The organism is Oscillospiraceae bacterium (genome assembly GCA_009780275.1).
In the GTDB taxonomy this organism is placed as follows: domain Bacteria; phylum Bacillota; class Clostridia; order Oscillospirales; family UBA929; genus WRAI01.
The window spans coordinates 1-52211 of record WRAI01000019.1; the positions used below are offsets into that span (position 1 = coordinate 1).

Sequence of the window (52211 nt, forward strand, 5' to 3'; positions counted from 1 at the left end):
CTAGGGATAGTAACTATCATTGCAAAGTTAAGGTTAATTTGCCGTTTTAGAGAATAATATGCGCCCCGCAGCTTGATGTTGCGGGGCGTTACTTATGTTATTGTAAATAAATCGTTTGGGGTGCAGTCCAATATTTTGCATAGCTTTTCAAGTGTTTATTAGCGATATAACACCTATATGGGATAGTTTTTCTATAAACTGTTGTACATCATTATAATTTGTTTTTTCGGAAAGAGCGTAAATATTTAATACGAAGCGTTGGGGTTTATTGTATTCATGCTTATTTCGGTCAATAATACAAAAATTAAGATTGTTAGGCGTATACTTAAAAGAGCCAATATGTTCAGGAACTAACTCAAATTCACCAGGATAAGCTGATAATATTCCCGCTATTTGAATAAGCAAAGCCAGCCTCAAAATATATCCAATTTGAGGATATGGAATTTGGTGTTACAAAAACAAACATAACAGTTGCATTTGCTAAACCTTCTTCAATTTTATGTACCCAGTTACGTCCAAAAGGTATACTTTGTCCATCGCTTGATTGAAAAATATCTAAAACACCACCTGTAATATCGTTCAATCTGTTTTTTAGAGCTGAAACCATAGAGCTATCCTTGCTTGAATGGCTAAAGAATACAACGGGTTTATTCATTACTACACCTCCATTTTAAATACCTTATCCTACTTATTTTTTATAGTAAACAAATCATTCGGTGTGCAGTTGAAAATGTCGCATAACTTTCCCATCATCTGAAAAGTTATCGATTTAGTTTCATTTTCAAGAAGTTTTGTTGCAAACCGATAGTCTGTTTCTAACTTCTTTACTAGCCAATATTTTGTGTTTCCGCTCTTATCCAACAAATGCTTTATATTCAATTCTATGTTCATTGTGTCCACCTTTCTATTATCATAATTTTACAGAAAAATGTACTACAATAAAACCGTATTGCAATACCCTTGATTGCAGCCTTGACAATTAGACAATCTTGCCGTATAATGCGATAAGGTGTAAAAACCTACATCAAAAACACGGAGGGACTACTTATGAACAGACTACTGGCAAGCGGGGACGGTAAATACCTTAGAAAGGGCGTTTTTTACTGGGTATTTATGCTTATCTTAGACATTATAGAAATTCGTGACCACATTATGCGTCTTGCTAGATTGCAACAGGAGGCAAAAGCATGAAACGGTTGAGATGTGCCTTAGTTGTAATGATTTGTGGGGCTTTGTTGATAGTGAATTTGTCAGCGTGTAGCGGTAACGCATATATACACAATAATAGTTGTCATTGGCGTGTAAGTGGCGGACATACGGGTCGAACACGGCAAATGACCACCGAAAGAGGAACAGAACGGTTTTATTGTCGGGAGTGCGTAGAAACGTGTCGGCGGTGTGGTGGACGTGCCACTACCCATCGTTACAATGCAATGGACTTTCATATATTCCTTTGTAGAGATTGTGCGGATTAGTTGGGGGTGTAGTATGAAATATTTGCGAAGTTTTATTTTTATCTTGGTATGTGCCATTCTGTTAGTTGGCTGTTCTGTTGATAATCAATCTAGCAGCAATGATAACAACCGCGAATACGAGTTTGTCATTGCAAGTGGTGGTGGATATAACATCGTGGCAAACTTATCTCCAGATATGGTTGGCGTTATTGACGATAATGGAAATTGGGTACATGAGCTTTCAACAAGTCACCCCTTTATTGTAGATGGTGCAATACAGATACCGCCTAGACATAACCGACCTGTCGTTGTTGCAGGTGGTGGGCAACCAACAGCTGAAATGCGCCGAGGTGTGCGGCAGTTAAATATACAAATGAGTTATAGGCACGCTGAGGGGGCTATCTTTGAAAAAGTAGAAAGGACATCAAACGTGCCAATAGTTGTTGGAAATCGCAGGTATTATAACTACCGCGTTATCCGCGAATATGACGCGAAGAGTAATACGTTGCGGTGATGGGCGCAAGCACTTCTAACTGCGCTATAAACGAATAGAATTGTAGAAAACAAAAAATATTAAGCCTAGAAATTATCGTTTCTAGGCTTAATGCTTTTAGTGGAAATCAAGGGTTGAATTTTCGGCTATTTTGCTGTATGATTATGTTAAATAGTGTAGAAAGAAAAGAGGTAGGTTTGAGAGAACAAGAAAATAAAACCATTGTACAAAAGATAAAGTCTTTTTTTAGGAAAGGGAAGAACAATATGACAACTCAAGCCATGATAGCAGAGGAACTTTATAATCTTCTTAACAATTTTGCTAAGAAAAAGTTTGACTTGCGTGTAAAACATATGACTTATAGTTTGCTAGAAAGTACTCTCTCGAAAGAGGAAGCTCGCAAAAAAGCAATAGAAATAGTGGCAGAAGACTTTGATTACTCAGAAGAAAATATTAATAAAAATTCTGAAAGAGACGTCAACTATTCACATTTAACAATAGAGTCCCTTTTTTCCAATGAAAGTCAAGAAGATTACAATTTTAGGTTTAACTCTGTATACAATAGCTGTATAGCAAGAGACTTTTCTAAAGATGATGCAGAAAGAATAGCAAGGGAAGTAACACCACGTTACAATACTGAAAAAACAAACAATGGCATTGATAGAGAAAGATAAAGCCTTAATTATCTAGTTGACTGAAAGGGTACTATACAAATGCTAAAATTGATAGAACGAAACATAACCGAACGGCATTGGGGAACAGTTATTAACATTACTATTTCTTTTTTATTGACGACTTGGTTTTTTGTTGCAAACCGTTTTGAAATAAATCTATTTTTGACTTTTTTTGTGTTATTTTTTCTTATAGCAATTCAGATTAGAGTAGCTATATTACAAAGACGCTATGCAAAAAACTATTCAAAACTTGAAGAAAAATATAAACACTTTATAAAGTGTTACGAATTTCTCAACGATGAATGCTTACTATACAGCCGTTGGGTGCAGAGTATCAATAAGATTAGAACTACTAATTTGGGAAACATCAACAAGTACATAAAATACGTAAATATACATGGCATACAGTATGAACAATCACCAATCATCACAGACCCTCAAGAACAACTTATAAAAATAAGAGATGAATTTGAGATAAGTGTGTTAGATTTATTTGGCAGAAGGGGTACAGCAGATGTAGAGACAACTCTAGCTTATAAAATACATTTTTTAGATGGTAGTTCTAGTGACTGGAAATCAATTGATGATACTTCTCACTCTACTGCGAAAACCTTTAATGACCTTGCCAATGACCCACGTAGCACATTTTATTCTGTATTAGTAAAAGAAGACCCTTTTGCGTTTCATCCTCGAAAAAAAGATGTTCTTCGCACTGATAGAGATGCAGCAAAAAAGTTAGGCAAAGAGGAAGGTAGATATTATAGGTCTGAATACGATAAAGCGGGCTACCCTGGCTCTATTATCTGCAAACATTTCGCAATCGTAAATAGTGACAACGTTAAAACAAAATATATTGAGGCCGTCGTTTCTCTTGCTACATTTAAAAATCCATTAATTTCAAAAGAAGATGGCGAGGAATTCACACGAAAATATGACTTGCTAAAACATGAAATAATAAGAAATCTTGAAAGAAAAATGGCAAACGAATTGGCACTTTTTTACATAGATAAAATTCACCCTTATCCTGCTCAAAGGCCACACCTTAGCATACAATAAATCTATGTTTATTTTGCTATCTGTTATATAAATTATCGTCCCAGAATAAATAATTACTAGATATTAGTTATTCTGGGAGTTGTTATATGCGAGCATTAAAATTCATAGCCTCAAACTCTTTGTATCTCATTTGGTTTGTACTATACTTCCTCATTGCAGGGCTTATGTTAGGCGGTACTCGTGATAGCTTTATTTGGGTGTCAATAATATACGGTGTATCTATTACAATCGCTCTATCGCCCATCGGCGAAGTAATACTGCAAATATCGGAAAACTGCCGAGAGCCGTCAACCGAGCAAGAGCGAGAATATTTGCTCCCGCTGTTTGAAGAAGTCTACGAAAACGCAATAGAAGTCAATCCGAAGTTGAACAAAGGCATAAAACTTTACATCATGGACGCAATGTATGTAAATGCTTTTGCTATGGGACGAAAAACTGTTGCCGTTACCAAAGGAGCAATAGAAACATTTACAGCGGACGAGTTAAAAGGCGTATTAGCCCATGAGTTGGGGCATATCACACATGGTCATACAAAGGCATTGTTGTTGTCTGTAATAGGCAACTTTTTCTTTACTGTGCTTGTGTGGATTTTTAGGGCAATATTGTTTGTAGTTCAAGTTGTTTCAGATATAGTAGCTGACCTTAATTATATAGGTGCTATATTTTCAATTTTCACGCTTATTGCAAGGGTGCTTGTTGATGTTAGCGTATTTGTGTTTATCAATTTAGGGCAAACGATACTTGCTTCAAATAGTAGATTTAATGAATTCCAAGCTGACAAATTTGCCCTTGATATTGGACATGGTCGGGAGCTGATTTCAGGGTTGTACCTTTTGCAGAAAATATCTATAAACAGAAAAATGAGTTGGTCGGAGCAATCGAAAGCGTCACACCCTCATATTGCGCACAGGATAGCTTATTTGGAGCGGTTGGAAAGTCAGCTTAATTAAATTTGCCTATCTGCGCCTCTAAGTGTACCCTTATTGAATGCCATTGTAAACCCTCATAAAAATAATGCCTTTGTATTCGAGGTATTATTTTTTTTGCCCTCTGTCGAGGCGTTGGGGTTGACAATGACATTCAATAAGGGTTGGCACATCATTACGCCGACAGGCGAAAATGAATCAAAGGAGAATAATACAATGTTAGTCTACAATGAGATGAAGTTAAGGGACTTCGAGTTTTGGGCAGGAGCCGTTGACAGAGTGAAAGAACTTACATGGGAACAGCTTGACACAATTGAAGCAATTTTAGAAGACATATACCCAAACGGAATTAACGAAACGCAGTTGAATGACCTCTTTTGGCACGACATGGACACCATATATGAGTGGCTGGGTCTTAACAAATTATAGAAACAAAAAGTCAAGGGCTTTCAATACCGAAAGTCCTTGACTTTTGATATGTTTTTTTGCGCGGTAAAAGTGGCAAAAAAACAATATTTGACAACATCGCACAAAATGTGTATAATGATTGCAGGACAGGGGGTTGAGCGGCTTTTTTTGAAGTCTGCCATCATCATCGCCTCGCGCTCAACCTCATCCATGGCGGCGATATCATCCTCATACCGCGCCGCCAACCGTGCCGCGACCTCTTTGGTCGTTAAATCGAGATGGGTGCGCATCATGGTTTTGAGTTCTTCAAGGTTATAGCGCGGGTTCATGGCGTGCAGCGCTGCCGCCAGTTGATCGGCATTTTCGTACCATTGCGTACTGAGCTGTGCGGCCTGGTTATTTTGCTTGTCGCGCAATGCTGTAATCAGCTGTGCGCCGATTTGCAAGTGTTGCGTTAGCAATTGTTCAACATCGCCCACCATCGCCGCATCAAAGTAGGGAGCAAAAATCGAGGCAATGTTACCCGGGTTTTCTAGCAATCGCGCCGTCGTGGCGGCCTCATCGTCAAGCCGTGCCGCAATGCTGACCAATAATAGCCGTGTCCAAAACACGTGCTGTGACCACGCCGTGCGCATGTCGAGTTGGAGTTGAGATATATTCAATGTTGGTGTCATTGTCTGCGGCGGCATGTCGTTTGGCTCAATGGAAAAATCGTTGGCGTTGATATCAATAGTACGTCCGATGGTAAGATTGTGCGGGTCAAGATTTTCATTCCGTGCTAAAATGGAGGCAACGGTGGTGTGGTACACTTGCGCCAGATGGTAGAGGTTATCACCCGGTCGAATGGTATGAGGTGTGGTACTGTTCATGCAAGCAACTCCTTATAGAAAAATCACTATCATGATATGCATCACTGTGACGCGTATTGCGCGTCCGCCCTTTATGTCCGCGCAATTCCTGTGTCTCGCGCCGCTTGTGCTACTGCTTGTGCTACTGCCGGCGCAACGCGGGTGTCAAACGGCGCGGGGATTATATAGTCGGAGCGGAGTTCGTTGTCGGGGATAATGTCGGAAATCGCTTTTGCGGCGGCGATTTTCATTTCGTCGTTGATGTCGCTTGCGCGGACGTCCAGTGCGCCGCGGAAAATACCGGGGAATGCCAGCACATTGTTGATTTGATTGGGGTGGTCACTGCGTCCTGTACCAATGACGGCACAGCCTGCCGCGATGGCGTCTTGTGGCTCAATTTCGGGTACAGGATTTGCCATGGCGAAGATAATCGGGTCAGCATTCATGCTGGCAACCATCTCTCGTGTTAACACATGCGGTGCCGATAACCCAACAAAAACATCTGCATTTTCGACAACATTATGTAAATTTCCACGCTTGTTTTCCAAATTGGAAATTTCGGAAATGGCCGCTTTTTCCCCGCTTAAATCGGCACGGCCGCTGTGAATTGCGCCTTTGGTGTCGCATAGAATAACCTTACGCAAACCCATGCTCATCAACAGCCGTGTCACAGCTATGCCCGCCGCGCCGGAGCCGTTGACGACTACAGACATATCAGATAAATTGCGCTTAGTCAGCCGCATGGCGTTTAGCATAGCGGCGACGGTGACCACCGCCGTGCCGTGTTGGTCGTCGTGGAAGATGGGAATGTCACAGGATTCTTTTAGCCTTCGCTCGATTTCAAAACAGCGCGGGGCGGATATATCTTCAAGGTTAATGCCACCGAAACTGCCGGCCAGCAGGGTGATGGTGCTTACAATTTCGTCGACACTCTTACTGCGAATGCAAAGTGGGAACGCATCAACGTCGGCGAATGCCTTAAACAAAGCGCATTTGCCCTCCATAACAGGCATGCCGGCTTCGGGGCCTATGTCGCCTAAGCCGAGTACCGCCGTGCCGTCAGTGACGACAGCGACCAAATTATGGCGACGAGTAAGTGTGTAAGATAAATTTACGTCCTCGGCAATTGCCAAACAGGGCGCAGCAACGCCGGGCGTATAGGCAACTGATAGTTCTTCTTTATCACTGACCGCCGCACGGCTGATGACTTCGATTTTACCCGCCCATTCGGCGTGTTTTTGCATGGCTTGTTGGTTGTAGTTCATAAATTTGCTCCTGCGATTGATTTAATGATTTAAAGTTTAAAATATTATACCATAAATAGCGCATACAGTGCAAATTTACATGCTGCTTGACGGCGGCTGCAATTTGGCGTAAAATAAAAGTATTAGAATGTAAATGTAGGGGGAGTTTCACTTGTTATTACTCGAAGAACACAAGCGCAGTTTGGATGGCCTGCGGCAGCCGTTGGAAGAATGGGTGGAAACGCTGAAGCTCGACGAGGTCACCGCACGTGCCGATGCGCTGGAAGAACAGAGCAATCAGCCGGGCTTTTGGGACGACCCGAATGCCGGGCAGAAAATTTTGCAGGAACTGAAAAAGCAGAAGGATATTATCAGCCGTGCCAAGGCGGTGCAGGGGCAGTATGAATCGTTACTGGAACTGTGCGAGCTGGCGTTGCTGGAAAATGATGAGTCGTTTGCCGAAGATTTGGGCGGTGATATTGCAAAACTATCTGAAGATATCGAAACCGCACGGCTGGAATTATTGCTAAGCGGCGAATACGACGATTGCGCGGCGATTTTAAGCTTCCATGCGGGTGCGGGCGGTACGGAGGCGCAGGACTGGAACGAGATGCTTGTGCGGATGTACATCCGTTGGGCGGAACGGCACGGGTTTAAGACCAAGTTGCTTGACAGCCTCGATGGCGACGGCGCGGGGCTGAAAAGTGCCAGCTTGCTCATTGAGGGCGAGCGGGCGTTTGGGTATCTCAAAAGTGAGATGGGCATTCATCGCTTGGTGCGCATTTCGCCGTTTGATTCATCGGGGCGGCGGCATACATCGTTTGCAGCGGTAGAAGTTATGCCCGACATTGAGAATGACGCCGATATTGTCATCCGTGACGAGGATATTCGCGTTGAAACACACCGTTCAAGCGGTGCGGGGGGGCAGAAAGTTAACAAAACTGACTCGGCCGTGCGTGTTACGCATATACCGACAGGCATTACCACAGCGTGTCAAACCGAGCGCAGTCAACACCAAAACAAAGATACGTGTATGCGTTTGCTGCGCGCAAAATTGGCGGAGATTAAAGAAAAAGAGCATTTGGATAAAATCGAGGACATCAAGGGTGTGCAGAAAGCCATTGAATGGGGTAGCCAGATTCGCAGCTATGTGTTTATGCCGTATACGTTGGTGAAAGACCATCGCACGAACTTTGAAAATGGCAACATTCAAGCCGTGATGGATGGGGACTTGGATGGGTTTATTCATGCGTATTTGAAGTCGTTGGTAGGGTAGTGCGTGATTTGCCGAACCCCATGTAGGGGCGAACATTTCCCTCATAGAGGGAGCCGGGGAATTTGGAGGAAATACATGACCATACGAACCATGACAATCGACGATTATGCGCCGATATACGCCCTATGGCGCAATACCCCGGGGATGGGGCTAAATGACCGCGATGATTCACGTGAGGGTATTGCCAAATATTTGGCGCGGAATCCCAATACTTGTTTTGTTGCCGAAATGGACGGTGAAATAATTGGCGCAATTTTGAGCGGACACGATGGACGCAGAGGGCGTATTTGCCATACGGCTGTGGCACAAAGCCATCAACGGCAAGGTGTCGGTGTATTGCTTGTTGATGCTGCGATGAACGCTTTACAGCGCGAGGGCATCAGCAAAGTTCTTTTGGTAGCATTTGCGAGAAACGAAAAGGGCAATACATTTTGGGAAAAACAGGGTTTTGCCGCGCGGGATGATTTGGTGTATCGTAATAAGGAACTTGTTGAATTGGTGAGGATTGATACGTAGTGTAATGCATGATTGGAGACACATATGTACAGCAACACAAATCGCGATGAAGCATACAAACACCGTTTGCTTGATTTTATCCGGCGCGAGTACGGCATTACCGTAACCGACATTGCGCCTGCCAAGCGTGGATTTTACGGCGAAACATGGAAAATAAACACGAAAAATACTCGGTGTTTTCTAAAATTGGTGTATGCCGTTGAACATAAGGAAGTTTACAAGCACAGCTTGCCAATCACCCAACATCTTTGCGACCACGGCATTGATTTTATCAGCCGAATTGTAAAGACGAAACATGGCGGCTTGTTTGCCGAATTTGACGGCGCAATCCTAGGCGTTTTCGTTTGGATTGACGGCGAGAATGCGCAAAATGAAGACACAAAACCTGTGGAATATCAACTGCTGGCAAAAGTGTATACCGTGCCGACCGATGGTTTGTGCATACCGCGCGAGGATTTTTCAAGCAGTGAGGTAGATTTGTTTTTCCGGCGCTGGCGTGCGCTTGGCCGCGAAGAAGTCCTTGCGCTGTTGGAGAAAAATCGCGATAAAATCGAGCATAGAGCCAAACGGTTAAAAGCGGCTGCAAAATTGTGTCAAGGCGATACAAGCGGCTTCGTTATCACGCACGGTGACGCAGGCGGGAATTTTCTCCAATCTTGTGACAGAAATTATATTGTTGATTGGGACGGTGTGCTGCTTGCGCCTCCTGAGCGTGATGCTTGGGTGTGCTGTCAATGGGATTGGGCGCGGGATGCGTTTTGTAATGCGTTGCAACAAAACGGCATTGATTACACGTTGCGTATCGAGCGGCTGGCATTTTATGCGTATTGGTACTTCTTTTTCTATCTAAATGCGTTTCTGGATTCGCGGGTGGAAGTTGGTATAATTGAAGAGTACATTGACGGTTGGATAGAGGGTAGTTTTCGTTATATAGATGAGCAAAAACTATAAAAGTTCGTTCGCCGGCTAATCCGCCGATAAAATAAAAAGGGGGTTCCCGTGCGACTTGTCGCGTGGGGGAATATCATGCCAATAATTCAAATTTTCGGAAAATCAAAGTGTTTTGACACCAAAAAGGCTGAGCGGTTCTTCAAAGAACGCGGCGTTAAAGTGCAGAACATCGACTTGCCGCGCTATGGCATTAGCCGCGGGGAGTTGCAATCTGTTGTTAAAGCGGTCGGCGGATTGGAAAAGTTGCTCAATGACAAACACCCCGATGCGGCAAACGTGAGCTATTTGGCGCACGAGGAAGATAAAATTGAGGCGTTGTTGGATTATCCGGCCTTGTTGCGTACGCCGATCGTGCGGAATGGGAAGATGGCAACGGTGGGTGTAAATATAGAAATATGGGGGACGTGGTTGTGACGGAGAAATTGGCTAGTCAGCTAAAATTCCTGGCTGCAGCAGATGGATTAAAATCAGTGCAGCGCCAAACGTGGTTGCTCGACAAAACACGACAGGAAAACAGTGCCGAGCACTCGTGGCACTTCGCCCTGATGGCTATGACGCTGTTTGAACATTGCGGCATTGAAGGCGTCGATCTCAACCGCGTCATAAAAATGGCAATTGTGCATGATTTAGTGGAAGTGTATGCCGGCGACGCCCCGGCTTTCGACAAATCCGCTCAAGTCGGTAAAGAAGCCAAAGAACAAGCCGCCGCCGACAAACTATTCGGTCTGCTCTCCGCCGCGCAAGCCGCCGAGTACCGAACCTTATGGGAGGAGTTCGACGCCATGCAAACTCCGGACGCCTTGTACGCCGCAGCCATTGATGTCCTGCAATCCTTTTACAATCAATACAACACCGGCGGCCCGGCCTGGATAAAATACCATGGCACTGTTGAACAAGCCTATAAACGCATGCTGCCTGTCAAAGCAGCGCTGCCCTCACTCTGGAATTATATCGAAGTCGCCATCGCTGATGCCACTGCAAAAGGCTGGCTGATTCCGTAGGGACGATATCTCAAAATACACATAAAAAGGCGGATTTCACCATGTCTCAAGACTGCACAGCCCCCGTACCAAAATACACTTTCCCTGAGCAATCCATGTTGCCCGAGGCGGCCGAGCAAATTGTGCGTGACGAGTCCATGCTCGACGGCAACGCCCGCCTAAATTTGGCGACTTTTGTCACAACGTGGATGGACGAGCGCGCCGACAAACTTTACGCCGAGGCGTATGATAAAAACGCCATCGATAAAGACGAATATCCCCAGACGGCGGCCATTGAGATGTATTGCTGGCGCATGCTGGCCGATCTTTGGCACGCGCCTAATCCGGAAATTGCCGTCGGTTGTTCGACTACCGGCTCATCTGAGGCGTGTATGTTAGGCGGACTGGCGCTTAAACGCCGCTGGCAAGAGCAGCGCCGTGTGGCGGGCAAGCCGGCGGACAAACCCAATCTCGTCATGAGCAGTGCCGTGCAAGTCTGTTGGGAAAAGTTCTGCAATTTTTTCGACATTGAACCGCGCTACGTGCCCATCAGTTGGGAGCATAAAGTACTTGATGGTCATGACTTAGCACGATACGTCGATGAAAATACCATTGGTGTGGTCGCTATCCTTGGCGTGACATACACCGGCATGTATGAGCCGGTCGAAAAAATCGCGGCAGTGCTGGATGATATTGAAGCGTCGACGGGGCTTGACATCAAAATCCATGTTGATGGTGCATCAGGTGCCATGATTGCGCCCTTTGCACAGCCCGAACTGGTTTGGGATTTTCGGCTGCCGCGCGTCGTATCTATCAACACATCGGGACACAAGTATGGGCTGGTTTACCCCGGTGTAGGCTGGATCGTTTGGCGTGATGCCGCTTTGCTGCCCGACAGCCTTGTCTTTAAAGTTGACTATCTGGGCGGCGATATGCCGACTTTCGCATTAAATTTTTCACGCCCTGGTGCGCAAATCCTGCTGCAATATTGGGCGTTTCTGCGCTACGGCTACGAAGGATATAAAGCTGTGCAAGATGAAACGATGCGCGTCGCGCAATACCTGGCCAATGAAATTGCCGGTATTGGCCCGTTCACGCTTTGGAATGACGCGTCGGATATTCCCGTTTTTGCATGGATGCTGAAATCAGATCCGGCGCGCAATTGGACACTGTACGATTTATCCGACCGCCTGCGTATGAAAGGCTGGCAAGTGCCCGCCTACCCCATGCCCGACGGCTTGACTGATATCACTGTCCAGCGCATTGTCGTGCGTAACGGGCTGAGCATGGACTTAGCGGGGCGGTTGATTGACGACATCCGTGCCCACGTCGCGCACCTAGAAGAAACAAATGTAAAAACGTCCGCCCGCCCCAATGCGGTATTCCATCATTAAACCTGCTCTTCCCTAACAGCCGCTGCCTGCGGCTCTTCCATCAATGCTGCCATCAACCTCTTACGGAAAATCAAAGCCACCGCCAGTGCGACCGCCACAACCGCACCCATCACAATGGCTGTCGTATAGCTGCCCTGTGAAATACGGTCGCCTAGAAATACATAGAAAACCGCGGAAGGCACACTGCCCGCCACAACCGCGATAATATATTTCCACAATATAATTTTGGTCTCAGCAAACAAGTATGGCCCGACACTCGAAACCCAAGGCAGTAAGGTTAGCAAAAATGCTGCAAACTCAGGGCGTTTGATGGTTCTGTGTGACTTTTTCAGCTTATTCTTAGGCGTCTTTTTAGCCTTGATCAGCCCGTCGAATTGACGAACCGAAACCACAACGAACATATTCCCCAACGCCACTCCGGCAAGAAAGATAAACGGCCCAAAAAAAATACCATAACTTAATCCGGTCAGCACTCCGACTGCCGGCGCCGGAATAATTGGTACAATAACTTGCAACGCCGCCAACCCAATCAAAGCGGGAACGCCCCGCCACCCAAAAGATTGCACCGTTGTCACAAGCGTTGTTTCGTCATCGGTATGGGTGATAATACCCCGAATAAGGGGAAACAATTGTACCACCATGGCAAGCAAGAGACAAAAAAACACCACCATAGCGACTGCGATTAAAGCCTTGTGCATCTTCATAGCTATACTCCTGTGAAGGCGTTGGTATCCGTGCTTAGGAAACTGTGTCCTCTTTGACTTTAACTGCTGTATAAACAATGACAGCCAATGCCGCGCCGATGAGTGGGGCGGCAATAAACACCCAAAGGTCGTTCAATGCTGTGCCGCCTGCGAAAAGCGCCGGGCCGATGCTGCGGGCCGGGTTGACAGATGTGCCTGTCAACGGAATGCCTACGATATGCACAAAGGTAAGGGTCAAGCCGATAACGATACCGGCAACCGCGCCTTTGGATTTGTCGGCAGTCACGCCGAGGATAACCAACACGAAAATGAAGGTGAGAATCACCTCGATAAGAAACGCGCCGCCAATGCCGCCGGCATTGGCCGTAAGATTTGAACCGAGATTTCCGGTATGGTCTATGTTTGCAATATTAGACATCACGTACAACAGCCCCGCACCGATGGTCGCGCCGAAAATTTGCGAGATAACATAGCCGCAAAAATCGGATAAGCTAATGCGCTTGTCTAACAATGCACCTAATGAAACAGCGGGATTGATGTGGCAGCCTGATACGCCGCCGATGACGTATGCCATTGCCACAATAGAAAGGCCAAATGCGAGTGCAACCGCTAAATGTCCGCCACTGACATCTGCACCCAAGAATACCGCGCTGCCGCAGCCCATGAAGACCAAGACCATTGTACCAACGATTTCCGATATGTACTTTTTATTCGTATTACTTGACATAGTGACTGCTCCTTTGCTGATTATTTTGACGCAATTATACCATGACAGGTTTACAAAAGCAAGTTTTTCCTCTGACACGCGTGTTTTGCTCGTTGGCGCAATATTGCCAAATAAATTTTGCGAAAAAAAGCAGAAAATAAACAGGAGATTTGTCGCTCCGTCGGGTATAAAGAATAATAGGGGATAGAAAGTGGGGGATGGCCATGCAGTGCCGAATTGAACAGCAGAATCGTGAGCGAAACACTTTGTCACGTTATGCGGCGTATAGTGATGTCTGTGATGTGCGTACCATGCCCGAAGAACCATGTCCGACGCGGACTTGTTTTCAGCGCGATATTGACCGTATTACGCACAGCAAAGCGTTTCGCCGCCTGATGCACAAGACGCAGATGTTTCTCAAACCAGAAGGAGACCATTATCGTACACGGTTGACGCATACATTGGAAGTGGCGCGGATTGCGCGGACAATGGCGCGGGCATTGCGGCTCAATGAAGACTTGGCTGAAGCGATTGCGCTGGGGCATGACCTGGGTCATACGCCATTTGGGCATACCGGTGAGGATATTCTCAACGAAGTGATGCCCGGCGGGTTTACGCACAATGCCCAGAGTTTACGAGTTGTTGAAGTGCTGGAAAAGGACGGACAGGGCTTAAACTTGACCGAGGTGGTACGCAATGGCATTCAGCACCATTCAGGCGGCACGCCGCCTGTAACGCTGGAAGGGCGGCTGGTACATAAAGCCGACAGGATTGCTTATATCAACCATGATATTGATGATGCATTGCGCGGCGGGCTGCTAAAACCCTCTGATTTGCCGGGTAACTGCATTGCGGTGCTGGGCGACAGCCACAGTACACGCATTAACACGCTGATTTCTGATGTCATTGAGAACAGCTTTGACAAGTCTAATATTCTTATGTCGCCGCGGGTTGAAACGGCGATGTTGGACTTGCGGCAATTTTTATTCGACAATGTGTATCTCGAATCGGCGGCCAAAGACGAAAATGCTAAGGCGCAGTCGTTGGTAAAGTTGCTGTTTAATTACTATATCGACCGTCCCGAAGTACTGCCCGATGAGTATGACAAATCCGATGTCAGCCGTGGGGCGTGCGATTATATTGCGGGGATGACCGACCAGTTTGCTGTTAGTACGTTTAGGATGTTATTTGAGCCGCAAGGATGGGAGGCGTAGGGCAAGTTAGTAACTAGCAATGGGTAATGTCGTGCGTAGCACGTGGCACAGTAACGAATGTTTTCTAAAACGAAGTAGGAGGCAACATGAAAAAAATAATTAGCATTTTGATAGTTGCCTTGCTGTTTACGGGAACTGTTGGAGTAAGCGCGTTGCAGCCGCCTACATGGTTCACGCTTCGCGTACGGGTGGTCAACGAGTTCGGTGAGCCTATGGAAGGCGTACAGTTCCATGCGTATGGGTTCGACCAGCTTGAAAGTTTTTTTAATTTTGAACAAGGAGAAGATAGATTGATTGTCGGAGCAACACCGATGGCTGACCGCGAGGGCAACGCTGTGATTTTGTCCTCTGACAATGGCGGCTATGTATACCATCGCTTTATGATGCCGTTTGGTGGAAATAATGCATACTTTGTATTACGTATGGTTAGTGCCGCCGATGGGCATCGTCGAAATGAATTACACACGATGTATATTAGCCGGCGCGAAGATTTTGTTGGTAGTATGCCATGGACGGTGGAAAGACAAATCGTACTGATTGGCACTAACCCACATACAAGTGATGCCGGTGTGGCGATGATTGTGGCCGTTGGTTTGTCAGGACTCGCAGGGATAGGTGTCTTGTTGATGAAAAGGGGGTGTAGGCTATGATGTTTCCTCCTGCATTCCTCGATGAGGTCACCTTCAAGACTGATATTGTCGAGCTGATTAGCGGTTACACGACCTTGAAAAGCCAAGGCGGGCGCTGGATCGGGCTTTGCCCGTTTCACAATGAGAAGACGCCGTCGTTTAACGTTACGCCGGAGAAGCAGGCTTACTATTGCTTCGGTTGTGGCGCGGGCGGTGGGGTTGTGCAGTTTGTGCAGAATGTCGAGAATCTCAGCTTTCAAGAGGCGATTGCCTTTTTGGCTTCGCGTGTCGGATTGGTGCTGCCTGAACACACGTACGATGATCGTCACAAGCTGATTACAAGGTTGCTTGATATTCATCGTGAGGCAGCGCGTTGGTTCCATGAGCAGCTGAGAGTCCACCAAAGTGCGGCCGATTATTTGCAGCGGCGTCGGTTATCGCCTGCTATTGTCAAGCGATTTGGTGTCGGTTACGCGCCCGACAGCTGGGACGCGTTGCTCAAATTCTTGACAGCCAAAGGGTACAGTAAGGATGATTTGCTCAAAGCCGGATTGATTGCCAAGAACCAAAAGGGCGGCTATTACGATAAGTTTCGGCACCGCATTATGTTCCCGATTTTGGACGTTCGTAAGCGGGTGATTGCTTTTGGCGGGCGGGCGATTGGTGCAGAGGCGGTGAAATATCTCAACTCGCCGGAAACGCCGATTTTCTCCAAAAGCCGTGAGCTATATGCCTTGCATGAGGCAAAAGCCACTAAGGGTGGACGGATTATTTTGACCGAAGGGTATCTCGATACGCTGGCGTTGTACCAGGCCGGGTTTGATTGCGCGGTTGCCAGCCTCGGCACAGCGTTTACGGCGCACCACGCCGCTATGATTGCGCGGTATGCAAAGGAGGCTGTCATTGCCTTTGACAGCGATGAGGCCGGCAAAAAAGCCGCTGCCCGTGCCGCACCCATTCTGCAAATGGCGGGGCTGAATGTGCGTGTGCTGTCGTTACAGGGGGCGAAAGATCCCGATGAGTTTATTCAGCTCAAAGGGCGGGATGCTTTCGCGCGGCTACTTGACCATGCACAGACGCATGCCGACCATTCGCTGGCCGAGATTGCAATGCGACACGATTTAGAGACCGATGCGGGACGTGTGGCATTTTTGAAAGATGCCGTTGCCTTTATTGCCTTGTTGGCCAGCCCCATTGAGCGCGAAGTATACACCGGGCGAGCGGCCGAGCTGGCCAAAGTCAACCATCAGGTAGTGGCAGCTGAAGTTGAGCGCATGTTGGGCAAGCGGCGCAAGCAAGAAACGAGGCAGTCATTGCGCACCGTCGGTGGCAATACACACGGTGCAAAGGCAAAATTGTTCAGTGCTGAGGAAGATTTGTTGCGCTTGCTGTTGACTGACCCCACATTGTGGGATAAGCTACCGCCCGACTTCAATGAGGACAAGCTGTCCGACCCGTTTGCAAAAGACATTTTCGCGCGGTTAAAGCAAACACGCGGCGGGGTGTCGACGCTTGACTTAACGCAAGAGCAGTCGGGCAAGTTGGGGAAACTGTTGCAAAAACCATCGGCCGCCGCACCGCAGGCAATCAAGGACTGCTTGACTATTATAGAAACGCAAAGCGGCATCGCGGAAGCAGAGGGCGACGATAAGGTTGCCATTTTGCTTGAACGCCGACGGCAACAGAATTGAACATTTTTCGAACCGAGAGCGGCGTGGTTGCGTCGATGAGTGCAGGACATTCATATTAGGTGGTATAGATAATGATTAGTTTAAGAAAAATATTGAATGATGATATGCTTGATGAATGTCTTACCCTTCAAGTGAAAGAAGAGCAAAGAAAACATTGCGCCAATAATATGCGCTCGTTAGCCGAGGCATGGCTGCATGATTCAATTTTTCGCCCATTTTGTATTTATAAAGATGAAGTAATGGTTGGGTTTGTAATGCTCGAATATGATGAGGCAGAGAAAGAATGTGGAATATGGAGAATCATGATTGACGAAAAATATCAAGGAATGGGATATGGAAAAGGTGCGATGAACATTGTTTTGGAATATATTAGAAGTAATCCCATATTTGAAATTATATATTTGCATGTAAAGCCTGATAATGGCATTGCGATAAAACTGTATGAGGAATTGGGCTTTTTTATTGCAGGCGAAACAGATGAAAATGGCGAGCTTCCAATGGTATTGAAGCGCACAGTATAAGCATTTTCTGCACCGTTGCTAATCGCAGCAGATGAATATGATTAACACAAAAAGTCACGGACGTGCAAGGCGCGCCGCCAAAGAAAGGAACATCATCATGACAGAACAAGAGAAAAACATTGGACAAATAGCCGAAACGCAAAAAGGTAAAAGTGAGCTGGAAAAGCAGCTTGACGCGCTGGAAGGACTGCTCGAATTAGGGAAGAAAAAAGGCGGTAAACTGGAAAATGAAGAGATTGCCAATGCGCTGGAAGATGTAACTGTTGAGCCCGAGCAAGTCGATGATTTGTTCGAGAGCTTAGAAAAAGGCGGCATTGATGTCAATCTAGAAGAAGCGACGCTGGAAATTGAGTCGCTTGAACCGCTCGAATTGCCTGTTATGGAACTGGAAGAGCCGCCGGAAGGCGTGCCTTTGATGCCGGTTGACGAGGAAGTTTCGCCTGAGGAACTGGCAAATCCCGAGTTGTTAGCCGAGAATTTTTCGCTCGATGATCCGGTGCGGATGTACCTCAAAGAAATCGGTAAAGTGCCGCTGTTGAGCGGCGATGAAGAGGTTGATTTGGCGCGGCGTATGATGGAAGGTGACGAGAAGGCTAAAATGCAGTTGGCTGAGGCCAATTTGCGTTTGGTCGTCAGCATTGCCAAACGCTATGGCGGGCGCGGAATGCTGTTCCTTGATTTGATTCAAGAGGGCAATTTGGGCTTGATTAAGGCCGTTGAGAAGTTCGACTACACTAAGGGCTACAAATTTTCAACCTACGCGACGTGGTGGATTCGGCAAGCAATTACGCGTGCCATTGCCGACCAGGCGCGGACGATACGCATTCCCGTGCATATGGTGGAGACGATTAATCGCTTGATTCGTGTATCGCGGCAGTTGCTGCAGGAGTATGGGCGTGACCCGACAGCTGAGGAGATTGCTGTTGAGATGGGCATTACCATTGAAAAAGTGCATGAGATTATGAAAATTGCGCAGGAACCGGTATCTTTGGAAACACCGATTGGTGAGGAAGAGGATAGTCATTTGGGCGACTTTATTCCCGATGAGGGCGCCAGTGAGCCATCAGAGGCAGCAAGCTATACGCTGCTGAAAGAGCAGCTGATAGATGTGTTGGAAACGCTGACGGCACGGGAGGCAAAGGTGCTGAAGCTGCGGTTCGGCATTGAGGACGGGCGCGCGAGAACGCTGGAAGAAGTAGGGCGCGAGTTTAACGTCACACGCGAACGCATTCGGCAAATCGAGGCCAAAGCGCTGCGGAAATTGCGGCACCCGAGCCGGAGCAAGAAGTTGAGGGACTACTTGAATTAGCGAGTCGATTGTAGTTACGGCGCAGGAAAGTGCTTTGGAAGGGATTTTATGTTTAAGCGAGTACTTACGGCATGTGATGGTGTTGGCAATGGTGTTCCAGTGGACATATAGTTTGACAAGTTTTGATTTATCAAACTGGGACACAAGCAATGTAACATACATGTTTGGCATGTTTAACGGTGCGACAAACTTGTGAGAGCAATATATATGGGTGGGGTGTTCAACTCCTGGATGGCATATGGCAGAACATGGGTCGTGGGTCTGCAATCAATCCGTGGGGTGAGTTTATTTTCACGGCGGATGAACTGATGGAAAATTACGATGGCATGGCCATGGCAGGTACATGGATACGCGACGCCATTCCGCCCAACGACCGGGCATATGATTACATTGAACGCGCTTTTGACTTAGGTTTGCTATCCCAACGCTCTCAACGTGTGCTGAATACGTCTTGGCGTGAGGGCATTTCACGCCTGCGCGGTTTATCGAGGTATACACGGGCGAGAATATTGAAGACTTCGTGGCGTCAAGCGACCCGGATAGCTTATATGAGGTGTTGTTTCCCGCGGCTGTTACGGCGCAACTCATGCCGACACATAGGTGCGGCAGTGAGCGGCCAGGCATGAAGCCGATAAAGACAAAAAATATAGGGGGTGAACATCGTTTGCCCTCTTGCTTTGTCAGCCTATCTGTGATATACTTTATTTCAAAATTTAGGAAAGGGCGTGCATATCATGCGGTATTTATCTAAGACAACTGTGGAATTGGCCGTTGTGCAAATGATGGTGTTTTCCCTGATGCCGCCCGGCGGCATGGGATATAATTAAGATATAACGGGCAGACTGGTCTGTCCTTACATAACATACAAAAATATTATTTTTATGAAAACAAGGAGAATATAACTGTGAATAAAAACTATAAATTTGAGACGCTGCAGTTGCACGTGGGGCAAGAGGCGCCAGATTCGGCGACTGACGCGCGTGCTGTGCCGATTTATGCGACGACATCATATGTATTCAAAGACTGTGCGCAAGCCGCAGGGCGGTTTGGCTTATCTGAACCGGGCAACATTTATACCAGGCTGATGAATCCCACATCGGATGTATTTGAAAAACGCGTAGCGGCGTTAGAGGGCGGTGTGGCCGCGTTGGCGACGGCATCGGGCGCGGCAGCGGTGACGTATGCTATTCAAAACATTGCAGCGTCGGGAGACAATATCGTATCGGATAACCGCTTGTACGGTGGCACGTATAACTTGCTTGCGCACACGCTGCCGACATTCGGCATTGATACGACGTTTGTTGACGGCAGTAGGCCGGAAAACTTTGAGGCAGCTATCAACGATAAAACAAAAGCGATTTTTATCGAAACACTGGGCAATCCAAACTGTACCATTGTCGATGTGGCGGCGGTTGCCGACATTGCGCATAGGCATGGCATACCGCTGATTGTCGATAACACATTTGCTACGCCGTATGCGTTTCGTCCTATAGAGCATGGTGCCGATATCGTTGTTCACTCGGCAACGAAGTTTATTGGCGGGCATGGCTCAGTGATTGGCGGTATCATCGTCGATTCGGGCAAGTTTGACTGGGCGGCGAACGATAAATTCCCCGGATTGTCGCAACCCAATCCAAGTTATCACGGTGTCGTATTGGCTGAAGCTGTCGGTAATCTCGCTTATATCATCAAAATTCGTGTCACTTTATTGCGGGACACCGGTGCAACGATTAGTCCGTTCCACTCATTCCTGTTCCTGCAAGGGCTGGAAACGCTGTCGTTACGGGTTGAACGGCATACTGAAAACGCACTGAAAGTGGTTGACTATTTGGCTAACCATCCGCAGGTGGAGGCTGTTAATCATCCTGCCATCACAACACATTCCGACCATGCGTTATATAACAAATACTTTCCGAATGGCACGGGGTCAATCTTTACGTTTGAAATCAAGGGTGATGCTGAGCGTGCCAAAGCCTTTATTGACAGCTTGGAGTTATTCTCGCTGCTTGCCAATGTCGCCGACGCAAAGTCGCTTGTTATCCACCCGGCCAGCACGACGCACTCACAGTTGAATGAAGCTGAATTGCTGGAACAAGGCATTAAACCCAATGCTATTCGATTGTCGATTGGAACTGAGCATATTGATGATATTATTGGAGATTTGAGGCAGGCGTTTGAGGCTGTAGCGGGCTAGTTTAGGAATAGAAGCCCGTCTGTTATCTTTTGTTCCGGCATTGTAAAAAGTATTTTAAAACGGTAGCGGCAGTCGATGATTGCCGCTACTTGTCATTTATTTGTTTTCGTGCTATAATGGTGCAAAATTCGCGTAAGGCGGTGTAAATATGACAAAACCAACCCTAGTGATTATGGCGGCCGGGATGGGCAGCCGGTTTGGTGGCTTGAAGCAAATTGAGCCAGTGGGCAAGCACGATGAATTATTGATGGAATACGCTGTATATGATGCAATACAGGCTGGATTCGGCAAAGTTCTATTTGTTATTAAAGAGGAAATGCTGGACGACTTCAAAGAAAATGTCGGTGCCAGGATCGCTGAGCATATTGACGTTGATTATTGTTTCCAGTGCAATGACAATTTGCCCGATGGCTTTGCCTATCCTGATGGGCGACAAAAGCCTTGGGGGACAGGGCATGCTGTGGTGAGTTGCCTTGGCAGCATTTCAACGCCGTTCTGCGTCATCAATGCTGATGATTTTTATGGGCGCGATGCTTTTATGACAGTAGCGAAGTTTTTAGCGACTATGGACAAGGCACAATCGCCGTTGCAAAGCTGCCTTATCGGCTATCAGGCGCAAAATACTATGACGGAGTACGGCTCGGTATCACGAGCATGTTGTGAGATGGACGCTGACGGCAATCTTATCTCGTTGACTGAGCGCACTGAGTTGCAAATGCGTGACGGGCGGCTGCATGACAATATCACAGGCGAAGACTTGGATGCTGATACGCCGGTGTCGGTGACGATGTTTGGTCTGCCGCCGGAAATTCTGCCATTGCTGTGGCAGGAGTTTGAGGCGTTGTTGCAAGCACATAAGGATGACTTATCAAACGTTGAATTTTACCTGCCGACAGCAATTGACGCATTGCTTAAAAAAGGAAAGCTTAAAATGAAAGTCGTGCCGACTGAGAGTCGTTGGTATGGGTTTACCTATCGTGAAGATCGCGAGAAAGTTGTGGCAGCGTTGTCGGCGATGACGGAGAGTGGTGCGTATTTAACGCCGTTGTGGGAATGATGCGTGCAAATTATTCATTGGGTTCGCTTTGCTCTACGCCGGGCAACAGTGTTAGCGGCGGGTCTTGACCGTTGATGTAAATAGTTTCAGCTTGGCGTTGAATCATTTGCAATGACTCAATGGTGTCAGTGATATGGTTAAAGAGCATGTGATAGAGCTTTTGATAATCGGGCATGGAAAAGCCTCCAATCGTTCGGGCATAGTATGGGTGAATGTAACTTTTATTATACAGTGGTGTCACCTTGTTGTCAATGTGGACATAATTTCTCGCTTTGTTGCTATCATATTGCCATAAAGACAATATGATAGGAGCGATAGCATGCCATCAAAATTGCCGCATTACGCGTTGCGCATCCCGAAGCAGACCATGGATAAACTGAAATACATTGCTGAATATCATGGTCGCTCGGCAAATAAGGAAATTGAGCAATTGATTCTGAAACACATCGCCGATTTTGAAGAAGAGAACGGCACGATTGCATAAAATCCCTCACACCACAATATGTTTTTTGGTGTCACTGTTTACGCGCATTTTGGCACGCAAAAAATGCCTCGATGATAAAGTCAATCGGGGCTTTACAAATTCACAGTAAACGGCTATACTGTTTGTGGATTTTGCCTCGCGAAAAAGCGAGGAAAAGAAAGGAAAACTTTTATGCAGACACCTATTGCCATCCAGCTATATTCGCTACGCTCGGTTATTCACGATGACTTCCTAGGGACGCTTCGCAAGGTCAAAGAGGCTGGTTATGATGCTGTGGAATTTGCCGGCGAGTTCGGCGGGCGCACTGCAATGCAGTTGAAACAGGAATTGAAAGACATTGGACTGACGCCGTTGTCCACGCATTTTCAAATTCAGCGATTTGATGAGGAACTGGAAAGCTTCGCGGCGTTTTGCAAAGAGTTAGGGATGCCGTTTGCCAATTGCTCAGGGTCAACGGTGGAGAGCTGTGAGCGCGTGGAAGAAGCCCGTGAAAAACTGATTGGGGCGACGATGCATTTTGCTAAGCTTGGCATTGAGTTTGGCTACCACAATCATTGGGCGGAATTTGAGGTGCGCAACGACCAGTACATTCAGGAAACGCTGTTGCGCCCGTCAATTCGTGCCACGATGCGCGCGCAGTTTGATACGGCATGGGTGCGTTACTATGATATTGACCCTGCGGCATATATGCGGCAGTGGGGCAATCGGATGACGCCGCCGCATTTCAAGGATTTGAACGCCAATTATAAGGAAATTGACCCGGCAGAGAATTGCGTAGAAGTTGGCAACGGCATTATTGACTTTGAAGCCGTTGTGGCAGCGATGCGTGATATGGGCGTACTGCACCGCGGTATTATTGTTGAGCGCGAAAGCTTTGACAAGGACATTTTTGAATCGATTGCGATTGACGCGGCGAATATCCGAAAGTTTGTTGGTGCTTAAGGGCTTATTCAAGTCGGAAACAAGTTACGCAAGCTGTAACTTTACGCTGGGCAGATATTTATCTACGAAGGACATAAAAGTCTCGTAGATGAGATTCTGCCCTTTTTCGTTGGGGTGTATGCCATCGTTACAGAGTAGGTCTTGGTAATCGCCGTAATCTAAAAAGGCTGAACGTATATCGACGACACGGCAATTGTTGTCCATAGCTAAGTTTGAAATTTCCAGCGAGTACCGCTCATGGTGTCGGTAGATAAGGTGCGAATCCCCGAGGAATTGCAATATGTTTTCTCTTGACAGCCCATTGCGGCATATCCAGCTTAGATACCGTTCGTGGTGGAGTGGGGGCAGCGTTGTCAGCAACGGAATTGTGCCGTGCGATACAAGAGCATCGATAATGTCTTGAAGTTGTGCGGAGAATTGTGTGATGGTGGTCTTGGGCGTGTGGTCGAGTTCGGGTTGGGCGGCGATGGCGTCCCAAGGCATATCGCAGTCATTGCCGCCGTATTCGAGAATAGCGACATCACAGGGCTCGCCCTTGTTTAAGTGCTGCATGAGGCGCTGCTTGCCTTTTGTGACGCTGTATCCGAATTTGGAAAAGTTCTTGATGGTGACGTTGAGTGCATCGGAGCACAGTGTGACGGCATTTTCTTTCAAGACACGGTAACGTCCGGCGATGTCGTCGAGCATGACGCCCAAGAATACTGAGTCACCCCATACGCCGACATTTAATTGCTCTTTTTTAGGCAGTTCGGCGCGCAACGCTTGTAGACTGTTGATGATTTTCATATGCTGCCACCTTTCTCTAATTTCATTATAACCAAAGTATATCACATATCTTCAGAAATTGCAAAAAAAGACAGCCGTATGGCTGTCTTTTTGAAGTATGAGTGAATTACGCTCTGTCCACTTTTGCCATGTGCTGAATCAAATCAAGCACTTTGCTGGAATAGCCCCACTCGTTGTCGTACCATGAAACCAGTTTAACAAACGTATCTGTCAACGCAATACCGGCTTTGGCATCGAAAATCGAAGTACGCGCATCGCCGATGAAGTCCGACGATACAACCATATCTTCGGTGTAGCCCAAAACGCCTTTGTATTCGCCTTCCGACGCAGCTCTGATTGTCGCACAGATGTCTTCATAGGTTGCAGGCTTTGCTAAGTTTACGGTCAAGTCAACGACACTTACATTCAGTGTCGGGACGCGCATAGCCATGCCTGTCAGCTTGCCTTTGAGCTCGGGAATGACAACGCCGACAGCTTTTGCCGCGCCGGTGGAGCTGGGGATGATATTGCCGCTGGCTGCACGGCCGCCGCGCCAGTCTTTTTTCGACGGTGCGTCAACCACCATTTGTGTGTTGGTGGCGGCGTGTACCGTTGTCATCAAGCCGTCTACGATACCGTACTTGTCGTTGATAACTTTTGCCAACGGAGCAAGGCAGTTGGTGGTGCAGGATGCGTTAGAAACAAAGCTCATATCTTTGGTGTATTTGTCGTGGTTTACGCCCATAACAAACATCGGCGTATCGTCTTTCGACGGACCGGTGTAAACAACTTTTTTCGCGCCGCCGTCAATGTGGCCTTGCGCTTTGTCTTTGGAGTGGAAAATGCCTGTTGCGTCAACAACGTATTCAACGTTGTTTGCGCCCCACGGAATATTTTTTGGGTCCATTTCGGCAAAGAAGAGAATCTTTTTGCCGTCAACAATCAGCGCGTCATCGGTATATTCGACGCTGCCCTCGTAACGACCGTGTACCGTGTCGTATTTGAGCATATAGGCGAGGTAGTCAGGCGACATAAAGGGGTCGTTGATTGCTACGAAGTTGATGTTCGGATTGTTCAATCCGGCGCGAAAGCTGAGACGGCCGATACGGCCGAATCCGTTGATGCCAACGTTAATCATTGGTATTTCCTCCTAGTATTATAGATGTTGTTCGATGGCTATTATAGCGCATTTTTTTTGGCTTGTCAAACCTTAGTCGCTATGGTATACTGTTGTCAATTATTACCTTATGAAGGAGGGGTTTCTTGTGAAAAGAAAACTATCAATTGTTGTGGCAGTGGCTATGCTGCTGGCGATGCTGCCCGTGGGGGCAGTGGCCCGGACGGAGAGAGAACCGCGTATGAGGCAGGTGGCGCAAGCGCTGTCGTCGGAAGAAGTGCTGTTTGATATTTTTGATGTGCCGACGGGTGCGTGGAGTGCTTATGATGTAACCATTACCAACACCGGCGGGGTATATACTTTTTTTAATGCGCCGGATGGCGGACACATGGCAGCTCAATTATGGCATTGGGATTTAGGGTGGTTTAGCAATGACGCATATCTGTATTTCGATGTTGAAGTGGTTGCTGAACGGGCGGACATATTACTTTACGACGAAGATGACAGTGCGCTTTGGCTTAACTATCTTATAGCCGATGGCTTGGACAATCCATGGGAGTCTCTTTCGTCCGGCAGATATATCGGTCGAGTAAGTATAGATGATATTATCAGCCATAATAATACGTATCTCGGTTTTCCTCACGATGACTTTTTCTTTGGAGGCATGGCAGTTCAAGCTAGTGGTGGCCATATACGTATCCATGAATTCAGCATAATTGGAGGCGGCTCGTGTATTGTTGAGCACCCCGTCTTCCGCTACGACAACAACCCCAACAGCTGGGCGCGGGAATACCTCGAAGACGCCTACGACATCGGCTTGATTTCGGAGCGCGTGCTGCAAGGCAGCGTTTGGCGCGAGGGAATGCCGCGGATTTATATCGCTGATATGGCGGCGCGGTTTATTGAGGAAGTCAGCGGTATGAGCATTGGTGAATTCGTAGCGTCGCGTGACCCCAATACGCTCCACGACATTCCGTTCACCGACAGCAACGACTCTGATGTTATCGCACTTGCACGACTCGGCGTGATTCTCGGCGAGGAATCGGTCAATTGGGATGGCCTTCGATTTAATCCGAACGGCTTAATCGACCGCCAAAGCGCGGCGGTGTTGCTGGCCAGGCTGATTACACTGTTTGGCGGCGAGGTGCCGACGAACGCTCCGCAAACTGATTTACCTTTCCAAGACGCGATCCCAAGCTGGGCGCGCGGGTCGGTATATTTTCTATACCATCAAAGCCCCAGGATTATGAGCAACACAAGCTCAATACCCGGGCAATATCTGTTCGCGCCGCAAATGATATTCCAGTGCCAGATGATGGTGATTGCCATGGTGCGGGTATTGGGAGTGGTGGCGGCAAACGATAACAAAGATATATCTTGCGTGTGCGGCGGCTGGTACATTTGTTGTTTTTGCGACAAGTGCGTAGTTTGTATTCGATGTCAGTGTGTGCGCCATGCTGATGGTGCTGTTTGCAGACGGGCGGCTGTTGTCGGCTGACGGTAATCTTTTATCGGGCACTTACGGCGGTTGGATAAGCTTAGTATGATATTATCAATAACGATCCTTCATTCCCGCACAGCGATTTTTTCTTTGCCGGAATGCGCATTATGGCAGACAACGGGGATATTGCGTTCTCCCATTTCGAGATTGGCGGGGCAGTAGGCTAACGCTAAAAGGACGGCAACTGCCGTCCTTTTTTTGATGCTTTGCGTACAAGTTGGCCGTAAATAACAGCCCTTTAGGGGCGCTTTTGCACCACTTGGCGAAAAAGGCTTGCGTGTTTGGCGGCCATGTGCGATACTGGGAAACGTAAAATGACGAACGGAGGAACATAGCGATATGCAACCCATTATCTCAGTATCCAATTTGCAAAAATCATTCAAAAAGCACCGCGTACTCAAAGGTGTTGATTTTGCCGTTGAGAAAGGCACGATTTTCGCGTTGCTCGGCTCAAACGGCGCGGGAAAGACAACAGCGGTTAAGATTCTCTCGACGTTGTCAAAAGGCGACGGCGGCACGGCAACGATTTGCGGCTATGATGTGGCGCGACAGCCTGATGATGTGCGGCGCAGCATTAGTTTGACGGGGCAGTATGCGGCTGTTGACGAATCGCTGACAGGGCGGGAGAACTTGCACCTGATGGGGCAGTTGCGTCGCTTGGTAAACTGTAGACAGCGAGCGAGTGAATTGTTGGAAGCGTTTCGACTGACTGAGGACGGCGATCGACGTGTAGCAACATATTCGGGTGGTATGCGCCGCCGCCTTGATATCGCTATGAGTTTAATGGGCGATCCGCCCGTTGTCTTTCTCGATGAGCCGACGACGGGGCTTGACCCGCAGAACCGACTCGCCATGTGGGAGATGGTCAAGGCGTTGGCCGCCAACGGCACGACTGTCTTTCTGACAACGCAGTATCTCGAAGAGGCCGAGCACCTTGCCGACCAAATTGCCATTTTGCATGAGGGCAAGATCATTGCCGAAGGTACGCCGGATGAGTTGAAGACGGTGTTGCCGCACGGCGGCGTGCAGCTTGATTTCCACACAAACGACGATGCGCAAAAGGCTTGTGCTTTGCTGGGCGGCTATCGTATCAGCGCAGATAGAGACAGCGATAAAACACTCAACGTTGCCACCGACGGCAGCGCCGCAGAGTTTGCCGATGTGTTAAATCGCGTCAATGCCGCGGACATTTCGCTCGTTGGTTTTGCGCAGCAACTACCTACGTTGGAAGACGTATTTTTAACCTTGATCGGCGAAAAGGCCGCAGAAACGGAGGAGAAGTAAAATGCAAGCTGTAAAAAGAACAAAGCCCTGTGTGTTTGCCGATTCTTGGACGATGTTTAAGCGCTGTGTGACGACGTCATTACGCAACCCCGATGCCATGGCCACGGCTATCTTAGTGCCTGCCATTGTTATGTTGCTGTTCGGGCTGATTTTTGGCAATGTTATGGACGTCGGGTCGTATAACTACATCGATTTTATTGTGCCGGGTATTATCCTGCAAACTATCGCACAAGCGGCGACTGGTACGGCCATTAATGTCAACAACGACATGACCAAGGGCATTATCGACCGCTTTCGCACGATGGATATCGCCAAATCATCGGTGCTGACGGGGCATGTCGGCGCGGCGGTGGTGCGCAATATAATTACCACAGCCGTTGTACTTGGCGTGGCGTTTGCCATCGGGTTCCGCCCGCAGGCCGGGTTTGTTGATTGGTTGATTATTGCCGGGGTGTTGCTGTTGTATATGCTTGCCATTACATGGATTGCCGTGATTTGCGGCATTGTCGCAAAATCGCCGGAAAGCGCGGGCACGATGCCGTTCTTGCTGTTTGTGCTGCCGTATATCAGCTCGGGATTTGCGCCGGTGGAAACGCTGCCGCGCAGCATTCGTTGGTTTGCAGAACATCAGCCTATGACGCACATCATCGACGCTGCGCGCGCGCTGATGTTGGGCTTGCCGCTGGGCAATTCGCTGTTGCTGGCGATTGTTTGGAGTGTAGGCATTACCGTAGCGGCTTTTGCGTTGGCAGTGGGCGTGTATAAACGGAAGACTTCGTAAATGGCGAGAAAAAAGCCGGTCACATAACCGGCTTTTTTTGTGCGTTATTCAAGCACCACGACTTCCTGCTCGAGCCATGTAACATAAAGTCCATCTTCGCATGGCTCGCCTTTAACCACATAATTCGTCACAAACGCAACTGTCGTGCCATCTGTAGTTAGGTATTGTTGATAATACTCATCATGGCTTTGCGCTATGGCTCGCTCTAAGGCGTCGGGGTCAACGGTAATGTTGGAAAACATGCCGTAAGTGATTAAATCGATCCAAATAATTTCACCATCTACCCTAATGCAAATACGAAATAAGTCATCAGTGGGAACATCGTATATATAGTGTCTAAACCACACCTCAAATGGATTCCTAGGCGTTCCACCACGCACCTCATCTAAGCGGTACTCATTAGGATTGGACACTAGCATATTCAAATACCGCTCAGCAATGTCAATCGCTTCTTCTTCACGCATAACTGAATTTTCAATAACATCTAAGTCTGCATTGGCACTTGCGAAAGAAATAGCGTCAACACTAAGGAGTTGTCCCGTTTCTTCGGAAAACAGATAAGAGACTCCGTTTCCATCTTCATAAACGATAAGGTTTACAAAGACATCACTAAATTGGTCAGATTTAGTCCATGTTGCCTGTCGTTGCTCGGTTTGTCTCCGACTAAGCCGGTTTCTTTCAATGCCCCGGTTGGCAAAAAAGGCGTGGTAGTTGCTTTCAGATGGGTCAACGACATCTTGCTCAATGGGGTTGTTGTTTAGCGCAGCGCAGGCAACGAGCAAAATCGACATTGATATGATAATTGATAATAGCTTTTTCATATTGTACCTCATTGTAAATTTGATTAAAGCAATTGCTCCAACAAGCTAAATGCGCCTCAACCGCTGCGTCCAGTTACCAACACTGTAGACGATTGGCATATTTCGTTCTTGCGAATTGGCAAATAGAATACTATCCTGTATCGTATGTCCATTCGCGGAGTGACGCCAAAAAGCATTGAACCAACGATAAATGGGATCTGGAAATGTAGGTCCCATAAAGCCGAGTGAAAAATGCGCACCCCTGATATACATATCGTTGATGAAATTTCCCAGGGTAGGGTCGGTAAATCCGACGCGACACCCAAATGAAATAAAGGTACGCACATTGGATAAGCTGTTTCGAGACATTTCTTGAATGTGGCGGGTTGTCATACTCCGTCCGGTAATCGACTCATTGTCGCGGGCAAATGTTATATGTCCGTGACTTCCGTGACTCATATGTATAAAAACATTGCTGCTTTGCATCTGCGTTTCCACAGTTGTGGTGAGCGGTCTCAGCGTGACAGTTCTTGGGCTGTAACCCATGAAAACCGCCGGCCATTCAAAATCAGCGGCAGCGACATCTTCTGTGTAAGCAGTAACAAGCCTTGCGGCCCCCACCGTTCGTCGCTCGAAAGACCACCAACTCGCTGCTGTTGACGCATTTGATGTAGTTGTCTGTACATTATTTCCGTTGGCAATTAAAAGCTGACCTGTGGCAACGCTTCGTATTTGATACATACCGGACCAAGCACTGTCGTGGTTATTATTTCGCACCAAAAAAAACGATCTGCTACGTGGAAAGTTGTCCGCTGATGTCCAAACGCCTATATTCCCGCCGTTGTTATGGAGATTGAACTGGGAATTGGTGAGCGTTTCAAAACGATATGACCCGTCATCATTCCGTCTGCTCAGCCATTGTTGATTTCGGTCGCCATTGAAACTCCAGTTAAGTACGCGCCTGCCGTTTGTGGCGATATCATTATCCAAATCGAGATATCTGCCTGTGGCAGCATTTCGGATATAGTAGATCATTCCCGACCGAATGCCTACCGTATCTGCAGCATTGATATTGTTATCATTTGCATGAATTCTTGAACTGGCATATTGCGTTGTGGCTGCAACTGTAGCTGACCGCCTGCCCATAAGCCATATATATAGCCGTGATATACGAGATAACGAGTTGAAGTAAGAGCCCAACTGCTAACATTTGCGCGGTCTGTAAATCTTTGCAGCGCATTTGCTGATGGGGTTCTGCCGACGCCGCTGTACGGCCAATATCTTGCCCAAGCCAGTAACCTATGTATGATAGAGAAAATCTCTTGCCTTGTTGCAGGGCTATATGGATTAAAATGACTGTGGTTATCGCCTTGAATCACGCCAATAAAGCGCAGCCGACGTACACCTTACATCGCTGCTGTCGGGAAAAGAGAGACCAAGTGTGCCGTACGGGCGACCATGTGCTCTTGCAAGCTGTCATGCTAAGTCATCCATAATCCATGCCATACGCAAGCGCGATATGTTGCTCCAATATGAATTCCAAATGCCGCCAGTTCGCAGCGTGCCGCTGCGCCATAGTTGGTTGATGGCAGGTCTGGCCCAATCGGCAGCGGTGTTGACGTTTGGCGCGTTGCCGGTGTTGAGAGGCTCCATCAACGCATTGTCTGCCGCTCTCTCGTTGTAAAAACTTTCATGCCAATCATCGGCCCAATCGAGCGCGGGCGGCATCGTTGCTGCCGGCAAGTCGGGCAAAGCATCGGGCGGTGGGCTTGCGGCAACTTCGGGCAGCAATTCCCATTCCGGCGTTAGCTCATCGAAAAACTCGTAATTGCTTGTGGATTCTCGGTAAACGTCGGTGTCCGGTGCGGCAAACACGCTGCTCGCCAAAGGAAAGCAGAGCAGAACCGCCAATAGAACCGACGCCGCGCGCCTGATTTGTTTTCTCATGTACAAGATACCTCCCATTTCTAATATGGGTAGCCACCTCGTGGAAATTTTACAGCAAATATTGCCAATTGTCAAGAGCTTTGTTTTTACCGAAACCAGCCCCGCACGGTGTGCAGCCATTCCAGTGTTCGAAAACGATAGACGAATTGGTTGTCGCTGTCGGTAATCAGACGCACTTCGCCGTCGGTCAAACCGGCCTCCTGCGCCGATTCTGTCCATGTGGCTGCCGACACACACAGCGGCGGGAAGACGACGCACCACCAGTTTTGGCCGCGGCCGTCACCGATGGTGACGCGCAGGGCGCGGTATCGTCCGGCCGGCAGGCGGAAGCCATTGTATTCTCGCGTGGGGAAATTGCTGATACTGACATTGACAGTCACGCCGTGATTTACGCCGCGGCTATCAATGATTTGTTGCGCGATGGCGCGGAGTTCATCTTGACGCGACAAGATGATTTGTTCTGCGGATTGGCTGTCAGGTGTGCCGCGCACCCAGTCGCTTGCGGCGGAGAAGACTTGGTCGCGTACGGCTAACTTGATGTCTTGGTCTTGCCGGCTGTTGGAATGCGGGATGACGTGCAGGCGCAAGAGTTTGTCGGCAAGGGCTTGCTGCTCGTTTTCGATGGCGCCTGCCCATAGGGTTGTAGCAAACAGCGTAAGTAACAGCGCGAGCGCGAGTGCGATTTCGTGAGTTTTAAATTTCATAATGGTATTCCCTTCTTTAGCGTCTTACGTCTGATTATTCCCGACCTTTATACTTCTAAACCATAGCTTGCCCGAATACCTTTGTGGTGAATAACTTCTAAGGGAGCTGACGATATGTTTATTACCTCGATTAAACTCACCAAACAAAAGATGATTGGCGCTGTGATTATTGCGGGACTGTTGCTGTGCGGTTTGATTTTATGGATTGCGGCGGCGAGTGGCGGCGGCAGCGCGGCTGATGGCGGCAATGCCAGTGAGGTCAACAATCCTGCGCCGTCGACACGAAACATCCGCACCGAGAGCGATCGCATGGAGTTTCTCGCCGGGCATGGTTGGCAAGTAACGGCCGAAGGCGTACAGAGTCAGGAAGTGCTGATTCCCGCGACGTTTGACGAAGTTTTTGAGCGGTACAATGAGATGCAACGTGCCGACGGGTTTGACCTGAGTCAGTATAAAAACCGCCGTGTCATGCGCTACACATACCGCGTTCTGAATCATCCGGTGCAAGGGGAGGAGGTGCAGGCGACGTTGTTGATTTACCGTGACAGAATTGTTGGCGGCGATGTATGCAGCTTAAATCAAGAGGGGTTTATGCATGGATTGTTGAATGTGCAGAATATTTTGCCGGGCAGTGCTGCGCCGACGACTAAGGAAACGGCTGGCGATGATGAGCAAGAAGATGATGGCGATGAGCAGGTGCGGGAGAGCTATGAAGATGAGGATTATGGAATGTAAGCATTAGGTATGGGGGCGCACACTGTGCGCCCTTACTTGACGGAGCGATAAGGCTATGCTAGACTGTTATGTAGTTGGTTAATGATTACGGTCGAGATAGAAAGGAGAATGAATATGAAGAAGATTGTGTTCTTGTGCGCGTTGGGTTTGATGCTTGGTTTTGCGGGGTGCACAACGGATGAACGGGCTGTGCAGGAATACCCTTATGAAACGCCCGTGCTGACGTCTGTGCCAGAATATATTCGGCTTAGTCAGGAGCGTGAGTTGTGGGTTCGTGAGAATTTTTTAGCGTGGCTACAAGAAAATACGAGTGGCGGCCGGGAACTTGACGATGTAACAGTGGCGCGGTATTATGGCACGTTTGGGTTGCGTGAGGTTGTGTATATGTATGTGGACGGCGCAGATTTTGCCCAGGCAGAGATGACCGAATATGTCGCGGGATACTCCTTTTGGTTTGGAAATCTCGGATGGTCCGGAGAACATGGCGAGAACTCGGATGGCTGGGGTGGTGTCCATATTTGGCTTCATGATGACGGTGAATTTATGTGCATTTGTTTGGCGTATGAGCGTGGACATTTGACGGCTGAAGATGTTGGTGTGATTTGGGAACGTGAGCAGGCGTTCAACATCGAGGCGCGGGCGTCGGGAATATGAGAATATTAAATTGATGCGGGACAAGACGCTGCTCTTATCTTGTACGTTTCGCTTGCATAATGTTTGTTTATTTGCTATAATAAAAATGTAGTGTATAAATCCATGGAGGTAAGCATTTTGAAATTACAGAACAAATTTGGAAGCATCACCATCATGAGTGAGGTGTTTTCTGTTATCGCGGGCGGCGCGGCGATGGAGTGCTTTGGGGTCAAAGGCATGGCGGCACGCAATGTTGGTGACGGTATTGTGCGGCTGTTGCGTTTGGAAAGCATGCCCAAGGGTGTTAAGGTGCATTATCACGGCGATGGCCTTATCATTGATCTGCATATCGTTGTTGAGCACGGCATCAATATTGCGGCAGTGACAAGTTCGATTAAAAGCACTGTGCGCCACACGGTGCAACGGTTGACTTCGGTGAAGGTTAAGGCTGTGAATGTGTTTGTCGATTCGATTATGACGTCGACATGCAGGGAGGTTCGCGCTTGAACATGACATTGAACGGACGGCAGTTTGCCGAGATGATGCTGGCGGCGAGCGCTGCTATTGAAGCTGAGAAGCAGTTGATCAACGATCTCAATGTCTTTCCCGTGCCGGATGGCGACACGGGCACAAATATGGCGTTGACGCTGCAAACGGCAGCCAAGGCGCTGCAAGATTGTGACGCGGAACATGTTGGCAAAGTGGCTGAGATGGCCGCGAATGCATTGTTGCGTGGCGCGCGCGGCAATTCGGGCGTGATTTTGTCGTTGCTGTTCCGCGGGTTTGGTAAGTCGCTCAAAGACAAGGATGTGGCAACGGGTAAAGATTGGGCTGAGGCGTTGCATGCCGGTGTTGAAACGGCATATGGTGCGGTGATGAAACCGGCCGAGGGTACGATGCTGACCGTCAGCCGTGTGGCGGCGGCGCATTGTTTGGCCAAGGCATTGCAAGATGACAACGCCGAGTACATTTTGACCGAATGTGTGACAGCAGCAGAAGAGGCATTGGCCGAGACCATCCATCAGAACCCCGTGTTGACAAAGGCTGGCGTGATTGACTCGGGAGGCAAAGGCTTATGTATTATTTATACTGCGATGTTGCAGCAGTTGCGCGGTGAGTTCACATTGGAAACAAAAACGGCGTCTGCTGCGATAAACAGCACGGCCGGTACTTTGTTGACGGCAGAGGAAATTACTTTCCAGTACTGCACGGAGTTTTTAGTGTTGCGCAATAATCCACGGAGTGACGTACATTTACTGCGGACGTCGTTGGACGCGATGGGGGACAGTCTTGTCGTCGTTGAGGATGAGCAAATCATTAAGATTCATTTGCACACCGATCACCCGGGTAAAGCGATGGAAAAGGCGATGAAGCACGGTGCGCTGACAGATGTTAAAATTGAGAATATGCTGGAACAAATGGCAGAAAATACCGCAGGGGACGCACAGTCGGGCGCTCCGCAACTGCAGTTCGTCAAACCTACCGAGCCATACGGGTTTGTTGCCGTTGTGGCCGGTGACGGGATTGCGGCAGTGTTTGCTGATTTGGGCGTTGACGGCATTATTCAAGGCGGGCAGACGATGAACCCGTCGACCGATGACATTATAGCACAGATTAATGCCACGCCGGCGCATACGGTGTTTGTGCTGCCGAACAATAAGAATATTGTTTTGGCGGCTGAACAGGCTGTGGCGTTGGTAAGCGACCGCCGTGTGATTGTCGTGCCGACCAAGAGCATTGCCATGGGCATTGGCGCGATGATGGCGTTTGACCCCGATGCCAACGCTGACGGTAACGCCGAAGCCATGACCCAGGCGGCGAGTGTGGTGAGCACCGGGCAGATTACTTATGCGGCGCGTAACTCTAACTTTGACGGGATGGAGATTGCCGAAGGCGACCATATGGCGATTTTTGACGACCAGTTGGTGCATAATGAAGCTGATCGGATGGCAGCGTGCCAAGCGTTGGTGGATAAAATCTCGGTAGCCAGGCCGGAATTTGTGACTATTTTCTACGGCGAGGGTGTTGATAATGACGAGGCGGCGAAAGTGCTTGAAATGTGTGAAACAGCTTGCCCCGATGCCGAGTGTACACTTCTCAACGGTGGGCAGCCGGTGTATTATTATTTGATTAGCGTGGAGTGAGCGACTGCCGAATAGGTGTGCAAACTACCCTTCCACAGAGGGGGATTTGCCGGTTGTGGAGAGTGCTATGAGTGAGTTGCAATTTCTGAAAGGCGTTGGGCCGCAGCGGGTGCGTTTGTTTGAAAAGTTGGGGTTGCATACGCCGCGAGATTTGTTAAACCATTTTCCGCGAGGCTATCAAGATCGTCGTGCGATTGTTGCTCTGGAAGATGGGGAAGACAGCAGTCTTGTTTGTATTCGCGGCAAAGTGATTAAGCCATTGCAAGGCAAGCATTTGGGGCAAAATCGTTCGGTTTTTTCGACCCGTGTCACCGATGGCACGGGTTTTTGTGCGCTGTCGTTTTTCAATGCGCCGTATGTCAATCAGTCGTTGCGGATAGGCGGTGAGTACATTTTTTTCGGACGGTTGGTCAAGGGGCAATATGGCTGGGAGATGACCAATCCGCTATTTGAAACTGAGGGCACAAACCGTACAACGGGACGGATTGTGCCGATTTATCCGCTGACGGCAGGGCTGACATCGGCTTTTTTTGGCAATTGCGTTGAGCAGATTTTAGATGATGAACTGGCGCAAATGACTGAAATGTTGCCGGAAATGGTGCGTAGTGCGGCGCAGATTTGTCACATTGACTTTGCCTATCGGCACATTCATGCGCCGGAGGATGAGAAAACGCTGGCGATCGCACGGCGGCGGTTGGTTTTTGAGGAATTGCTGTTGCTGGCTTTGGGGCTGCAACGGCTGCGGGTGGGGCAGGCTGTTGAAAACGGTGTGCCAATGGCGGAAGGTGATTTGGCGGAATTTTTGCGGCGGTTGCCATTTACACTGACTGACGATCAGCGCAAGGCTATTGACGAGGCGTTGAGCGATATGCGCTCGGGCAAGGCGATGCACCGCTTGTTGCAGGGCGACGTCGGGTCGGGCAAGACGGCGGTTGCTGCGGCGTTGGCGAGTATTGCGACGGCCAACAACTGGCAGACGGCGTTGATGGCACCAACAGAAATCCTTGCGACGCAGCACGTGGAGAGTTTGGCGGCGCTGTTGCCGAATAAGAACATTGTGCTTTGTACCGGACAACTGTCTGCCAAGGCGCGACGTGTGGCGCAAGAGGCTATGCGAGATGGACAAGCTGACATTGTCGTTGGTACACACGCGCTGTTGAGCGATTCAACGGAATTTGCCAAGTTGGGGCTGGTGATTACCGATGAGCAGCATCGATTCGGTGTTGATCAACGCATGACGCTGACGGGAAAGACAGAGCAAATGCCCCACGTGCTGGTGATGAGCGCGACTCCGATTCCTCGGACGCTGGCTTTGATCTTGCATGGCGATATGGATGTCAGTGTCATTAAACAGATGCCGTCAAGTCGCAAGAGGGTGCAGACATTTGTCGTTGAGGAACGCAAGCGGTGCGATATGTATGCTTTTATTCGCAAGCAGATTGCCGAAGGACGGCAGGCGTATATTGTTTGTCCGCGGGTGGAGTATGATGAATTTGCCGAGAGCCAAAAGAAGTCGGCAGTCGCGCTTGCTAAAGAGCTGCAGAGCGGTGTGTTTCGTGATTTGCGCGTCGGCGTACTGCACGGCAAAAGCAAGGATAAAGATAAAGTCATGGCGACATTTGCGCGTGGTGAGTTGGATATTTTGGTGGCGACGACGGTTATTGAAGTTGGTATCAATGTACCCAACGCCAGTGTGATGGTGGTGGAGAATGCCGATAACTTTGGACTGTCGCAGTTGCATCAGCTACGCGGGCGCGTGGGGCGTGGTGAGTGGCAGTCATATTGTCTGCTGATGGACAGCGGCGGCGAAGTTTCACGGGAGAGATTGGATATTTTGGCCAAGACATCGGATGGATTCGAGCTGGCCGAGGCCGATTTGCGGCTGCGCGGACCAGGGAGTTTCTTTGGTGTCGCGCAGTCGGGATTTGGGGCATTAAAAGTAGCAGACTTAAGCACGGATGCCGACGTGTATGCGCAGGCGCGGCAGTCGGCGCGGGCGATTTTGGAAGTTGACCCGGATTTGTCGGAGAATGCGGCGTTGCGGCAGGCGGTAGAGGCGTTGATGGCGCACCTGTGAGAATATTGCGTTGCGGCGGCTGAGACGTTGACAATTGTTGAATTTTGTAGTAAGATTGGTGAGATGTGAAAAAACATTGTACATTTTACTTTGTTAGGAGAAAAGGAATGAGGAGAATAAAGGGGTTAGCCTTTGTTTTTGCGCTGTTGTTATTGATAAGCAGCATTGCGGCGTGCGGCCTTCTGCCGGGGGGGGGCAGCAACGAGCAGGATGAGGCGTTGGTGGGACAGTGGTCTTGGGATACACAAGTCAGTTGGTTGTACACGTTTAATGCTGACGGTACCGGCACGCGCGGATCTGCTGAGCTTGAGACGTTTACCTGGCATACACGGGGCGGCAATCGCTTGGTGTTGAACCATGGCGCAGGTCTGCAAGACACCGAGTGGAATTACACCATTGACGGTGATAGTTTGAACCTGACGCGGCGTGGCGGTCAGCTGGAAAGTTTTGATTATTATCGAGTCGGGCAGAGCGAGAGTTTGCACGGCGTGTGGCTTTGGGATACAAGCCATGCATATCGGGTTGAATTTAATGCTGACGGCACGGGTGCGCGCGGGTTTCCCGATGAGATTGAATCGTTTGACTGGTTTACGGCGGGCGACAGCTTGGCTGTTGACACCGGATCGGGACCGCATGAACATTGGCGTTTTGTGATTGACAGCGACCTATTGACCATTGACAGCCGGCAGTTGGCGGGCTTGACATACAGTTATATTCGTGAGAGTGCGGTGCTGGACAATATGGAACAGGATACAGCGCTGGTCGGTGCATGGTTGTGGGATGCCGATGATGCGTATCGCTATGAATTTAATGCCGATGGTACGGGCACGCGCGGCTTTGAGGGAGAAATTGAGGACTTTGAGTGGTTTACGATGGATGGTATTCTTGTTATCGACACGGCTGAACAATGGGAATATTCGATTGATGATGATGTGTTGACCATTGAAAACGTTTTGGTTCCCGGTGCGGATTTTAGTTATATTCGAGAGTAAGCGTGATATGGCCTCCCCCTTTTCAGGGGGAGGTTTTTTCTTTTGTCACATTTTGCTCGGCTCAAACGTATATAGTGTGAGGTGACTTGCATATGCACACTTTTATTCCGACGGAAGAAGTCGCAAAGCGCTGCGGCGACAAGCTGTACCGTACTGCGCTGGCCATTATGAAGAATAAATCTGATGCCGAAGACGTGGTGCAGGATGTGTTTGTCAAACGCATGGAGAAAGCACCTGATTTTGCGTCCGATGCTCATGAACTGGCATGGCTGATGCGCGTGACGGTCAATTTATGCAAGAGTAAATTGCGGTCGAGTTGGCGGCGTAAAACCGAGCCGCTGTTAGAGAGTTATCCGGCGCAAAACCAGGAGCAGGAGAGTGTTGTTGAACAGGTGATGGCATTGCCGCTGCGTTATCGGACGGTGATTCACTTGTTTTATTACGAGGGCTATTCATGCGCTGAAATTGCCGGAATCACGGCACAGAAAGAGGCGGCAGTGCGGCAGCAATTGACGCGTGCGCGGGGGATGCTGCGGGAGGCATTGGAAGGAGAAGACTTATGAAACAATATAGAGATTACATGAACGGCATATCGTTTGAGCCTGTTGCGGCGCGAACGAAGATGCGTAGTTATGGCATGATACGCCGGGCGGCGCATACAGCGGCCTGTTTAATGGTTGTCGCGGCGGCTGTAATTGGGGTTTCGACGCTGATTGACGGGAACAACGGAAATGTGTTGGATTTGCCGCCAGTTGGGATGCCGTCGCCCGGTGTTTCAACACCACCGGCTGCGCCGATGCATGAGGTAGTTTTTAATAAAGGGGAATGGTTAATACCTGAGGATCAGGGATGGACAAATTTACGTGATTTAACGGCAGGTGAGAGCCGTGCGCTTGGGATTGTTAGTGGAACAGCGTTTATTTATGAAAGTGACATGGTTGCTTATGTTTGGGGACATCGTGTTGTGGAGCATGATAGGATTTACGGGAACGTGCTGATGGCAGCGGATGAGTTTCCGCGGCACGTGTTGCGTATGGACGGCGAAAACGCTATGACATCCTATATTCAAGGTGTTGCGGTGCGAGCGTTTGTGGGGCAAATGATGGGAATACACTATGGGTATGGTGAAATGCGGGCGTTTTATGCTGAGTTTATGTTAGGCAGTACAGCATATCGCGTGTGGTTTAACGCGCATATTGATGCAGGGGTGGAAGAACATAAAGCGCGTTTAGCGGAGATGGTCAATTATTTGATTTTGCAGGGCGAGGTCGACTTGGGGATATTGACGGCGGTTTCGGAAGATACGCCGATGGTGTTTGCCGAGGGGGAGTGGCAGCAGCATCCGTATTGGCAACCGACAGACTTGACATATCGGGATTTGACAGAGGAAGAAAGTCGCGAGTTGGGGATGCTCTCATTGGCGACAAGGGCCTATTATCGCGACGACAGCGGTGCGTTTTTCATTGAGTCTGTGACGTATATGAATTACGACAGCATTTTACGGGTTCGTATGGCACCTGAGCGTGGGCGCGAACCTTGGGTGCTTGACGGTCAGTATATTACAAACGATGATACCGGCTTCGGTGTGATTGACGGGATACGGGTCATGGCATTGACGGCGGTTCATTGGCTGCCGGTGCAGGATGGAGAGGGTGAGCAGGCATGGAGAAGCTACTATGCGCACTTTACACTGGGCGATGCGACGTATTGGGTAGACTTAACGATGCATATGGACGATGGATGGAGAGAGTGGGCTGAGAGGCAAGTGACTCAAATGGTTGAGCAGTTGATTGAGCAAGGACCGGTGGAAGACTTGATGGTGATTGGCTGGGGTGCGATTGGATAGAATATAAAAAAAGCAAGCCTGCGTAATGCGGGCTTGCTTTTTGGTTTGGGCATGCTATTCGTTCAGCTGTTGGCTGTTACGCCTCACGATGCCACCTTGCCGGCAAAACTTTGTCTTTCCAACTTTCGACTCCGCTGCTTGCGGGCAACTACGCAAAAGTTTCCAGGCACTCCATTTTTGCCGGGCGGTTGTTCGGCCGCCCTACACCTCCATAAACACAGGCAGAATCAGCGGGTTGCGTCGTACTTTTCGGCTAATGAAGGATGATAGATCGCCTTTGATGACGGTTTTGATGCTGGCCCAGTCGGCGTTGGGTTTGCCGCTCATGGCTTTGTTGAGGGCATTTTGCGCCACGCGGTGCATTTCATCGTCGAGGGCTGTCGGCTCCTTGTTGAGCATGAAACCGCGGGTGACAATTTCGGGGCCGGCAACAACGGTGTTGCTGCCGCTGTCAAAGGTGACGCAGACGATGATGAGGCCGTCTTCTGACATATGCTTGCGCTCACGCAGAACCAGGCCGCCGATGTCACCAACGCTCATGCCGTCGACGAGTACGCGACCGGCGGGTACGGTGGCACCGAGCTTGGCGGTGCTTTCGGTAAGCTCTAATGTCATGCCGACGTCACCGAGAAAGATGTTTTTGGGATGCATGCCCATTTGTTTTGCCAAATTGGCGTGGGCGCGCAGATGGCGGTATTCGCCGTGGACAGGCAGGAAGAATTTAGGGTTGCAGAGGCCGAGAATAATTTTTAGCTCTTCTTGGCAAGCATGACCGGATACATGGATGTCGGCCAGTTTTTCGTAAACGACTTCGGCACCTTTGCGGAGCAGTTCATTGATGACACGACTGACCATTTTCTCATTGCCGGGGATGGCTGATGATGACATGATGACCTTGTCGCCGGCGCCGATTTCGACGTACTTATGGCCTGAGATAGCCATGCGATACAACGCTGACATGGGCTCACCCTGGCTGCCGGTGGTGATGATGACCAGTTTGTGCTTGGGGACGCCTTTGACGGCGTTGATGTCAACCAGCGTGTTGTTGGGCGGCTTGATATAGCCCAATTCGGTGGCCAGCTTCATAATATTTTCCATGCTGCGGCCGGTGACGGCGACTTTGCGGCCGACTTTGTGCGCGGCATTGATGATTTGCTGTAAACGGTGGATGTTTGATGCGAACGTTGTGACGATAATGCGTTGCTCGCAGCCCTTAAAGAGTGCGTCGAAACTTTCGCCAACTTTGCTTTCACTCATGGTGTAGCCGGGGCGTTCGGCGTTGGTGGAGTCACTGAGCAGGCAGAGAACGCCTTTTTTGCCCAGTGCGCCGAAGCGGGCAAGGTCTATCATTTTGCCCTCGACGGGCGTGGTATCGATCTTAAAATCGCCCGTGACGACGACAACGCCAACAGGGGTGTGGATGGCCAGACTCACCGAGTCAGCAATAGAGTGGTTGACGTTGATAAATTCAACTTTGAATGAGCCGCACTGGATGACCGTGCCGGCTTCGACACGGTTGATGCTGGCTTTTTTGAGATAGCCGCTTTCGTCGAGTTTGATTTCGAGTAGGCCGGCTGTCAAACGTGTGCAATAGACCGGTACTTGTAACGACGGCAGGAGGTAGGGTATCGCGCCGATATGGTCTTCGTGTCCATGCGTGACAAAGAGGCCGCGCAGTTTGTGGTGGTTCTTACTGATGTAGCTGATGTCGGGTATGACCAAGTCAATGCCGAGCAGCTCTTCATCGGGGAACGCCAAGCCGCAGTCGACAAGTATCATATCGTTGCCGTACTCGATGACAGTCATGTTTTTACCGATCTCATTCATACCGCCAAGCGGGATGATTTTGAGTTTGGGCTTGTTGGACTGCCGCGGGCTTTTGTTGTTGACCTCTTGCATGAGGTCATTAAAGCGTTTGTTTGCGTTGTTTTGAATGTTTTGTTTAGTAAGCGTCTTCTTTGCAGGGACGCCCGGTGTTTTTGTTGCCATAATGTGTGGAAATCCTCTCGTTTGTGATGACACACGCAAAGACGGGACAGTTATGTGATAACTGCCGCGCTTATTGTATGTACTGTGGGTTGCTTTATATTGTTTATATACAGGATGGCGGTTTGCCTATCCTAAAAGCCTGTTTATTATTATAACATAGATTTTTGCATTTGTATAGGGGGTAATTTAAAAATTTTGCACAGCATCCCATATGGCAATTACAGCGGCACGACGATTTGCCTCTTTTACAGGGGCACAATCACCGAATTTAGCGGCGATTTGGCGTTGGATTTCGATAGGGGTCAGCGCGGCACGTTGGGAAATTTTCTTGGCCGTGAAATTGCGCCGAGGGGTGAGCATTGCCGCCAATTGCTCTTGGGAAATAGGATCATCGGGTTTGAACGTGTTGTTTTGGAAGCCGAGGCAGTAGCCAGCCGCTTCAAGATCGCAGAGGGATTTAAGGCAGGGGTCGTCGGGAACAACGTCTTCAAAGGGGGAGAGTTTCATCAAGGTTTCGACGCCGGTGATGCGATAGCCGTATTCCTGGAGCAGTTGCAGTTGCAAGCCCAGTGCGTCGGCAACGGGGGACTGGATAGACATATTGTAGCCGTCTTTTTGGAAAATAACCGCGCCGGAGAGGGCGTTGGAATCGGCTTCAAGCAGTCGGCGTAGCGGGGTAACCATGTTTTGGACGTCTTGGTTGTAGTTACCGCTTGTTGGCATGTAGCCGCCGCCGTCGACATTGGCGGCCATATAGTGGTAGCACATGGTGGCGTAGGCGGTGTAGGCGTTATGTTTGCCCGTAGGCGACAGTCGCCTGCCGCGGCCGATGCGGTCAACATAGTGCGGCGGGCGGGCAAGTTTCATTTCGTAGCCGGAGAGGTCGAGGACCTTGTCATGCAGGCGCCGTAAATCAGCCACGACGTCGTCTTGGGTGCGGCAGAATTGGCGCTTGCGGTAGATGAAGTACTCGGCACCGAAGATGCGGTGGCGGTAGCTGTGGTTGGCGACTTCATGACCCTCGGATATCATGCGGCGTAGGAGGTCCGGGCAGGCTTCGACGCCGGCCAGTGCGTCTTGTTCAAAAGCGGCGTAGTGGTCAAATTTTGTGCCGAATACCGAGTGGGTATGTGGTGCGCCGATGACATCGGGGTAGTTTTCGGCCGTTGAGCCGATGACATCGAATGTTGCTGTGGCGTTGTATTGTTTGAGTACATCGAGTAGATGAGGGGTTAGCGAGCCATGGTGTACATTGGGCAAACAGGGAGCGGTTGTCGGGCCGTCGTCGAAAGTCATGGCACAGACGCGCTCTGTTGGCGGGTACAGGCCTTCAATGCGGCGAACGGGCGACATGATTTGCCCGGCCAGGCGTTTGCGGCGGGCTTTGATGTTGCAATTGATGTTGCGCAAGACGCCGTATATCTTCAAGTTCATGGCTGTTTCCTCAGTTTCTTGCGAAGTTTGCGAGCTGCCCAACGGACGAAGTTGCAAGGATTGCGCGGGATGGTTTGCTTTCTTGCAAGCAGTGCCGCTTTGACGGCTTCGAGGGTGAGCGGTGTGTCATCAGGCAGTTTGATGGTATTGCGGCCGATGGCGTTGGGGATATGCGCATCGCTGCCGGCGGTGACGATTTTGCCCTGCCTTGCGGCAATTTTTTTGATGATTGTGTTGCCGCGCGGATAATGGGCGTTGGCGGCTTCAAAGCCGTCGAGATATTGGGCGTTGGCTTGGCATTGCGTCAGCGTGTTGCGCGGGTGTGCGGCGATTAAAATGCCGCCGCGTTGGCGGACAAAGGGGGCGAGTTGAGCCAATTTAATCGGAGTTGGGGAGTAAAACTCGTCGCAGAACAGAGCCAAAACGTGACCGCAGTCAGTGCTGTATTCGGCGCCGGGAATGACGAGCAGTTCGGGCGGTGCGAGTTGGCGGATGATCTGGATGTTGGCCATGCTGTCATGGTCGGTGACGGCGATGCCTGACAGCATGCGGCGCAAAGCGGTATTGACGGCCTCCTGCGGCGTGGTTTGGCTGTCGTAGGAGGCATTGGTGTGGATGTGTAGGTCGAGTTTCACGCTCTGCCTCCTGTTTTGAGCAGTCCGATGGCGTAGGTGAGACTGCTGCGTAAATCGCGCCATGCGAAGACGCCGCCGCGGCATTTAGGGGAGAATAAGTCGGCGATGGCGTTGCCGCGCTGTTTGGTGCGTGTCCGAAGAGCGGTGGCGAGGTTGCAGAGGTCGTTGGGGAGGTATTGCATTTTTTGGCCGAGCCAGGGGGGAGATGTTTGATATTTGGTGTTTGGCGTTCGGCATTGTTTTTGAGCGGATTGAACGTAGGCGGTTGCCATTTGGGCGTTGCAGATATAAGTGAGTGGGTAGGTACCCCAGATGCGGGGGTTGACTTCTAAGAGATATGGTTCGTTGGGAGTTCCTTTGAACTCTACCATGGCAAAGCCTTTGAGTTGCAATGATTTTAGCAGTTTTGTGGCGCCGTCAATCATGCGGGGATGCCATACGGCTTGGGCGCAGCAGGCGGGGCCGCCGGTGATGGGATATTCGCGGATGCGTTCATGGCAAAAAATAGCAACTGGGTTGCTGTTATTGTCGAGGACGGCAGAGACGCCGTAGGCGTTGCCGGGGATGTATTGGGAGGCGAAGAGGTTGTGGGGGTGAATAGTAAGTGGTGAGTGATGAGCAATTGTGGCGCGTTGGGTCATGGCTTGATATTTTTCCTCGAATTCAGCGGAGGTGTGGGCGATGGCGTAGCGTTGGTCGGCGGGGAGGCCGAGGACTTCGCCATTGCGGTATTTCAAAACGCAAGGGAATTGCGGCGCGTCGAGGGGATAGTCTTGCGGTACAAGCAGCCCGAGGGTGCGGGCGATGGCTGCGACGGCGGGCTTGTCGGCGGCTTGGGTGAGGTCTTGGGCGTTGGAGAGCAAGGTGTGGAAGCGACTGCTAAAAGCTGTGTGATTGTGCGCGGCGATGGTGAGTGTTTCCATGGTTGTGGGCAGGAATACGCTGCCTTGGGGCAGTTGCAAGAGCGCGTTGGTATAGCCGCTGACGGGCAGGGTGACGCGCTGCTTGACATAACGGCAAGCGTGGCCAAGCTTGGGCTTATCTTCGCGGACAACAGCAGTGATTTCAAAGCCGGCTTGTCCCAATTCACGGAGGACAGCCAGTGACATTCGTGTGTGAGTGTCGGTGACGATGACTTGCATAATGTTATCCAATCATTTTTTGTGTCCAGTAGTGTTGGCCGTTTTCGTTGATGTATATACCTATGCCCATATGGGTGAAGGCCGGGTGCAGTAGGGCTTCGCGATGTTCGGGGGAGGCCAGCCAGTCGTTGACGACTTCTTGGGCTGTGTGTTGGCGGCGGGCCAGGTTTTCGCCGGAATAGTTGCCACGCAAGCCGGCTGCATATAGACGGTCGGAGGGGGATGTGCCGTCGGGGCAGTCGTGGTCGAAAAAGCCACGTGTTATCATGTCGCGACTGTGAGCGCGCGCAACCTCAGCGACACCATCGTGCCATTGCAGAGCTTGTAACCCATAGCGTTGACGTGCGGCGTTACTGAGGGTGAAAACTTGTTCTTCCAGTGACGGCTGTTGCGTTGACCTGGGGAGAAATAGAAATAGAAGCAGCAACAGCAAGAGCAGATATCTTAACATAAAGATAGTATACACGATTTGAGACAGGATTTCAAGACGGGGAAAAGGCCGAGGGCGTGAGCCGTCGGCCGAAGACAAAATTGTTGTTTGTTATGCAAAGAAATGCCTTATATCTGTGACAGTATGGCATGTTGAATGCCATAGCCCTACGTGCGACAATGTGAACAGAGGCCTTTGAGCAGGACTTGATGGTAGTGTACGGCGTGACCATGGTTGGTTTCGAGATCTTGGCAGAGTTTTGTTAAGTCGCCCTCAACGTCGAAAACCTTTCGGCAGTTGTCGCATACGAAATGGAAATGCTCATGTGTGTTATGGTCATAGTGTGCCGCACCGTGAGGCTGTCCGATGTTGAGCAGTTTGCCCGTCTCAGCCATGCGTGCCAAGTTGCGATAAACAGTGGCGCGGCTGATGGTAGGGTGTGTTTGCACTACGTGTTCGTATATCTGCGCGGCATTGGCGTGACAGTCCAAATCACGCACGGCTTGTGTGATAAGCTGCTTGGTGATGGTGTTGCGCTCGGCGGCTATATCATTTAGTTGTTCGGCAATCGTGCTGTACTCCTCGGTCATATCGTTTAGAAGTAGCGGTTGAGCAGTCCTTGAAACGCCATGCCGTGGCGCGCTTCGTCTTTGCACATTTCATGCACAGTGTCGTGGATAGCGTCGAGGCCCAGTTCTTTGGCACGAGTGGCGATGTCTTTTTTTCCTTGTGTGGCGCCGTGCTCGGCCATAACGCGCATTTCGAGATTCTTTTTGGTTGATACGTCAACGACTTCGCCCAGCAGTTCGGCGAATTTGGCGGCGTGCTCGGCCTCTTCAAAGGCAATACGTTTGTAAGCCTCGGCGACTTCGGGATAGCCCTCGCGATCGGCTTGGCGGCTCATGGCCAGATACATACCGACTTCGGTGCATTCGCCCATAAAATGTTGTTGCAGCCCTTCGACAACATCGGGGTCAACGCCTTTGGCAACACCGATGCGGTGCTCGTCGGCATAGGCGAGTTTGTCACCCGATTGTTCGGTGAATTTGTCGGCCGGGACTTTGCATAGCGGGCATTGCTCGGGTGCAGTTGCGTCTTCGTGCGCATAGCCACAGACGGTGCAGATAAATTTTTTCATGGTGTATTTCTCCCTTTTCTTATCGATATATAATATCAATTGATAATAAATACTATATCATGGTGTTTAAGCGTTGTCAATAGTTTTTTTGAAAAAAGTTGGAAAAAGTTTGTCCGACTGAATAGGACAAAAAATGCTTTGAATAAAGATAAGGGAAAAGAGATTTGGGGTGCGTGGGATGTTTTCGATTACATTGGCATTGATGTTACATAGCTTGTATTTGGGGTTGCGATTGAGCGGACGTGGGGGGGCATTTCCGCGGCGATTGACGACGGAAGAAGAAACGGCGCTGTGGGCGCGGCACCAACAGGGTGATAAATCGGCTCAGAATGCCTTGATTGAGCATAACATGCGACTGGTGACGCATATTGCGCGGAAGTTTTATGCCAGTGAGAGCGATTATGAGGATTTGTTGTCCTGTGGCAATATTGGTTTGATTAAGGCTGTTATGACATTTGACCCCGGCAAAGGTGCGCGCTTTGCAACGTATGCTTGTCGCTGTATTGAAAACGCTATACTAACATAACGGACTTATTCGGCATAAATGTTGAAACTCACACCCCATTTTCGGAAAAATGGCGCATGATTTCCGACATAAGCAGACAGTTAAAAGTAATGGTGTGCAATGCTAACGGAGTTATCAAGTACGCGCCGTTGTATATACACTCGTTCAATTTACTGCAACCGCATAAAATGGTCGAAGCCGAGAAGTTTAATATAATCTATACCGACCCGACACAGCTTATTTCAACATCGGACAAGCTAAGATATTATCGCTACAAGAAAGCACTGCGGCAAAAAGATGTCGCAGCGTATATTGGGATTGACTTATCGACCTATGTTAAATATGAGCAAGTCAACCGTGACTACTATCCATTGGAACAAATTAGCAAAATTGCCGAGTTGTTGGAAGTCGAGGTTGAAAATTTGCTTGACGATTACAATTTGTTTTTGTATCGTGGACAAGGGCAGCAAATCAAAGCATTGCGAAAGAGTGTGAAACTGTCGCAAGGCGAGTTTGGAAAACTCATAGGCGTGGCAAGCCGCCGGACGGTCGAGAGTTGGGAATGGGACAAGTCGATTGTGTCAAAAAGAGTTTGGGAGCATATCGTTCACATAAAAAATCAGACGGCAGGTAATCCCGCCGTCTAAATAGGTTATAGATGTGTTATCGTTGTGCCGACATACTTATCCGCTGTTATTTCAGCTAGTAAACGTCGATGGCAACGTGCAGGCAATTCCTCGGCACAAAGCAAACAAATACGCTTGTCGCCGAACCGCTCGAAAAAATCCAACTGATTCCGCATAGCAAGTATCTCGTTGTATGATTTCTCGTATTCCGCCCATGTAATAAGATTATCTTTATATCCATTAAGCAATGATGATGTAGGTGCAAATTGCGATGCCCACATATAATCACAGTTACAAATTGCTCGTAGAAAATACGCTAAGTCTTTGCTCTTGCTATACCCTGCCAGCTGTGATGAATTATATAGTCGGACATCTACCAATACATCAATCTTGTTTGATTTTATATGCTCGAAAAATGTTTGTGCAGATTTTTTAGTATAGCCGATAGTGAATATGTGCATAACCCCTCCACGCTATTTTAATGCTTTAAGTGTATCACTAAAAGCCTACGGCGTCAATGTTGCGTGTTTTAATAAGATTATCTATCGGATATACTGCACAGATATATTTATAGAATAAGTCTTGCCCATATTTGCCGTAAGGAGAGTTAGGAAGGCTCACTAAAATAAATGCTTTTGCCATTTTTCGCTTTCGCTTTTTGAAGTCGGGGTCGGTAACGCTAAATCCTTCATAGCTTTGGCCATTGTATGTAAAATTTGCCTTATACTTATCTTCATCGTTTTTGTATATGGTTAAATCATCAACCGCTACAAGCAAGAGCGAGCCTGCATTCTTAGCCATTTCATCTGACGAGAGCCACGGATTTGTATTTGAAAATATGGATTTCGTATTCTGCGTGTATTTGGACAAGTAATTAAGAGATGTCAATGATTTCTTAGAACTCAACACTTCTGTCAAGATGTAGTTTTCTTTTTGCCATTTTAATGGGGCGGGTTCTACATTGACGGTTATCATATCCCCTTTTTGAAATTGACATTGCTCTTTTGTCAACGCATGACCCTCTGCGTCACGCACTAGACGAATTAGCTTACCTGTTTGCGTGAGAGCCGCCACACAATATCCATTATGCTTGTCTGATTTTGCCAAAACTGTTATATTAAATTGCATAAATATCCCCTTTATTTTCAATAAATGATGTGGGTATATTTTACAATAGAAACGATGTAAATTACTCTAATTTTTGACAGAGTAAAGGCTCACCTATCACGGTAAGCCTTGATTATCTCGTCATACAATTTTAATTTTTGCCATTTCGGACAGGACAGTTTATCAATCTTTGCGCTGACTGCCTGTGCATATATCGTTGAAACACGCTCTTCAAGCTCTTTAATCTTTTCGGGCGTTTTGGGATAATGTACTACGATGTCGAAAAACCATCCCTCCTTTCGGGGCGTTTCTATGCTTCAACATATGTATGATAGGTTGTTTGATATGTTTAATTCTCCCATGGTGTAAACGTATCGGCGGGTAATTCTGTCAATACAGACACCCCCAAAGCTGATTGCAGATACTCCCTAGTATCATACTCGCTAAACTCCCCCACAGCATGAAACACAATGACCTTGCTAACCCTCCGCATAAGAGCGTCCCACACAAGCCGATTTTCAATCCTAACAGCCGGATATTGCATTTCGAGCGGTAGATTACTTATGATGTAAACTTTGGTATAGCACGCTACCTTGTTTGCGTAACGGCACGGCAGCATAAGCGGATAGCCGTCTAGGTAGTTATTCATGTCTTGAATTTTGAAGCCATGAGCAAACTCGTCCAAAATCAAAACGTCCTCTAACTGGTATTTGTCAAAGCAGCCTGTCTTGTAGCCTGTAATTTGGCACACATTTTCATAGCCGTATTTTTCCATGACATAGCGTGTTTTACCAAGCCCAGTTGCGCCGTGAATGTATGCAACTTCTAATTTACGGAATGTACTGCGAAATTCGTTAGCGACTATATCCTGCCGTGTCTGTTCAAGTGCCGAACGATAGCGGAGTAAATGCCGTTGTGTGTTGATTACATCAAGTACACCGTGACCGTTTTCGAGCATATCGTAGGCAATATCCCAATCGGTGCGGTGTCCTTGTTGTTCGATTGGGATTTCGCCCCATTCCACAAATGTTCCCTCGATTACTGTCTCGGCTTTTTCGTCCTCTTGCCACTTGCCCGATTTTTCAACATAGGCTTTGCACTCTGCGGCTGTACCCATTGCAGGCTCAATGTGAGCCGTAGGGAATAGCCTTTTGACGGTTGAAAATCGGATTGCTGATTTTGCCGTTACGAAAAATAAATGCGTATGTGGTGTGCTTTCCTCTGCGCCGATTTCGTCTGCCATACACCAGTATTGCAAGTTCATGTTGTCGAGCATTTTGCGGATTATTTCGTGTGACCACTCCTCGCCCGGATTATCGATGGTCAGCATATATTTGCGATGTCTTGTATCTTTTGACATATGCTTTCGCCCCTTTCTTAAATTTTGTGGTACAGGGGTCAATATGTAATACTAGGATATTGACCCCTGCGGCGTATAGCTTACGCTTCGCACGCTATACACCGCAGGGCTTTCCCTATGACAATGCACCTTTGCACAATTCCTCAACATTTGATGTTTTCGGAACTTTGATAAAATGTAACTGCGACCCTTGCAACAGTACCGTACCCTCGCCAAGTCCAAACTCACGACCCTTGACTTGCTCGATGTGGTCTGGCATGAGCATATCGTACACCGAGCGCACGAACGCACCCAACACAACGACAACGCCGTAATTCAAGCGTGACCCGACAGGAAAAGCAACGGCATCGGGGCGTTGACATGATACAATCAACCGCACCGACTTAGACCGCCCCATGAGCAAAATCTCGCTGACTTTATTCATAACGACCGCCGCTTTTTTCTTGTCCTCATTGGCCAATGCAAGAATATTGGCGATATATTCGTCCCATATCAGCGTGACAGGGTTGCGGCTTTTATCCTCGCCCGACAGCCGAGCATTGAGACGATTATACACAGCGTCTAATGCGTCAAGTGTTTGCTTGTATGTGTAATATCGTGGTGAACCTTGCAGATACTCGAAAGCGTCCTCTGCTTTGTAATCGGCAAAGTAAAATTCACCTTTTGGGTTCGCCTTTATCAGCCGTGCGAACAGCTGCGTTTGAAAATAGGACTTGCCGCTACCATGTCAATGACAATGATAAAATGCATAAAAGAGGCGAACAAAAAATGCATGATTTTGGTAACATGGATGTAAATATGCTACACTCAATTTTGCTGGGAGACTCCCGGCAGAAGGAGTGTAAGAA

58 protein-coding genes are annotated in these 52211 nt (G+C 48.8%); 35 read left to right on the forward strand and 23 right to left on the reverse strand.

Annotated elements, in window-relative coordinates:
• Nucleotides 1-361: 361 nt before the first annotated feature.
• Nucleotides 362-655, reverse strand: coding sequence for a toll/interleukin-1 receptor domain-containing protein (locus FWE06_06610; GenBank protein MCL2546849.1), 294 nt, complete (start codon nt 653-655; stop codon nt 362-364).
• Nucleotides 656-1047: 392 nt separating this feature from the next.
• Between FWE06_06610 and FWE06_06615 the strand changes: the two genes are divergently transcribed.
• The 6 genes from FWE06_06615 to FWE06_06640 all read left to right on the forward strand — a co-directional run bounded on the left by FWE06_06615 (nt 1048) and on the right by FWE06_06640 (nt 5032).
• On the forward strand, nt 1048-1191 hold the full coding sequence (locus tag FWE06_06615) for a hypothetical protein (GenBank protein MCL2546850.1): 144 nt from the start codon (nt 1048-1050) through the stop codon (nt 1189-1191).
• Between the two features lie 297 nt (nt 1192-1488).
• Nucleotides 1489-1968 (forward strand): hypothetical protein, encoded by a 480-nt coding sequence (locus FWE06_06620; protein ID MCL2546851.1) that lies wholly within the window; start codon nt 1489-1491, stop codon nt 1966-1968.
• Between the two features lie 176 nt (nt 1969-2144).
• Nucleotides 2145-2621 carry a hypothetical protein gene (locus FWE06_06625; protein ID MCL2546852.1) on the forward strand — a complete coding sequence of 159 codons (477 nt, stop codon included), beginning with the start codon at nt 2145-2147 and terminating at the stop codon, nt 2619-2621.
• A 39-nt stretch (nt 2622-2660) separates the two neighbouring features.
• Complete coding sequence (locus FWE06_06630; protein ID MCL2546853.1) at nt 2661-3677, forward strand: hypothetical protein; 1017 nt, start codon at nt 2661-2663, stop codon at nt 3675-3677.
• Nucleotides 3678-3763: 86 nt separating this feature from the next.
• Nucleotides 3764-4627, forward strand: a complete 864-nt coding sequence (locus tag FWE06_06635) for a M48 family metalloprotease (GenBank protein MCL2546854.1) — start codon at nt 3764-3766, stop codon at nt 4625-4627.
• A 123-nt stretch (nt 4628-4750) separates the two neighbouring features.
• Complete coding sequence (locus FWE06_06640; GenBank protein MCL2546855.1) at nt 4751-5032, forward strand: hypothetical protein; 282 nt, start codon at nt 4751-4753, stop codon at nt 5030-5032.
• Nucleotides 5033-5052: 20 nt separating this feature from the next.
• Here FWE06_06640 and FWE06_06645 read toward each other — a convergent pair whose 3' ends face one another.
• Together FWE06_06645 and FWE06_06650 are read right to left on the reverse strand one after the other, a co-directional pair.
• On the reverse strand, nt 5053-5880 hold the full coding sequence (locus tag FWE06_06645; protein ID MCL2546856.1) for a LysM domain-containing protein: 828 nt from the start codon (nt 5878-5880) through the stop codon (nt 5053-5055).
• Nucleotides 5881-5951: 71 nt separating this feature from the next.
• Nucleotides 5952-7124 (reverse strand): NAD-dependent malic enzyme, encoded by a 1173-nt coding sequence (locus tag FWE06_06650; GenBank protein MCL2546857.1) that lies wholly within the window; start codon nt 7122-7124, stop codon nt 5952-5954.
• Nucleotides 7125-7326: 202 nt separating this feature from the next.
• Between FWE06_06650 and prfB the strand changes: the two genes are divergently transcribed.
• The 6 genes from prfB to FWE06_06680 all read left to right on the forward strand — a co-directional run bounded on the left by prfB (nt 7327) and on the right by FWE06_06680 (nt 12220).
• Nucleotides 7327-8379, forward strand: coding sequence for a peptide chain release factor 2 (gene prfB / locus FWE06_06655; GenBank protein ID MCL2546858.1), 1053 nt, complete (start codon nt 7327-7329; stop codon nt 8377-8379).
• A gap of 75 nt (nt 8380-8454) precedes the next feature.
• Nucleotides 8455-8895, forward strand: coding sequence for a GNAT family N-acetyltransferase (locus FWE06_06660; GenBank protein MCL2546859.1), 441 nt, complete (start codon nt 8455-8457; stop codon nt 8893-8895).
• 24 nt (nt 8896-8919) lie between these two features.
• The gene (locus FWE06_06665) at nt 8920-9846 is read left to right on the forward strand and encodes an aminoglycoside phosphotransferase family protein (GenBank protein MCL2546860.1); all 927 of its coding nucleotides are present in this window, start codon (nt 8920-8922) and stop codon (nt 9844-9846) included.
• Between the two features lie 75 nt (nt 9847-9921).
• Entirely contained in the window at nt 9922-10260 is a 339-nt protein-coding gene (locus tag FWE06_06670; protein MCL2546861.1) for an ArsC family transcriptional regulator, read from the forward strand.
• Nucleotides 10242-10847 carry an HD domain-containing protein gene (locus FWE06_06675; GenBank protein ID MCL2546862.1) on the forward strand — a complete coding sequence of 202 codons (606 nt, stop codon included), beginning with the start codon at nt 10242-10244 and terminating at the stop codon, nt 10845-10847. The genes FWE06_06670 and FWE06_06675 overlap by 19 nt, the downstream gene beginning before the upstream one ends.
• A 41-nt stretch (nt 10848-10888) precedes the next feature.
• Nucleotides 10889-12220, forward strand: a complete 1332-nt coding sequence (locus FWE06_06680) for a glutamate decarboxylase (GenBank protein MCL2546863.1) — start codon at nt 10889-10891, stop codon at nt 12218-12220.
• Here the strand turns inward: FWE06_06680 and FWE06_06685 are convergent.
• On the reverse strand, nt 12217-12924 hold the full coding sequence (locus tag FWE06_06685) for a VTT domain-containing protein (protein MCL2546864.1): 708 nt from the start codon (nt 12922-12924) through the stop codon (nt 12217-12219). The two genes, FWE06_06680 and FWE06_06685, sit on opposite strands and share 4 nt — an antisense overlap.
• A 34-nt stretch (nt 12925-12958) precedes the next feature.
• Nucleotides 12959-13651, reverse strand: a complete 693-nt coding sequence (locus FWE06_06690) for an MIP family channel protein (protein MCL2546865.1) — start codon at nt 13649-13651, stop codon at nt 12959-12961.
• 203 nt (nt 13652-13854) lie between these two features.
• On the opposite strand from FWE06_06690, the gene FWE06_06695 reads away from it, so the two are divergent.
• The 8 genes from FWE06_06695 (at nt 13855) to FWE06_06730 (ending at nt 22245) form a co-directional block, all read left to right on the forward strand.
• Nucleotides 13855-14844, forward strand: coding sequence for a deoxyguanosinetriphosphate triphosphohydrolase (locus FWE06_06695; GenBank protein MCL2546866.1), 990 nt, complete (start codon nt 13855-13857; stop codon nt 14842-14844).
• An 86-nt stretch (nt 14845-14930) separates the two neighbouring features.
• Nucleotides 14931-15494, forward strand: coding sequence for a hypothetical protein (locus tag FWE06_06700; protein MCL2546867.1), 564 nt, complete (start codon nt 14931-14933; stop codon nt 15492-15494).
• Entirely contained in the window at nt 15491-17164 is a 1674-nt protein-coding gene (gene dnaG / locus FWE06_06705) for a DNA primase (protein ID MCL2546868.1), read from the forward strand. The genes FWE06_06700 and dnaG overlap by 4 nt, the downstream gene beginning before the upstream one ends.
• Nucleotides 17165-17235: 71 nt before the next feature.
• On the forward strand, nt 17236-17685 hold the full coding sequence (locus tag FWE06_06710) for a GNAT family N-acetyltransferase (protein MCL2546869.1): 450 nt from the start codon (nt 17236-17238) through the stop codon (nt 17683-17685).
• A 97-nt stretch (nt 17686-17782) separates the two neighbouring features.
• Nucleotides 17783-18994, forward strand: coding sequence for an RNA polymerase sigma factor RpoD (rpoD, locus tag FWE06_06715; protein MCL2546870.1), 1212 nt, complete (start codon nt 17783-17785; stop codon nt 18992-18994).
• 248 nt (nt 18995-19242) lie between these two features.
• On the forward strand, nt 19243-19620 hold the full coding sequence (locus FWE06_06720; GenBank protein MCL2546871.1) for a hypothetical protein: 378 nt from the start codon (nt 19243-19245) through the stop codon (nt 19618-19620).
• Between the two features lie 278 nt (nt 19621-19898).
• Nucleotides 19899-21188: an O-acetylhomoserine aminocarboxypropyltransferase/cysteine synthase gene (locus FWE06_06725; protein MCL2546872.1), complete on the forward strand. Its 1290-nt coding sequence runs from the start codon at nt 19899-19901 to the stop codon at nt 21186-21188.
• A gap of 148 nt (nt 21189-21336) precedes the next feature.
• On the forward strand, nt 21337-22245 hold the full coding sequence (locus FWE06_06730) for a sugar phosphate nucleotidyltransferase (GenBank protein MCL2546873.1): 909 nt from the start codon (nt 21337-21339) through the stop codon (nt 22243-22245).
• Nucleotides 22246-22255: 10 nt separating this feature from the next.
• On the opposite strand, the gene FWE06_06735 is transcribed toward FWE06_06730, so the two are convergent.
• The gene (locus FWE06_06735) at nt 22256-22420 is read right to left on the reverse strand and encodes a hypothetical protein (GenBank protein ID MCL2546874.1); all 165 of its coding nucleotides are present in this window, start codon (nt 22418-22420) and stop codon (nt 22256-22258) included.
• 144 nt (nt 22421-22564) lie between these two features.
• Here FWE06_06735 and FWE06_06740 point away from each other — a divergent pair, with 144 nt between their 5' ends.
• Together FWE06_06740 and FWE06_06745 are read left to right on the forward strand one after the other, a co-directional pair.
• On the forward strand, nt 22565-22729 hold the full coding sequence (locus FWE06_06740) for an Arc family DNA-binding protein (protein MCL2546875.1): 165 nt from the start codon (nt 22565-22567) through the stop codon (nt 22727-22729).
• Nucleotides 22730-22900: 171 nt separating this feature from the next.
• Nucleotides 22901-23671, forward strand: coding sequence for a sugar phosphate isomerase/epimerase (locus FWE06_06745; GenBank protein ID MCL2546876.1), 771 nt, complete (start codon nt 22901-22903; stop codon nt 23669-23671).
• A gap of 24 nt (nt 23672-23695) precedes the next feature.
• Here the strand turns inward: FWE06_06745 and FWE06_06750 are convergent, their stop codons facing one another.
• Both FWE06_06750 and gap read right to left on the reverse strand, forming a co-directional pair.
• Nucleotides 23696-24457: an SGNH/GDSL hydrolase family protein gene (locus tag FWE06_06750; protein ID MCL2546877.1), complete on the reverse strand. Its 762-nt coding sequence runs from the start codon at nt 24455-24457 to the stop codon at nt 23696-23698.
• Nucleotides 24458-24563: 106 nt separating this feature from the next.
• Complete coding sequence (gap, locus tag FWE06_06755; GenBank protein ID MCL2546878.1) at nt 24564-25574, reverse strand: type I glyceraldehyde-3-phosphate dehydrogenase; 1011 nt, start codon at nt 25572-25574, stop codon at nt 24564-24566.
• 127 nt (nt 25575-25701) lie between these two features.
• Between gap and FWE06_06760 the strand changes: the two genes are divergently transcribed.
• The 3 genes from FWE06_06760 to FWE06_06770 all read left to right on the forward strand — a co-directional run bounded on the left by FWE06_06760 (nt 25702) and on the right by FWE06_06770 (nt 29119).
• Nucleotides 25702-27051: a hypothetical protein gene (locus FWE06_06760; GenBank protein ID MCL2546879.1), complete on the forward strand. Its 1350-nt coding sequence runs from the start codon at nt 25702-25704 to the stop codon at nt 27049-27051.
• A 342-nt stretch (nt 27052-27393) separates the two neighbouring features.
• Nucleotides 27394-28338, forward strand: coding sequence for an ATP-binding cassette domain-containing protein (locus FWE06_06765; GenBank protein MCL2546880.1), 945 nt, complete (start codon nt 27394-27396; stop codon nt 28336-28338).
• A 1-nt stretch (nt 28339) separates the two neighbouring features.
• On the forward strand, nt 28340-29119 hold the full coding sequence (locus tag FWE06_06770; protein ID MCL2546881.1) for an ABC transporter permease: 780 nt from the start codon (nt 28340-28342) through the stop codon (nt 29117-29119).
• Between the two features lie 44 nt (nt 29120-29163).
• Here the strand turns inward: FWE06_06770 and FWE06_06775 are convergent, their stop codons facing one another.
• The 4 genes from FWE06_06775 to spoIIR form a co-directional block, all read right to left on the reverse strand.
• The gene (locus FWE06_06775; protein MCL2546882.1) at nt 29164-29940 is read right to left on the reverse strand and encodes a hypothetical protein; all 777 of its coding nucleotides are present in this window, start codon (nt 29938-29940) and stop codon (nt 29164-29166) included.
• 45 nt (nt 29941-29985) lie between these two features.
• Nucleotides 29986-30954 (reverse strand): RICIN domain-containing protein, encoded by a 969-nt coding sequence (locus tag FWE06_06780; protein ID MCL2546883.1) that lies wholly within the window; start codon nt 30952-30954, stop codon nt 29986-29988.
• 441 nt (nt 30955-31395) lie between these two features.
• Nucleotides 31396-31866: a hypothetical protein gene (locus tag FWE06_06785; protein MCL2546884.1), complete on the reverse strand. Its 471-nt coding sequence runs from the start codon at nt 31864-31866 to the stop codon at nt 31396-31398.
• Between the two features lie 86 nt (nt 31867-31952).
• A complete protein-coding gene (gene spoIIR, locus FWE06_06790; GenBank protein MCL2546885.1) occupies nt 31953-32570 on the reverse strand; it encodes a stage II sporulation protein R in 618 nt (205 codons plus the stop codon).
• 114 nt (nt 32571-32684) lie between these two features.
• Between spoIIR and FWE06_06795 the strand changes: the two genes are divergently transcribed.
• The 8 genes from FWE06_06795 (at nt 32685) to FWE06_06830 (ending at nt 40997) form a co-directional block, all read left to right on the forward strand.
• Nucleotides 32685-33305, forward strand: a complete 621-nt coding sequence (locus FWE06_06795) for a DUF4830 domain-containing protein (protein ID MCL2546886.1) — start codon at nt 32685-32687, stop codon at nt 33303-33305.
• 114 nt (nt 33306-33419) lie between these two features.
• Nucleotides 33420-33959 carry a hypothetical protein gene (locus FWE06_06800; GenBank protein MCL2546887.1) on the forward strand — a complete coding sequence of 180 codons (540 nt, stop codon included), beginning with the start codon at nt 33420-33422 and terminating at the stop codon, nt 33957-33959.
• Nucleotides 33960-34076: 117 nt separating this feature from the next.
• Nucleotides 34077-34445: an Asp23/Gls24 family envelope stress response protein gene (locus FWE06_06805; protein ID MCL2546888.1), complete on the forward strand. Its 369-nt coding sequence runs from the start codon at nt 34077-34079 to the stop codon at nt 34443-34445.
• A 2-nt stretch (nt 34446-34447) separates the two neighbouring features.
• On the forward strand, nt 34448-36082 hold the full coding sequence (locus FWE06_06810) for a DAK2 domain-containing protein (GenBank protein MCL2546889.1): 1635 nt from the start codon (nt 34448-34450) through the stop codon (nt 36080-36082).
• Between the two features lie 67 nt (nt 36083-36149).
• Complete coding sequence (gene recG / locus FWE06_06815; protein MCL2546890.1) at nt 36150-38159, forward strand: ATP-dependent DNA helicase RecG; 2010 nt, start codon at nt 36150-36152, stop codon at nt 38157-38159.
• A gap of 107 nt (nt 38160-38266) precedes the next feature.
• Nucleotides 38267-39151 (forward strand): hypothetical protein, encoded by an 885-nt coding sequence (locus FWE06_06820; GenBank protein MCL2546891.1) that lies wholly within the window; start codon nt 38267-38269, stop codon nt 39149-39151.
• Between the two features lie 92 nt (nt 39152-39243).
• On the forward strand, nt 39244-39714 hold the full coding sequence (locus FWE06_06825; protein MCL2546892.1) for a sigma-70 family RNA polymerase sigma factor: 471 nt from the start codon (nt 39244-39246) through the stop codon (nt 39712-39714).
• Entirely contained in the window at nt 39711-40997 is a 1287-nt protein-coding gene (locus FWE06_06830) for a hypothetical protein (protein ID MCL2546893.1), read from the forward strand. The genes FWE06_06825 and FWE06_06830 overlap by 4 nt, the downstream gene beginning before the upstream one ends.
• A 201-nt stretch (nt 40998-41198) precedes the next feature.
• Here the strand turns inward: FWE06_06830 and FWE06_06835 are convergent, their stop codons facing one another.
• From FWE06_06835 to FWE06_06865, 7 genes are all read right to left on the reverse strand, one after another.
• A complete protein-coding gene (locus tag FWE06_06835) occupies nt 41199-42896 on the reverse strand; it encodes a ribonuclease J (protein ID MCL2546894.1) in 1698 nt (565 codons plus the stop codon).
• Between the two features lie 276 nt (nt 42897-43172).
• Nucleotides 43173-44420, reverse strand: a complete 1248-nt coding sequence (locus FWE06_06840) for a polysaccharide deacetylase family protein (GenBank protein MCL2546895.1) — start codon at nt 44418-44420, stop codon at nt 43173-43175.
• A complete protein-coding gene (locus tag FWE06_06845; protein ID MCL2546896.1) occupies nt 44417-45055 on the reverse strand; it encodes a PHP domain-containing protein in 639 nt (212 codons plus the stop codon). Before FWE06_06845 ends, FWE06_06840 begins: the two co-directional genes overlap by 4 nt.
• The gene (locus tag FWE06_06850) at nt 45052-46197 is read right to left on the reverse strand and encodes an ATP-grasp domain-containing protein (protein ID MCL2546897.1); all 1146 of its coding nucleotides are present in this window, start codon (nt 46195-46197) and stop codon (nt 45052-45054) included. Before FWE06_06850 ends, FWE06_06845 begins: the two co-directional genes overlap by 4 nt.
• Before the next feature lie 4 nt (nt 46198-46201).
• Nucleotides 46202-46648, reverse strand: a complete 447-nt coding sequence (locus FWE06_06855; GenBank protein ID MCL2546898.1) for a CAP domain-containing protein — start codon at nt 46646-46648, stop codon at nt 46202-46204.
• Nucleotides 46649-46794: 146 nt separating this feature from the next.
• Nucleotides 46795-47283 carry a transcriptional repressor gene (locus FWE06_06860; protein ID MCL2546899.1) on the reverse strand — a complete coding sequence of 163 codons (489 nt, stop codon included), beginning with the start codon at nt 47281-47283 and terminating at the stop codon, nt 46795-46797.
• Nucleotides 47223-47765: an NADH peroxidase gene (locus FWE06_06865; GenBank protein ID MCL2546900.1), complete on the reverse strand. Its 543-nt coding sequence runs from the start codon at nt 47763-47765 to the stop codon at nt 47223-47225. Before FWE06_06865 ends, FWE06_06860 begins: the two co-directional genes overlap by 61 nt.
• 178 nt (nt 47766-47943) lie before the next feature.
• On the opposite strand from FWE06_06865, the gene FWE06_06870 reads away from it, so the two are divergent.
• Nucleotides 47944-48291, forward strand: coding sequence for a sigma-70 family RNA polymerase sigma factor (locus FWE06_06870; protein ID MCL2546901.1), 348 nt, complete (start codon nt 47944-47946; stop codon nt 48289-48291).
• Nucleotides 48292-48347: 56 nt separating this feature from the next.
• Nucleotides 48348-48917 (forward strand): hypothetical protein, encoded by a 570-nt coding sequence (locus FWE06_06875; protein MCL2546902.1) that lies wholly within the window; start codon nt 48348-48350, stop codon nt 48915-48917.
• A gap of 5 nt (nt 48918-48922) precedes the next feature.
• On the opposite strand, the gene FWE06_06880 is transcribed toward FWE06_06875, so the two are convergent.
• The 4 genes from FWE06_06880 to FWE06_06895 all read right to left on the reverse strand — a co-directional run bounded on the left by FWE06_06880 (nt 48923) and on the right by FWE06_06895 (nt 51919).
• A complete protein-coding gene (locus FWE06_06880; protein MCL2546903.1) occupies nt 48923-49357 on the reverse strand; it encodes a DUF488 domain-containing protein in 435 nt (144 codons plus the stop codon).
• A gap of 37 nt (nt 49358-49394) precedes the next feature.
• Nucleotides 49395-50024 (reverse strand): hypothetical protein, encoded by a 630-nt coding sequence (locus tag FWE06_06885; protein ID MCL2546904.1) that lies wholly within the window; start codon nt 50022-50024, stop codon nt 49395-49397.
• Between the two features lie 328 nt (nt 50025-50352).
• Nucleotides 50353-51363: an RNA helicase domain-containing protein gene (locus FWE06_06890; protein ID MCL2546905.1), complete on the reverse strand. Its 1011-nt coding sequence runs from the start codon at nt 51361-51363 to the stop codon at nt 50353-50355.
• Between the two features lie 115 nt (nt 51364-51478).
• Nucleotides 51479-51919: a hypothetical protein gene (locus FWE06_06895; GenBank protein ID MCL2546906.1), complete on the reverse strand. Its 441-nt coding sequence runs from the start codon at nt 51917-51919 to the stop codon at nt 51479-51481.
• Nucleotides 51920-52211 lie beyond the last annotated feature (292 nt).

What these genes read in the sequence shown, in the direction of transcription:
- FWE06_06610 (MCL2546849.1), bottom strand. Translation starts at nt 655, where the DNA reads ATGAATAAACCCGTTGTATTCTTTAGCCATTCAAGCAAGGATAGCTCT.
- FWE06_06615 (MCL2546850.1), top strand. Translation starts at nt 1,048, where the DNA reads ATGAACAGACTACTGGCAAGCGGGGACGGTAAATACCTTAGAAAGGGC.
- FWE06_06620 (MCL2546851.1), top strand. Translation starts at nt 1,489, where the DNA reads ATGAAATATTTGCGAAGTTTTATTTTTATCTTGGTATGTGCCATTCTG.
- FWE06_06630 (MCL2546853.1), top strand. Translation starts at nt 2,661, where the DNA reads ATGCTAAAATTGATAGAACGAAACATAACCGAACGGCATTGGGGAACA.
- FWE06_06635 (MCL2546854.1), top strand. Translation starts at nt 3,764, where the DNA reads ATGCGAGCATTAAAATTCATAGCCTCAAACTCTTTGTATCTCATTTGG.
- FWE06_06640 (MCL2546855.1), top strand. Translation starts at nt 4,751, where the DNA reads ATGACATTCAATAAGGGTTGGCACATCATTACGCCGACAGGCGAAAAT.
- FWE06_06645 (MCL2546856.1), bottom strand. Translation starts at nt 5,880, where the DNA reads ATGAACAGTACCACACCTCATACCATTCGACCGGGTGATAACCTCTAC.
- FWE06_06650 (MCL2546857.1), bottom strand. Translation starts at nt 7,124, where the DNA reads ATGAACTACAACCAACAAGCCATGCAAAAACACGCCGAATGGGCGGGT.
- FWE06_06660 (MCL2546859.1), top strand. Translation starts at nt 8,455, where the DNA reads ATGACCATACGAACCATGACAATCGACGATTATGCGCCGATATACGCC.
- FWE06_06665 (MCL2546860.1), top strand. Translation starts at nt 8,920, where the DNA reads ATGTACAGCAACACAAATCGCGATGAAGCATACAAACACCGTTTGCTT.
- FWE06_06670 (MCL2546861.1), top strand. Translation starts at nt 9,922, where the DNA reads ATGCCAATAATTCAAATTTTCGGAAAATCAAAGTGTTTTGACACCAAA.
- FWE06_06675 (MCL2546862.1), top strand. Translation starts at nt 10,242, where the DNA reads ATGGGGGACGTGGTTGTGACGGAGAAATTGGCTAGTCAGCTAAAATTC.
- FWE06_06680 (MCL2546863.1), top strand. Translation starts at nt 10,889, where the DNA reads ATGTCTCAAGACTGCACAGCCCCCGTACCAAAATACACTTTCCCTGAG.
- FWE06_06685 (MCL2546864.1), bottom strand. Translation starts at nt 12,924, where the DNA reads ATGAAGATGCACAAGGCTTTAATCGCAGTCGCTATGGTGGTGTTTTTT.
- FWE06_06690 (MCL2546865.1), bottom strand. Translation starts at nt 13,651, where the DNA reads ATGTCAAGTAATACGAATAAAAAGTACATATCGGAAATCGTTGGTACA.
- FWE06_06695 (MCL2546866.1), top strand. Translation starts at nt 13,855, where the DNA reads ATGCAGTGCCGAATTGAACAGCAGAATCGTGAGCGAAACACTTTGTCA.
- FWE06_06700 (MCL2546867.1), top strand. Translation starts at nt 14,931, where the DNA reads ATGAAAAAAATAATTAGCATTTTGATAGTTGCCTTGCTGTTTACGGGA.
- dnaG (MCL2546868.1), top strand. Translation starts at nt 15,491, where the DNA reads ATGATGTTTCCTCCTGCATTCCTCGATGAGGTCACCTTCAAGACTGAT.
- FWE06_06710 (MCL2546869.1), top strand. Translation starts at nt 17,236, where the DNA reads ATGATTAGTTTAAGAAAAATATTGAATGATGATATGCTTGATGAATGT.
- rpoD (MCL2546870.1), top strand. Translation starts at nt 17,783, where the DNA reads ATGACAGAACAAGAGAAAAACATTGGACAAATAGCCGAAACGCAAAAA.
- FWE06_06720 (MCL2546871.1), top strand. Translation starts at nt 19,243, where the DNA reads ATGGGTCGTGGGTCTGCAATCAATCCGTGGGGTGAGTTTATTTTCACG.
- FWE06_06730 (MCL2546873.1), top strand. Translation starts at nt 21,337, where the DNA reads ATGACAAAACCAACCCTAGTGATTATGGCGGCCGGGATGGGCAGCCGG.
- FWE06_06735 (MCL2546874.1), bottom strand. Translation starts at nt 22,420, where the DNA reads ATGCCCGATTATCAAAAGCTCTATCACATGCTCTTTAACCATATCACT.
- FWE06_06740 (MCL2546875.1), top strand. Translation starts at nt 22,565, where the DNA reads ATGCCATCAAAATTGCCGCATTACGCGTTGCGCATCCCGAAGCAGACC.
- FWE06_06745 (MCL2546876.1), top strand. Translation starts at nt 22,901, where the DNA reads ATGCAGACACCTATTGCCATCCAGCTATATTCGCTACGCTCGGTTATT.
- FWE06_06750 (MCL2546877.1), bottom strand. Translation starts at nt 24,457, where the DNA reads ATGAAAATCATCAACAGTCTACAAGCGTTGCGCGCCGAACTGCCTAAA.
- gap (MCL2546878.1), bottom strand. Translation starts at nt 25,574, where the DNA reads ATGATTAACGTTGGCATCAACGGATTCGGCCGTATCGGCCGTCTCAGC.
- FWE06_06765 (MCL2546880.1), top strand. Translation starts at nt 27,394, where the DNA reads ATGCAACCCATTATCTCAGTATCCAATTTGCAAAAATCATTCAAAAAG.
- FWE06_06770 (MCL2546881.1), top strand. Translation starts at nt 28,340, where the DNA reads ATGCAAGCTGTAAAAAGAACAAAGCCCTGTGTGTTTGCCGATTCTTGG.
- FWE06_06775 (MCL2546882.1), bottom strand. Translation starts at nt 29,940, where the DNA reads ATGAAAAAGCTATTATCAATTATCATATCAATGTCGATTTTGCTCGTT.
- FWE06_06780 (MCL2546883.1), bottom strand. Translation starts at nt 30,954, where the DNA reads ATGATCTACTATATCCGAAATGCTGCCACAGGCAGATATCTCGATTTG.
- FWE06_06785 (MCL2546884.1), bottom strand. Translation starts at nt 31,866, where the DNA reads ATGAGAAAACAAATCAGGCGCGCGGCGTCGGTTCTATTGGCGGTTCTG.
- spoIIR (MCL2546885.1), bottom strand. Translation starts at nt 32,570, where the DNA reads ATGAAATTTAAAACTCACGAAATCGCACTCGCGCTCGCGCTGTTACTT.
- FWE06_06795 (MCL2546886.1), top strand. Translation starts at nt 32,685, where the DNA reads ATGTTTATTACCTCGATTAAACTCACCAAACAAAAGATGATTGGCGCT.
- FWE06_06800 (MCL2546887.1), top strand. Translation starts at nt 33,420, where the DNA reads ATGAAGAAGATTGTGTTCTTGTGCGCGTTGGGTTTGATGCTTGGTTTT.
- FWE06_06810 (MCL2546889.1), top strand. Translation starts at nt 34,448, where the DNA reads ATGACATTGAACGGACGGCAGTTTGCCGAGATGATGCTGGCGGCGAGC.
- recG (MCL2546890.1), top strand. Translation starts at nt 36,150, where the DNA reads ATGAGTGAGTTGCAATTTCTGAAAGGCGTTGGGCCGCAGCGGGTGCGT.
- FWE06_06820 (MCL2546891.1), top strand. Translation starts at nt 38,267, where the DNA reads ATGAGGAGAATAAAGGGGTTAGCCTTTGTTTTTGCGCTGTTGTTATTG.
- FWE06_06825 (MCL2546892.1), top strand. Translation starts at nt 39,244, where the DNA reads ATGCACACTTTTATTCCGACGGAAGAAGTCGCAAAGCGCTGCGGCGAC.
- FWE06_06830 (MCL2546893.1), top strand. Translation starts at nt 39,711, where the DNA reads ATGAAACAATATAGAGATTACATGAACGGCATATCGTTTGAGCCTGTT.
- FWE06_06835 (MCL2546894.1), bottom strand. Translation starts at nt 42,896, where the DNA reads ATGCAAGAGGTCAACAACAAAAGCCCGCGGCAGTCCAACAAGCCCAAA.
- FWE06_06840 (MCL2546895.1), bottom strand. Translation starts at nt 44,420, where the DNA reads ATGAACTTGAAGATATACGGCGTCTTGCGCAACATCAATTGCAACATC.
- FWE06_06850 (MCL2546897.1), bottom strand. Translation starts at nt 46,197, where the DNA reads ATGCAAGTCATCGTCACCGACACTCACACACGAATGTCACTGGCTGTC.
- FWE06_06855 (MCL2546898.1), bottom strand. Translation starts at nt 46,648, where the DNA reads ATGTTAAGATATCTGCTCTTGCTGTTGCTGCTTCTATTTCTATTTCTC.
- FWE06_06865 (MCL2546900.1), bottom strand. Translation starts at nt 47,765, where the DNA reads ATGAAAAAATTTATCTGCACCGTCTGTGGCTATGCGCACGAAGACGCA.
- FWE06_06870 (MCL2546901.1), top strand. Translation starts at nt 47,944, where the DNA reads ATGTTTTCGATTACATTGGCATTGATGTTACATAGCTTGTATTTGGGG.
- FWE06_06875 (MCL2546902.1), top strand. Translation starts at nt 48,348, where the DNA reads ATGATTTCCGACATAAGCAGACAGTTAAAAGTAATGGTGTGCAATGCT.
- FWE06_06880 (MCL2546903.1), bottom strand. Translation starts at nt 49,357, where the DNA reads ATGCACATATTCACTATCGGCTATACTAAAAAATCTGCACAAACATTT.
- FWE06_06885 (MCL2546904.1), bottom strand. Translation starts at nt 50,024, where the DNA reads ATGCAATTTAATATAACAGTTTTGGCAAAATCAGACAAGCATAATGGA.
- FWE06_06890 (MCL2546905.1), bottom strand. Translation starts at nt 51,363, where the DNA reads ATGTCAAAAGATACAAGACATCGCAAATATATGCTGACCATCGATAAT.